The following is a 45,035-nucleotide window of genomic DNA, read 5'->3' on the forward strand; positions in this document are numbered from 1 at the left end:
CGTGGCGGTACGGGCGGCATCGAAGAGATCCTCGTTGAGCAGGCCGCTGATCGGGCCGTCGATGTGACCGGTGCGGATCAGCTGCTGCTGCAGCCAGGAGGGTTCCCACACCACCAGCGTGAAGGTGGAGGCTCCGGTCGAAGCCTCCAGATCCTTTTCCCAGAGGCGATCCAGATAACCGGACACCTCGTTGGGAGAGAGGGCGAGGGGAGCCTGAAGCGTGAGCTGGGGGGACATCGGGACGGGCGTCGTGAAGGGCGAAGACGAAAAGGCGGGACGGTGGGCTGGACCGGGAGCGGGGCTGGAGGCGCGGCAGAGGGCAGTGGATCAGGGGCGGCGCCACATCAGCCCGTCATTGGCCAGGAGGCTGTCGGCGGCTCCGGGGCCCCAGGTTCTGGCCTCGTAGGGCTGCACCGGCAGTTGCCAGGGGCTGTCCTCGATCAGCTCCAGCAGCGGCGTGTAGAGCCGCCAGGCCGCCTCCACCTCGTCGGCCCGGGTGTAGAGGGTGGGATCCCCCAGCATGGCGTCGGCCAGCAGGCGAACGTAACCCTCGTCGGAGGGTTCACCGAACGATTCGTCGTAGGAGAAGTGCATGTCCACCGGCCGGCTGCGCATGCCGGAGCCCGGAGCCTTCACATCGAAGACGAAGCCGGCCCCTTCATCGGGCTGGATCCGCAGGATCAGCTGGTTGGCGGTGGGGCTGCCACCGGCCGCGTCGAACAGATGCACCGGCGCCTCCCGGAAGGTGAGCACCACCTCGGAGAGCCGCTTCGGCAGCCGCTTGCCGGTGCGCAGGTAGAAGGGCACCCCCTGCCAGCGCCAGTTGTCGATGAACAGCTTCATCGCCAGATAGGTTTCCGTGGTGCTGTTCGGGTTGACCCCAGGCTCCTCCCGGTAGCCCCGCAGCGGGTCGCTGATGCTGCCCCCGGCCGCGTACTGTCCGCGCACACAGCATTTCCACGGCTCCTCCTCATTGGCCAGCCGGGCCGCCTGCAGCACCTTCGCCTTCTCGTTGCGGATCGCTTCGGGATCGAAGCGGCCCGGCGCCTCCATGGTGGTGAGCGCCAGCATCTGGGTGAGGTGGTTCTGCACCATGTCCCGCAGGGCGCCGGAGCTTTCGTAGTAGCCGGCCCGCTCCTCCACCCCCACGGTTTCGGCGGCGGTGATCTGCACGCTGGAGATGAAGTTGCGGTTCCAGATCGGCTCGAAGATCGTGTTGGCGAAGCGCAGCACCAGGATGTTCTGGACCGTTTCCTTGCCCAGGTAGTGGTCGATCCGGAACACCTGGTTCTCCTGGGCGCAGGCCTGAACGATCCGGTTGAGCTGCTCGGCGCTGCCGTAGTCGCGGCCGAACGGCTTCTCGATCACCACCCGACTGCGCTTCGGGTCACTGAGCAGGCCGGCATCCGCCAGGGCCCGGCAGCCGCTGCCGTAGAAGTCGGGCGACACCGAGAGATAGAAGGTGCGGTTGGTGCGGGTGGCCCGCAGCCGGTCGATGACCTCCAGCCGCTGGGCCAGGCGCACCAGGTGCTCGCTCTGCTGCAGATCGACAGGCTCGTAGAACAGCCCGCTGGCGAACTGCTCCCAGGCGGTGGGGTGATCACGGATCGTCGGCGCCAGGGCCGCCGCCATCTTGTTGCGGAACTCCTCGTCGCTCCAGGGACGGCGGGCGCAACCGAGGATGGCGAACTCGCTGGGCAGGCGCCGCTGCCGGAACAGCTCGAACAGGGCGGGAATCAGCTTGCGGTGGGTGAGGTCGCCGCTGGCCCCGAAGATCACCAGACATTGGGGCGAAATCACCCTCTCCTGGCGCAGCCCGACCCGCAACGGATTGGTGAGAGTGGCGTTCATGCGCGAGGGGCCGATGGAGCTGGCCCCACCACGAAAGCGGGGAACCCCCCGCCTGCGGTGTGCGGCCCTCGATTTTGTGGTGGTTTCGGCAAAAAGAACGGCCGCTCAGCGGTGTTCAGTAGGTCTCCACATGCCAGCGCTCGGCCTTCTTGAGCTGAGGGCGCAACTCCGCCCAGTTCAGGCCCTTGGCCGCCGCCGCCGTGGTCATCGCCTCGTCGATGCCGGGCTCCATCCCCCTCAGTCCACACATGTAGACGTGGGTTCTGGGGTCTTCGATCCAGGCGAAGATCTCCTCGCCGTGCTCCGCCACGCGGTCCTGGATGTACATCCGCCCACCGCTGGGATTCTTTTCTTCCCGGCTGATCGCCTTGGTGTAGCGGAAGTTGTCGGGGAAAGCGGCCAGGTAGCTCTGCAGATCCTCTTCGTAGAGCAGGTTGGCCGTGGTGGGCACGCCCATGATCAGCCAGGCCTTGCCCCGGAACTGATAGCCGGGATTCTTGGCCCGCTCGCCGGGATCGAACATCCGGCGCAGGTAGGCGCGCATCGGTGCGATGCCTGTGCCGGTGGCCAGCATGATCACATTGGCCTCCTCATCGGGGGGGAGCAGCATCTCCTTGCCCACCGGGCCGGTGATCTTCACCTTGGCGCCGGGTTCGATGTCGCAGAGGAAGGTGGAGCAGACGCCGTAGATCGTTTCGCCCTCCTTCTCGTACTGGAGCTGGCGGACACACAGGGAGACGGTCTTGTCCTCGAGGTTGTCGCCATGGCGGGTGCTGGCGATCGAATACAGCCGCAGCTTGTTGGGTTTGCCGTTGGCATCGACGCCATCGGGAATGATGCCGATGCTCTGGCCTTCCACGTAGTGGAGATTGCCCTCGGAGAGATCGAAGCTGATGTGGTTCACCCGGCCGATCGCCCCTTCGGCCAGCAGGGAGTAGTTCCCCAGCACCGTGCCCATGTAGGGATCCTTCGGCTTGTAGAGATTGACCGGAGGAGCCTCGTGGCTGGGTGGGGTGCTGGTCACGGTGGGGGTGGTGGCGTCGGTGCTGGAAACGTCAGGGGCGCCGGCGGCTTCAGCGGGGGTTTCGGCAGCTGGCTCGCTGGCCGAGGGCGAAGCGCCGATCGGGGTGACCGAAACAATCCGGCCTCCCTGCTCGTTGATCATCCGCAGGGTGGCCTGCATCTGGGCGAGACTGAGATTGAAGCGTCTCACCGCGGTGCGCTCGGAAGGTCCGCTCAGTCCCTCCACAACGAGGCTGAACATGCGGGCATCGCCCTGGCGAAGCGCTGCGGTTGAGGTGCGCATCGGCCGCTGTATCCCAAAAATGCGTTGCGATCATAGGGAAGGCCGATCTCCCGAGCTCGGCGCCCGTCCCCACCCCAGCAACGAAACACAGGGTTTAGGTTGGGTTGCTGACATTGGGGTGTCGTGGCCCTCACCATGCCTTCCCCGAATTCGGTGATTCACCATTTGGCGCACCCTTCAGGCCTTGACATCGCTCCGGGCCCGGGTCCGGGTCTGGGGCTTCAGGTCTGCGCCCTCGACACGATCCAGCAGGACATGGAGCGGCTGCCCCAGGGAGTGCGGCGGCTGGCGGTCCAGTTGCGCCTGGGCCTCAGCCAGGACCTGATCTGGACGGTGATCACCGACTACGAGAACCTCAGCGGTTTCATCCCCAACCTCGCCTCCTCAAAGCTGCTCTGGCGTCAGGGGAACCAGGTGGGCCTGGAGCAGGTGGGTTGCCAGCAGTTCTGCGGGCTGCGCTTCAGCGCCCGGGTCGAGTTGGTGCTGGTGGAGCAGCGGGACGATGGGGTGCTGCGCTTCCGGATGACCCAGGGTGATTTCCGCCGCTTCGAAGGGGCCTGGACGGTCAGTCGCGATCCCCAGGGCGCCCGGCTGCTCTACGAACTCACCGTGCAGGGACGGCCGGGCATGCCGATCGGCCTGATCGAGCAACGCCTGCGGGAGGATCTCGCCGCCAACCTCCGCGCCGTGCAGCAGGAGGCGATGCAACGCTTTCAGGCCAGCTGATCGCGTTGAATTTGATTGCGTTGATTCAGATCGGGTTGATTCAAATTGGCTTGATTCTGATCGGCTTGATTCTGATCGGCTTGATTCAGAGGAATGGCAGGATTATGAATCAATCAAAAATCTGATCAATCAAAAATCTGATCAATGAAAACCCCGAAGCCGTGGGGTTGATCAGACCAGGACAAAGCGTTTCTGAGGGGTCAGAAGATGATTTCTGCCCGACAATCTGCTGTTCGGTTGCATACCCCCAAGGGGATTCGAACCCCTGTCGCCTCCGTGAAAGGGAGGTGTCCTAGGCCTCTAGACGATGGGGGCGAGGCCACGGGGCAAAGCGTTGATAGCCAGGCTTACCGATGGATGGACGCTACGGTTCGGAGTAGCCCTTCGTCAAGGAGGGTTCAGGCCCGGGGCGTGCTGGCCACTCCACATCGGAACGGTGAAATGGAAGCTGGCTCCTTCCCCCGGTTGGGAGACCACCCAGATCCGTCCGCCATGGGCCTCCGCGATCCGGCGGCACACCGAAAGGCCGATCCCGAACCCCGAGGTGGTGGCCGATGTCTGGGGAAGCCGCACGGAATCCAGGAAGATCCGTTCCTGTTCTCCCCTGGGAATGCCCGGGCCGGTGTCGCTGACGCTCACCTGCACCCACTGGCCGGTGCGGTGGAGCATCGAAAGTTCCACCCGCCCCCCGTCCGGGGTGAACTTCAGGGCATTTTCCAGCAGGTTGAGTAACACCTGCCGCATGCGCCGGTGGTCGGCGAACACGTTGGGCAGGTCGGCGGGAATGTCGGCGAGCAGTTGCAGGTCGCGGCTGACCCAGAGTTTTTCCAGCTCCAGCAGGGCCTCGGCAGCCACCGAGCCGAGGTCGAGCCGCTGGGGATTGAACAGGGTTTCCCACTGGGTCGTTCCCACCTCCAGCAGGTCCAGGGAGAGGTGCTCGATGTCATCGAGGCGGCGGTCGAGCACATCCCGGCAGCGGTTGGCGCCGATGTGGCCGAGCTGCAGGCTCTGGAGGGCCAGCTTGGCCGCCGTCAGGGGGGTGCGCAGCTCATGGGCCACCATCCGCAGCAGTCGCTCCTGGATCCCCAGCCGCTCGATCAGGGTGTCGTTTTCCTGGCGAAGCACCAGCAGCTGGTCTTCGAGCTGAAGTTCCCGCTGGCTGCGGCTGCCATCGATTTCCGCCGGTCGCAGGCTCATGCCCAGCCCGCTGACCACCTCCAGCTGCTGCCAGCGGGGCAGCCAGCCCTTCAACTGTTCGAGGATGGTGGTGCCCGCAAACACCTGGCGGGGGGCCGGCAGCAGCTTCACCACTGCTGGTGTGGCCACCAGGCGGTAGAGCTCGAGCAGCTCCGGCCGCAGGGCGGGATCGGCGATCTGGAGCTTCACCTCGAAGCCGTAGTCGCTGCTTTCGAGGAACCGGAGAACCCCCCGCAGATCCGTGGAGGCGAGATGGTGAGGGGCGGCCAGCACCAGCAGCGAGAGGACCCGGCGGGGGGAGGGGAGGGCAACCTCCTGGGCCGTTGTCGCAGAGAGTGATTCCCCCTTGGCGGGCACCGTGTCACGAAATCGAAACCTGATCCCCACCCTATGGGCTGGTCCCGGCCTGCGGAAGGCTCCGCTGGTCCAGCCTCGCCCCTGGCCGATTGATCCCCAGCGAGCGATGGGTCAGCATGGGGTTTGATGAATTCCTGTCCCTTGCGTCTCCTGCCCCGCTGGAGCACCCGCCTGCTGGCGGCCTCGCTGCTGCTTGTTCCGTTCACCCTTCTGCCCCAGGCAGCGCAGGCCGCACCGGCAACGGAAGCCGAGATGTCGCTCTACACCCGCATTGCCGCCGTCAACGTCTGCATCTCCCGCGGAGCGGCCGTGGAGTTCGACAAGGCGGTCGGGATTGCCGGTGAAACGATCGCCCAGGTGATTCAGGGTGTCCACGGCGGTCTGATCAAGCAGGTGGGGACCAAAGCGCTCACGATCGAGGAGCTGCGCCGGGGTTCGGTCAACTCCGCAGTGATCGGTGCTGTTGAGATCTGCCCGAATCAGGTGCCCGCCGATGTGGTGAAGAAGGTGCAGGACGCCATCAAGAAACAGGGCAGCGGCGCCAAACCTCCGGCGAAGTGAAGCCAGCAGCCACTTCTGATCTGTGACCCGGGTCGCATCCGGATGCAGACCGGGGTCGGCCCAGTTGCTGTTCATGCAGGTCCGGCGGTTTTGCTGAGGGCATCCCGAAGGGGATTCCCATCGCTGCAATCGTCATGTCGTTGGCTCGCTCGCTTCGCTTCCAGTCCCCGGTCAGCCTCGCTGCCGGTCTGATCGGCATGGCCCTGGCCATCCCCACGGCCGCCACCGCCCAGCCCTTCTACGGTTCAGGCCCGATCCCGGTCCAGGTGCAGACCATGGAGCGCCGGGTGGTCGGCTACCGCCAGGTGCCGGTCTACGGCCAGGTGCCCGTCGTGCGCACCCAATACGTTCAGTCGCCCGTCTATCAGGCCCCGATCGACCAGGACCGCTACTACCAGGCCAGGAACTTCCCGGCTCCCTACCAGGATTATCCGAATCGCCTGGCCAACCCCGGCTTCCAGCAGGCCCCCACCAGCTGGGAGGAAGCCCAGGCCCTGCAACGCCGCTGCTCGATCGGTCGTCTGGTCGGTGGCGTGCTCGGCGGAGGAATCGGTTATGCCGCCTCCCGCCAGGACGGTCGCACCTGGGCCGTGCCGCTCGGCGCCCTGCTCGGCTCCCAGGTGGGCTGCAACGCCGGCCAGGGTCGGGATCCCCTGCCCTGGTGAGCGTGAGCTGGGGGCCAGGATCGGAGCATCGTTCGTTCCTGGCCCCCATGAGCCTGGCCTCCGGCAACACCGTGCGGCTGGCCGACTACCGGCCCTTCCCCTACCGGCTTGATCGCACCGATCTGACCGTGCGGCTGTTTGATGACCACGCCCTGGTGGACGCCTCCCTCGCCTTTGCACCGGCCCCGGCCCCGGGCGATCCCCTCAGCGCTCCGGCCGGAGCGGAGCCCCTCCTCCTGCGGGGCGCCGCTCTGGAGCTGCTCGATCTGGCGATCGATGGCCTGCCCCTGGCCAGCCAGTCCTTCCGGCAGGACGACGACGGCCTCTGGATTCTGGAGCCGCCGCCTGGGCCGTTCGTGCTGAACAGCCGGGTGCGGATTCACCCCCAGACCAACACCAGCCTGGAGGGGCTGTATGCCAGCGGCGGGATGTTCACCACCCAGTGCGAGGCGGAAGGGTTCCGGCGGATCAGCTTTCACCCCGACCGCCCCGACCTGCTCAGCCGTTTTCAGGTGCGGATCGAGGCTGACCAGGCCAGCTGCCCGGTGCTGCTCTCCAACGGCAACTGCCTGGAGCAGGGTGCGCTGCCGGGCGGCAGGCACTACGCCATCTGGGATGACCCCTTCCCCAAGCCGAGTTACCTCTTTGCGCTGGTGGCCGGCCGACTGGAGGAGGTGAGCGGCAGCTTCACCACCGCGTCCGGTCGCCCGGTGCGGCTCCGCCTGCACGTGGAGCCCGGTGATCGCCCCTACACCGCCCATGCCATGGAATCCCTGCAGCGCTCGATGGCGTGGGACGAGCGGGTTTATGGACTGGAGTACGACCTCGATGAGTTCAACATCGTGGCGGTGCGCCATTTCAACATGGGCGCGATGGAGAACAAAAGCCTCAACATCTTCAACTCCAAGTTGGTGCTGGCCGATGCGGTCACCGCCACCGACGGTGAGCTTGAGCGGATCGAGAGTGTGATTGCCCATGAGTATTTCCACAACTGGACGGGCAACCGCATCACCTGTCGCGACTGGTTTCAGCTCTCCTTGAAGGAGGGTCTCACCGTTTTTCGCGATCAGATGTTCACGGCTGATCTTCACTCCGCCGCCATCAAGAGGATCGAGGATGTTTCGATGCTCCGCAACACCCAGTTCCGCGAAGATGCAGGCCCCACAGCCCATCCCGTCCAGCCGGATCACTATCAGGCGATCGACAACTTCTACACCACCACCATCTACGAAAAGGGGGCTGAGCTGATCCGCATGCTCCACACGCTGCTGGGTGAGCGCACCTTCATGGCGGGCATGGCGCTCTATGTGCGGCGCCATGACGGCACCGCCGCCACCTGTGAGAACTTCGTGCAGGCGATGGAGGATGCCGCCTCCGAGGCCTCTCGGGCCGGTGTTGCCGGGGCCATGCGCTTCGACTTCGGCCGCTTCCGCCGCTGGTACCACCAGGCAGGAACTCCCGTGCTGCGGATCGAGCGCCACTGGGATGGCGAGGCCGGCGTGCTGGACCTGGTGGTGAGCCAGCAGACGCCCCCCACCCCCGGCCAGCCGCACAAGCAACCGTTGGTGATCCCCCTGGCCCTCGGGCTGCTTGATGCCGCCGGAGCGGAACTGCCGCTCGGCGACCGGGCGCTGCTGGTGATCGACCAGCCCGAGCAGCGGATCCGCTTCGATGGGCTGCCGCCGGCGGCCGAGCCTCCGGCCCTCTCGCTGCTGCGGGGGTTCTCGGCACCGGTGCGGCTGGAGATCAGTCGTCCGCGCCAGGAGCTGCTGCAGTTGTTCGCCACCGACCCCGACCCCTTCGCCCGCTGGGACGCCGGCCAGACCCTGCTGCGGCAGGCGGTGCTGGCCAGGGCTGCCGGGCTGGCCGATGCCGCCCTGGAAGCCGGCCTGACGGCAGCGATGGCGGGCATCCTCGAAGACCCCGCTCTGCCCGAGGCGAACCGTGCCTGCCTGCTGGCCCTGCCGGGCATCGCCGAGCTGGAGCAGGCGATGGCGGAACCGGATCCCCCCGCGCTTCACGCCGCCCTGATCGGCCTGGAGCAGGCTTTCGGCACTGTTTTGGCCGCCCCCCTGGCTCTGGCCCTGGAGCGCTGCCGGTCCGAGTGGGAGCGGCCCTGGCCGGCGGGAAGCGGCGAGCGGCTGCTGACCGCCACGGCCTGGAGCTGGCGGGCGGCCGCCGGCGACCGCGCCGTGCTGGCGGCGGCGGTGGCTGCGGTCAGCGGGCCATCGATGACCCTGGCCCGCGCCGGGCTGCGGGCGCTGCAGCCCCTGGATGGCCCCGAGCGTTCAGAGGCGATGGCCGCCTTCTTCCACCGCTGGCAGGAGAAGCCGGTCATCCTCGATGCCTGGTTTGCCCTGGAGGCCAGTGCTCCGTTCGGAGACGGCCTGGAGCGGGTGCAACGCCTGCTGAACCATCCCCGCTTCGACCCGGCCGCGCCCAATTCGATCCGGGCGGTGCTGGGTGGCCTGGCGGGCAACCCGCCGGTGTTCCACGCCATCGATGGGTCGGGCTACCGGTTCATGGCGGATCGGATCGCCTGGCTCGATGGCCGCAATCCGATCACGGCCTCCCGTCTGGCCAAACTGTTCAGCCGGTGGCAGAGCTACGGAGCGGTGCGGGGGGAGCAGATGCGCCTGGCCGCCCTGCAACTCTCCGCCGGTGAGCTGTCAGCCAACACCCGGGAGGTGGTGAATCAGTGCCTCGGACTGGAGCGGCCGGGGTAGGGATCAGGGAAGGTGGCCTCATGCAGGCTGCGGAAGCCTGCCTGGCGGGCGGCCGCTCCCTCCGGCCCGGAATAGGTGCCCCAGAGCCCTTCCCAGTAGAAATAGATCACGCCCAGTCCCTTCTCGGCCGCCAGCTTCACCTTCTGGCTCAGCACCGGCATCGGCGTGGTGCGGCGGCCGAAGCCAGCCAGCAGGCCGATCTGCACCGGCATCCCCCAACGGCGCGCCTTGACCAGGGCCGGTTGGTTGAGATCCCTGGCAAAGCCGGCCACCGAATAGGCGTAGTTCTGCACCACCAGCTCATCAACAAGTTTGCCGAGAGCCCAGATCTCCCAGTCCTGCAGCCAGTGGTTGTAAGCGAAGCGGAACGGCCCCGGTGACAGGCTCACAACGGCACCGCTCTGGGAACGCTTCATCTCACTGCGAAGCTCCCTGAGCAGGCTGGTGAGCTGCTGACGCCGCCAGGTCATCCATTCCCGGTTGTTGAAATCCTCGGGTGGCTCCCGTCCCTTCTCCTGGCGGAACAGGGCGCGGGTGTAGGGGTCGTAGCCGAGTTCCACCGGCCAGGCGAAGTGATCATCCAGCTGGATGCCATCCACGCCGCAGCGCCGCACGATCTCGCCGATCAGACCGATGAAGCGGGCCCGCACGCCTGGGTGGGCCGGGTTCAGCCAGACGCGCAGGTCCTTCAGTGGCGAGGTCTTGAGGTTGGCGCCATGCATGGCATAGAGCGTTGAACCATCGCTGCGCTGCAGCAGCCACTCCGGGTTGCGGCGCACCACCTCCGCGTCGGCGGGCTCCTTCAGGCCGTACTCAAACCAGGGGATCACCTTCATGCCCCGGCGATGGGCGGAGCGGGTGAGATGGCAGATCGGATCGAAGGAGGGATTGGCCTTCTGCAGGGCCGGCTCGATCGGGGCGAAGCGGCTGCGGTGGAAGGTGGCGCCCCTGCTCCAGACATTGGGGTAGAGCGTGTTGAAGCCGGCGGCGGCCAGCTCGTCCACGGCCTTGTCCAGCCGGCGGGGGTCGTAGTACAGGGGGCTGGGGCTGTTGGTCAGCCACACCCCCACCCGATCGCTGGCGGCCAGGGCCGGCCGGGCGCCGATCCCCTGGAGACCGGCGGTCAGCAGGGTGGTGAGCAGGGCGGGCAGGGCCCGCTTCAGCCGCACCCTGAGCGGGAAGGATTCGAGGGGCCGCGGCTTGGCGGCGGGATCCGAAGCGGTGATCGGGTTGATGATCGAGGTGGCGCTCTCGGCCGGAGCGTATCCGGTTCGGGGCGCTGGCGCTAACGGAACATCGAACTCACCGAGCTTTCCTCATGAATGCGCCAGATCGCTTCGCCGAGCATGTTGGCGACCGAGAGAACCTGCAACTGGGGGAAGGCGCTGGACGCTGCGATCGGGATGCTGTTGGTGACCAGCACCTCCTCGAACAGGCCCGGTTCGGCGAGCCGCTCGAACGCCGGGGGTGAGAACACGGCGTGGGTGGCACAGGCCAGCACCCGGCTGGCGCCTCGGTCGCGCAGCAGCCTGGCCCCCTGGCAGATCGTGCCGCCGGTGTCGATCATGTCGTCGATCAGGATGGCGGTCTTGCCGGCCACATCGCCGATCACCGTGAGGCTTTCGGCCACGTTGTGCCCGGAGCGGCGCTTGTCGATGATCGCCAGCGGGGCATCGTGCATCCGCTTGGCGAAGGCCCTGGCCCGGGCCACACCGCCCACATCCGGCGAGACCACCACCACTTCGCCGAGCTCGCGGGTGGAGAGGTAGTCCACCAGCACCGGCGAGCCGTAGATGTGGTCGCAGGGAATGTCGAAGTAGCCCTGGATCTGGGAGGAGTGCAGGTCCATCGCCAACACCCGGTCGACGCCTGATTTCACCAGCAGGTTGGCCACCAGCTTGGCGGTGATCGATTCACGTCCGGCCGTTTTGCGGTCGGCGCGGGCATAGCCGTAGTAAGGGATCACGGCGGTGATCTGCCGGGCCGAAGCACGGCGGCAGGCATCCACCATGATCAGCAGCTCCATCAGGTGATCGTTCACCGGCGCGCAGGTGGGCTGGATCAGGAAGACATCGCAGCCGCGGATCGATTCCTGAATCTGGATGTACAGCTCGCCATCGGCGAAACGCTTGATCACCCGAGGGCCATTGGGGACGCCCAGGTAGGCGCCGATCTCCTGGGCCAGGGCCGGATTGGAGGTGCCGCTGAACAGCCGCAGACGCCGTGTTTCATGGAGAGCATGGCCCTGCTCCACCTGTTCAGCGGTCAAGAAACTGCTCACGGCGAGGGCGATGGAGCACGGCTGTGCATGGATGGTAGAAGCCTGACGCCGCTTGAACAGCAAACAACCATGGGAACTGCTGGTCCGTTGGAGTGCGAGAAGGTCATCGCCCCCGCCCAGCAGCTGGTGCTGGCCGGCGCCGGCGCGGACCCCGCCGCCATCGATGCCGCCGCTCAGCGGCTGGCCAGCCTGCTGGCTCTGCCGCTTGATGGCTGGCCAGGCAGCGGCAGCGCCACGGCGCGGCTGGCCTCACTTCTGGAGCGACCCTCCCCCCGCCTGGTTCCCCTGCTGGACGATCCCGGGGCGTGGATCGAACCCGACGGCCGCTGGGCCGATGCCCTGGGGGCCTGGCGGCAGCCCACCCTGCTGCTGCTTGATGCCGCCGCCGTTACCGGAGGCCGCGCCGCCGCCTACAGCGCCCTGCTGGAGGGGGCCGCGGTGCCGCTGGTGGGACTGGTGCAGTGGGGTGGGTCTTTCGATCTCCAGGCCCGCCGCCGCGAGGGTCTCGCCTGGCTCGGTGCCCTGAGCGGGCCCAGCCAGCCGGCAGCTGGCTCCACCGAAGAGGAGCAGGAGCTCGCCCTGGTGCGGACACTGCGATTGCGGTGGAGGCAGTTGCTCAGCTGAGAGCAGCAGCCGGCCTCATGGCTTCGGCCAGAGCGGCAGCGGGGCCGCAGCCGGGAGCTGGCGCAGGGGCTGGCCTGGCTTGGTGGGCGGGGTGAGCGGCAGCTGATCGAAGCGGATCGCCTCCGGCTTCCGGATCGCCGCGGTCAGCAGGCTCAGGCTTTCCCCTCTGGAAAGGTTGGTCTCCAGCTGGGGCATCAACCGCACCAGCAACTCCGGCAGCCGGGAGCCTTGCTCGGCCCGCGAGATCTGCTGCAGCATCGCCTGCAGAACGGTCTGCTGGCGGATCCGGCGCCCCTGTTCCCCGAGGGAAGGCTCCTTGAAGCGCACCATCTGCTCCACCTGCCTGCCGCTGAATTCCTGCAGGCCGGCCTGCAGGTCCACCGTGAAGTTCTGGGTCTTGTCGGTGGATCGAAGGGGCGTTTCCGGATTCAATTCCACGCCGCCCAGGCCATCGACCAGCTCCCGCAGGGCGCCGCGCGGCACGACCAGATAGCGCTCCGGCTGACCGGATTCGAGCCCCAGAAGTGCCGCGATGGCTGTGCCCGCCAGGGCGGCCCCCCCTTGCCGGTAAAGCGAGCCGAGTGATTGCAGCCCCTTGGCACCCGGCAACTGCACAGCCAGGTCGGTGGGCAGGTTGAGCAGGCGCAGGGTGCCATCGGGATTGATCCGCGCCAGCAACAGCACATCGCTGTTGGCGGGACCGGAGGGGGCGGCTCCGTTGTTGGCCGCTCCGAGCCGGTCCGCGTCGCTGCCGATCAGCAGCACGGTGATCGGCCGACTGGGGGGTTCGGCCAGTTGGTTGGTGGTCTCGATGGTGGCCTGATCGGGATCCGCCGGCAGCCACAGCAGCTTGACCAGGGCGATCCCACCGGCGAGGCCGAGCGTCGCCACGGCCGCCAGCAGCAGCCTGCGCCCCCGGCCCCTGCCTGCCTTGATCCGGTTCTCCCCGCCGGCCATGGGCGTCGCTGCCGCTGAAGGTGCCCTCCACTCTCGCCCAGCCGCCGCCGTTGTCTGCCCGGCACGGGGATCAGGGCGGCCGATAGGTTGAGCCCGCCGATGCGCCTCCGCGGCAGGATCCGCCCGTGACCCCAGTCCCCCCCCTTCCCCACGAACGGGCCAGGCCGCTCGCCAAGGGGAGCGTCAAGCCGGCCCGGGATCTCTGCAGTGACTGCGGCCTCTGCGACAGCCGCTGGGTGGCCTACGTGCGAAACGCCTGTGCGTTCCTCAACCAGCAGTTCGAGCACCTGGAAACGAAGGCCCATGGCCGCAGCCGCGACCTCGACAACGAGGACGAGCTGTACTTCGGAGTTCATCAGCGCATGACCACGGGACGCCTGGTCGCCCCGATCGATGGCGCCCAGTGGACCGGCATCGTCAGCCGGATCGGCGTACGCGCCCTGGAGAGCGGCCTGGTGGATGCGGTGCTGTGCGTTCAGCAGAGTCCCGACGATCGCTTCACGCCGGTGCCGGTGCTGGCCCGCACCCCAGAGCAGGTGCTGGCGGCGCGGGTGAACAAGCCCACCCTCTCGCCCAATCTGGAGGTGCTGGAGCAACTGCCGGGCAGCGGCATCCGCCGCCTGCTGGCGATCGGGGTGGGCTGCCAGATCCAGGCTCTGCGGGCCGTGCAGGACACCCTGCCGCTCGACGAGCTCTACGTGCTGGGCATGCCCTGCGTCGACAACGTCAGCCGCAGCGGGCTGCAGACCTTTCTGGAGAGCGCCAGCCGCTCACCGGACACGGTGGTGCACTACGAGTTCATGCAGGACTTCCGCATCCATTTCCGCCACAGCGACGGCAGCGAGGAAACCGTGCCGTTCTTCGGGCTCGACACCCCCAAGCTCAAGAGCGTCTTTGCCCCCAGCTGCCTGAGCTGCTTCGACTACACCAACGCCGGCGCCGACCTGGTGGTGGGTTACATGGGAGCCACCTTCGGCCGCCAGTGGCTGGTGGTGCGCAACCCGAAGGGTCAGCGGCTGCTCGATCTGGTCGAGGCCGAGCTCGACACCGCCCCGGTCACCAGCCAGGGGGACCGCCACGCCGCGGTGCAGCAGGGGATCGAGGCCTATGACAAGGCCGTCAGGCTTCCCCTCTGGCTGGCGGAGCTGGTGGGCTTCTTCGTGCAGCGCTTCGGTCCGAAGGGATTGGAATACGGCCGCTTCTCGATCGATTCACACTTCACCCGCAACGCCCTCTGGGTGCGCCGCCATCACCCGGAGCTGGCCGAACGCCACATCCCCGCCTTCGCCAGCAAGATCATCAGCCGTTACCGGCTGCCCACTTCCTGACTTCCACCTCGTGATCCCCACCTCGTGATCTCCTCTGAGCGGCCTCGCCGCTGCGGCGTGCTGCTGCATCCTTCCGCCCTGCCGGGCAGCCCCGGTTGCGGCAGTTTCGGGGCGGCCGCCCACCAGTGGCTGGATCTGTTGGCCGACCAGGGCATCGCTGCCTGGCAGTTGCTGCCGCTGGCGCCCACCGATTCCACCGGTTCGCCCTACAGCTCCCCGAGCGGCTTCGCCCTCAATCCCTGGTTTCTCGATGCCGAGCAGCTGGTGGAGGAGGGCTTTCTGGATCCGGCGGACCTGAGCGGCCTCCCGGCCGGTCGGCACGACCAACTCGACCTGGAGGCCTGCCCAGTGCGGGCCGCGGCCCTGGGCAGCCTGCTGCTGCGGCGCTGGGACCATCAGCCGCCGGAGCAGCGGCAGGTCTTCGACGACTGGCGCCGCCAGCAGTCCGGCTGGCTCCGTGACCACAGCCAGTTCATGGTGCTGCGGGCGCTGCACGGGGAGCGCCCCTGGTGGGACTGGCCCGCCCCCCTGGCCCGCCGCCAGCGCCGCGCCCTGGCTCGTCTGGAGCAAGACCATGCCGCCGCCCTGCTGCGGGAAGCCCTGCTCCAGTGGCACCTGCATCGCCAGTGGCAGGGGCTGCGCGACCACGCCCACCGTTGCGGCGTGCAGCTGATCGGCGATCTTCCCTTCTATGTGGCCCACGACAGCGCCGATGTCTGGGCCCATCGCCGGCTGTTTTCGGTGCGTGGCGATGGTTCGCTCACCGCCCAGAGCGGCGTGCCGCCCGATTACTTCGCGGCCACCGGCCAGCTCTGGGGCACACCGGTGTATCGCTGGTCCTGGCACCGGCTCACCGGCTTCCGCTGGTGGCTGCGGCGGTTGCAGGGGCAGCTGGAGCGGCTGGATCTGCTGCGGCTCGATCACTTCAGGGCCCTGGAGTCTTATTGGCGGGTGCCGGCCGACGCCGAGACGGCGGAGCATGGGGTCTGGCGACGTTCCCCCGGGGTGGCTCTGCTGCGGGCGCTGCGCCGCCGCTGCGGCGGCACCCTGCCCCTGATTGCTGAAGATCTGGGCGTGATCACCCCGGCCGTGGAAGCCCTGCGGGATCGCTTCGCCTTGCCGGGCATGAAGATCCTCCAGTTCGCCTTCGATGGCAACACCGACAACGCCTACTTGCCTGAGAACTACAAGGGGGATCGCTGGGTTGTGTACACCGGCACCCACGACAACGCCACCTGCCTGGGTTGGTGGCAGAACCTCTCAGAAGATCAGCGCCGCCAGGTGGGGGAGCGGATCGGTCAGATCATCGACGCCCCGGGCTGGCAGCTGCTGGAGCTGGCGCTGGGCAGCAGGGCGGAGCTGGCCGTGGTGCCCCTCCAGGACCTCCTGCATCTCGACGACCGGGCCCGCTTCAACACCCCCGGCACGATCAGCGACAACTGGAGCTGGCGTCTGAGCGAGCCGATCGAAAGCTTGGGCGGAGCGATCGAGGGGCTGGGGGGACTGGCCCGGCGCTATGGCCGTGGGGCAGCCGGTGCCGGTGGGGAGCTGGCGGCGGGAGCAGCTGGGATCCGGAACCTGCCCCTCTGACCCGCCTGGGGGGAAACCGGCTGTCCGTCCCAGAACACGGCAGGTCCGCTGGGCGCCGGTTCGAGCTGCAACCGGATCGGCGGCTGCATCTGCAGGACCAGCTCGCCGCTGACCCCCTCCAGTTCGCTGCGTTCGCCGGTCTCGCTGCTCAGGCTCACCCGGCTGGGGCTGAGCAGTTGCAGACGCAGGACGCCTGCCGGCAGCGTGTTGCGGGCCTCCCGTTCCCGCAGCCGCTGCATGGCCACCCCTTGCTCGGCCTGTTGCAGGGGCCTCAGATCCGGATAGGCCTTGAGCAGTTCTCCACTCGCGTCGGAGCGGGAGTCCGGCGCGCTGATCGGCAGGGGTGAAACGGGACGCAGGGTCAGCTGGTTGGCGGCAGCCAGCCTCTGCTGCTGAAGATTGATCCCGTAGATCAGGCCGGCGGTCACCACCGCGTAGAGCACCGTGCCCTGCCAGGTGGTGAACACCTCGATCGAGCCCGGGGTGAACCTGGCCAGCAGGGAGGGGCGTCTCGATCCCCAGTCGCTCTCGGGATCCGTTGGCTTCCGGGGCAGGGCCGGCTCCAGGGACCCCGGCGGCAATGCCAGGTGATGTTCGAGCAGCGGCAGCATCGTGCGCAGGTAGGCCGCCTCGGGCAACCGGTCGCGCCAGCCCCGCTCAAGGGCCTCCAGAACCGGCGTGCTGATCCGCGTCTCGCTGGCGAGCTGGCGCAGGCTGAGGGCCCGCTCCTCCCGTTGTCGCCGCAACAGCTGCCCGACCCCGAGGAGGGGATCGACCTCCGGCGCGGCCGGGGTGGATGGGTGGCCCCGTTTTCGATCCAGCCAGCTCCTGAGCGGGGCAGAGAGTGTGGAGACGATCCTGGAGCGGGGCATGGTTCTGGGATCGGCTCGGTGCCGTCAGGCCTGATCGGGCCATTCTTGGCCAGCAAGGTGACGCCACTGCCCCTCCGGCAGGGTTCCCAGCTGGATCGGGCCGATCGCCACCCGCTGCAGGTCGAGAACGGGATGCCCCAGGGCTCTGGCCGTGCGCCGGATCTGGCGGTTTCGCCCCTCCCGCATCGTCAGTTCCAGCCAGCAGCCCTCGGCGCTGCGGCCAAGCGGCTGAATTCCCACCGGCAGGGCGGGCTGGCCATCGAGGGGAAGCCCCCTCCGCCAGCGCTCCAGGCAGGCCGGGCTCGGCTGGCCGGCCAGCTGTACCCGATAGGTCTTGGTGTGGGCAAAGCGTGGATGGCTGAGCCGCAGGGTGAGGGCGCCGTCATTGGTGAGCAGCAGGGCGCCGCGGCTGTCGGCGTCGAGTCGGCCGACCGGGTGGAGCCCGGTCTGATCGGCGAGTTCCCTTGGCAGGAGGTCGAGCACCGTGGGGCGGCCCTGCGGGTCGTGGCAGGTGCAGAGCACCCCGGCCGGTTTGTTGAGCAGAAGCAGGATCGGAGCTGGCCGGCTGGGGAGCGCCTGGCCATCCAGTTCCACCCTGTCGTGATCGGGATCGGCCCGGTCACCGAGCTGGGCGAGCCTGCCATTGACCCGGACCCGCCCGGCGCTGATCAGCTCCTCGGCGCGGCGCCGGGAGCAGAGACCGGCCGCTGCCAGAAGTTTCTGAACACGCTCTGCCGGCATCCCCCTGGTCCGCGATCTCCCCGCCCTCTGTCGTCTGGACCGGACTGGTCAGAGGATGGTAATTTACGAAACACAAAAGTTTCCTAACTTGCGTACCGGCCCCATGCCTTCTCTCCCGATGGCCGCTTCCGATTCCTCCCATGGAATCCTTCCCAGCGGCGACCTGGTGCGTTCCTACCTGCGGGACATCGGCCGTGTGCCCCTGCTGAGCCATGAGCAGGAGATCACCCTGGGCCGCCAGGTGCAGGAGCTGATGCGTCTGGAGGAAACGGAGCTGGAACTTGAGATGCGCGCCGGTGGGGTGAAGCCCACCCTGGAGGTGCTGGCGGCGGCGCTGGAGCTGCCGGTGCCGGTGCTGAAGCGCAAGCTGATCAACGGCCGCCGGGCCAAGGAGCGGATGGTGGCGGCGAACCTGCGGCTGGTGGTGAGCGTGGCGAAGAAATACACCAAGCGGAACATGGAGCTTCTGGACCTGATCCAGGAGGGCACGATCGGCCTGGTGCGAGGTGTGGAGAAGTTCGATCCCACCCGCGGCTACAAGTTCTCCACCTATGCGTATTGGTGGATCCGCCAGGGGATCACCCGGGCGATCGCCGAGAAGAGCCGCACGATCCGGCTGCCGATCCACATCACCGAAACGCTCAACAAGCTGAAGAAAGGCCAGCGGGAACTGAGCCAGGAGCTGGGCCGCACACCCACCCTGAGCGAGCTGGCGGTGGCTGTGGAGCTGCCGGAGGAGGAGGTGAAGGATCTGCTTTGCCGGGCGCGGCAACCGGTGAGCCTGGAAACGAAGGTGGGCGACGGCGAAGACACCGAACTGCTGGATCTGCTGCAGGGGGATGGCACGTTGCCGGAGGAGAACGTGGACAGCGAGTGCCTGCGGGGTGACATGCGGGCGCTGCTGGAGCAACTGCCGGAGCTGCAGCGTGATGTGCTGAAGATGCGCTACGGCATCGACGTGGAAGAGCCGATGAGCCTCACGTCGATTGCCAGAACCCTGGGCATGAGCCGCGACAAGACCCGCAACCTGGAGCGCCGCGCCCTGGACGGCATCCGCTCCCAGTCCCGCCGGCTGGAGGGTTATCTGGTCGCTTAGAAAAACTGATCGAAGTTATCGAAGTCCACGGCCCTGAAGCTGCCGTCCTGCACCTGGCCCATCAGCCGCTCCAGCTGGATCCAGAGGCCACCGGCTGTGAGCAACGACAGCAGAAAGGCCACCAGAAGGGCGGTGCCACCCCCGAAGCCGAACACCTGCAGGCTGCCACCGATGAACAGGGTGACCCCCATGATGATGCCGGTGTAAGAAGCCACCGTTTCGGCCGTTCCCAGGGGAAGCAAGGCCAGGCGATCCTGCTTCCAGCCATCCAGCCGGTTCTGCACCAATCTGGAGAAGGTGAGGCCGCAGAGCAGGCTGATCAACAGGCCAACGCCGGCCAGAAAGAACGGCGGCTGGCCCACCGGCACGTATTGCAGCAGGATCTCCTGGGCGTCGAGATCGCCGAAGCCACCGCCCGCCAGCAGGCTGGCGGCCTCGCTCAGATCGATCGGCTCGGAGATCACGGCGACGGCTGGCAAGGGTTGAAGCAGTGACCCTAGCGATCCTCTGCCTGGACCCCTGCCCCGGCTCAGGCGGCCGGCGCGAGGGGGTTGAGGCGCTGCAGCATGCCGCCTGCCAGCTTGAGGGGCGAGAAGGTGCGCCGCAGCAGCCCGAGCAGCGCCTGAAGATCCTCGGTGTGCAGATGGTTGTCACGCACCAGCATCAGCAGCAGGCGTTGACGCAGCCTCTCGCCGCGGCGCCCGAGCAGCAGCCGCAGCCCCGCACTGGCCACGGGAAGCAGATCGGCATTGGCTTCATCCTGCTCCACCACACTGAGCAGATTTTCCAGCCGCTCCAGCTGGAGCCTGCCCTGGCTGTCGAACAGCACCTCCAGCAGCTTCTCGCGCAGCTCGGCGGTGTCCCCAGCCAGCAGCCGCCTGGCCACGTAGGGGTAGGCGACCCGGATGATCCTGAAGCTCGGATCCAGCCGCAGCGCCAGGCCCTCCTGGCTCACCACCGCCCGGATGATCAGGGCGAAGCGGGCCGGCACCCGGAAGGGGTAATCGAACATCAGCTCCGAGAAGCGGTCGGTGATCGCCTTGAAGTTGAAGGAGCCCACGTTCTCACCCAGCTGGCCACCGAGCACGGTTTCCAGCGCCGGCACGATCGGCGTGAGGTCGGCGGTTCTGCTCAGAAAGCCCAGCACCTGAAAATCCCTGGCCAGGGCTTCGAAATCACGGTTGATCAGATGCACCACCGCCGCTGTCAGGGTGAGACGGTCGGCGTTGCTGATCGAATCCATCATGCCGAAGTCGACATAGGCGACATGGCCCATCGGACCGGTTTTGCCGGGCAGGGCGAAGAGGTTGCCGGGATGGGGATCGGCATGGAAGTAGCCGAACTCCAGCAGTTGCTGCAGGCCCGCCATCACGCCGGTGCGGATCAGGGCTTCCGGGTCGAGATGGTGGGACTCCAGCTCCTGCCGGTCCTGCAGCTTGATGCCGTTGATCCAGCTGGTGGTGAGCACCCTGCGGCTGGAGAGGAGCCGCTCCACCGTCGGAACCGTGACGGCCGGATTGGTGGCGAACAGGGCGGCGAAGCGATCGGCGTTGTCGGCTTCGCGGCAGTAGTCGATTTCCTCGAACAGGCTGCGGCCGAATTCATCGATGATGTCGCCGAGGCCAAAACCGAGGTTGAGCGGCAGGAAGGGGGCGCCGAGCACGCCGATCAGGCGGATCAGCACCAGATCCCGTCGCAGCAGAAAGGCCAGGTTGGGCCGCTGCACCTTGACGGCCACCCAGTGGCCGCCGGCGATCTCAGCCTTGTAGACCTGGCCGAGGCTGGCTGCTGCCACCGGATAGGAGGGGAAGTGCTCGAAGAGTTGCTCGGCCGGTGCGCCCAGTTCGGCCTCGATCACCGCCAGGGCAACGGCGTGGGGGAAGGGGGGCAGGTTGTCCTGCAGCTGGCTGAGCTGGTCAAGCCAGTCGCGACGCACCAGGTCGGGACGGGTGGAGAGGGCCTGCCCCACCTTGATGAAGCAGGGGCCCAGACCCGAAAGGGTGGTGAGAATGCGTTTCCCCACCCGTTGCTGCACGGCCGGATCCCGGCTGTCCCCCTGCACGGCCAGGAGCACTGCCAGGCCGAGCAGTTGCCACAGCACCTCCACCAACCGGGCGATCAGGATCCAGGGCCGCAGCAGCAGCCAGCGGCGATCGGCCCGGGGGTCGTAGATGGGGCTCGGCTCCGGGGCCAGGGAGGCGAAGCGGGCCGGGGGTGACGAAACGCTTGTGGTGATGGTGGAAACTCCCGGGCAGCCACGGATCTGACCCCAGACTCTAGGAACATTCCCGCCCTGGCCATGCGCCTGCTGCACGCTCTGCGCGCCCCGGGGCCTGGCCTGGCCCTGCATCTGCCGGCCCATGTCCGGGGCCGGGGTCTGGCGCCGGGACTGCGTCAGCTGCTGGCCGGCCCCCCGGGCCGCTGGGATCTGCCCGAGCTCCCCTGGATCGGCGGCCCCCTCGAAGCCGATGGCGCTGTGGCTGTGGCCCAGGGCGCTGCGGCGGCCCTCTGCGGCAGTGATCGCTGCTGGTTCGGCGTGAATGGTGCCAGCGGCTTGCTGCAGGCTGGCCTGCTGGCCCTGGCCCCGCCGGGCTCAAGGGTGCTGCTGCCCCGCAATCTGCACCGCAGCCTGTTGCACGGTTGCGTGCTGGCCCAGCTGCGGCCGGTGCTGTTCGATCTCCCCTTCGATGCCGCCACCGGCCTCTGGTTGCCGCCCACAGCGGCCCGGCTGGAGCGGGTCCTCGCCGCCGCCGGTTCTGTGGCTGCCCTGGTGCTGGTTCATCCCACCTATCAGGGCCTGGCCGCTGAACTGGCGGGGCTGATCGAGCTGGCCCACCAGCACGGCCTGCCGGTGCTGGTCGATGAGGCCCACGGCGCCCATTTCGGTGCCGCCGCCCTGCCCCCCGATCTCCTGCCGACTTCCGCGCTGGGCGCCGGCGCCGATCTGGTGGTCCAGTCGTTGCACAAGGCGGCCGGTGGGCTGGGCCAGAGCGCCGCGCTGCTGCTGCAGGGTGGCCGGGTCGCCGTTGCGGAGGTGGAGCGGGCGCTGCTCTGGCTGCAGACCTCCAGCCCCAGCGCCCTGCTGCTGGCCTCCGCTGAAGCGGCCATCACCCAGCTCCACAGCCGTGAGGGTGGAGCGCAGCTGGCCCGTGCCCTGCGGATCGGCAGCCAGCTGCGGAGCAGCCTGGCGGCGGCGGGGCTGCCGCTGGTGGCCAACCAGGACCCGCTGCGACTGGTGTTGCACACCGCGGCGCTGGGCATCAGTGGCCTGCAGGCCGATCAGTGGCTGCTCGAGCGGGGCGTGATCGCCGAGCTGCCGGAACCCGGCTGCCTCACCTTCTGCCTGGGGCTGCATCCACCCCTCGGGCTGGGCTGGCGCCTGGGTCGTCGGCTGCACCAGCTCAACGCCGCCCTCGGTGGCCAACCCCTGCCGGCGTTTCAGCCGCCTCCCCTGCCCCTGGTCGGCGAACCGGAGCTGCCGGTCGGGCAGGCCTGGCGGGCACCCTGCCAGGTCGTTCCCCTGGCCGCTGCAGCCGGCCGGGTGGCGGCGGAGCCGGTCTGCCCCTACCCGCCTGGCATTCCGCTGCTGATCCCCGGAGAGCGGATCGACCCGCCCCGGGCCGACTGGCTCCTGGAGCAGCGGCGGCTCTGGCCTGACCAGATCGCTGATAGCTTGAAGGTTGTGGCCTGAATGGCGCTGAGAATGGGCGCTTCCGGCGAGGACGGCAGTTCCGGGGCAACAGCCGGTGAAGGAACGGGTTCAGATTTCGCCTGGGACTTCGTCACCCCGGGCCTGCCGGATGGCGCCTTCGAGGACGCGCCGGGCTTCAGCCCGACGCCGATGGAGCTGCGGGTGATGCTGCTGGCGCACCTGCGGCCCCGGGCTGATTCGCTCGTCTGGGATGTGGGCGGCGGAACCGGGGCCCTCGCCCTGGAGATTGCCCGGCTGATGCCCGCCGGCGTGGTGCACACCCTCGAGCGGGATCCAGAGGCGATTGAACTGCTGGAGAAAAACCGGCGCCGCTTCGGGATCGCCAACCTGCACATCCACGCCGGGCAGGCTCCCGACGACCTTCACATCCTGCCGGGCCGGCCCGATCGGGTGCTGCTGGAGGTGGGCCGCCCGCTGTCCTCCGTGCTCAACGCCGTCTGGAGTGCGCTTCAACCCGGCGGCCGCCTTGTGATCAGCACGGCGAATCTGGAGGGGCTGGTGGATGCCACCGATACCCTCGGCCAGCTGGAAGCCCTGGATGTGCAGGTTGTGCAGGCGACGGTGCATCGCATGCAGCGGCGTGGCAGCCAGGCCCGCCTGGCGGCGGCCGAACCCCTCTTCCTGATCGCGGCAGAGCGGCACGGGTGAGCGAATCCACCAGAGCGCCAACCTCTCAACCGCGGGTGGTCAGTGGGCTGGCGGCAGGGGCGTTCGGCCTGCTGGTGGTTGGCCTGGGGGGTTGGTGGTTCACCCTGGCGGTCGGGGTGATCGTGCACCTGGCCCTTCTGGAGTTCTTTCGGCTGGCCCAGTTCAAGGGCATCAGGCCTGCCACCAAAACCACCCTGGTGGTCTGCCAGCTGCTGTTGATCGCCACCCAGTGGGCCAGCGGCGGCGGCATGGCGGCGGATCTGGCAGCGGCGGTGCTGCCGGTGTCGGGAGCGGCGATCTGCGCCTGGCTGCTTCTGCAGCCGGTCACCGGCACGATCGCCGACATCGCCGCCTCGATTTTCGGGCTGTTCTATCTGGGTTTTCTGCCCAGCCACTGGCTGCGCTTGCGCGATCTGAGCGCCGGCTCCCTGGCCCCCCACCTGGAGACGGCCGGCTGGGCCGTCAGCCCAGGGATGCTGCTCACCCTGCTGGCCTGCCTGCTGGTGGTCGCCACCGACATCGGCTCCTATGTGATCGGCCGCCGGCTGGGTCGGCATCCGCTCTCGCCGATTTCACCTGGCAAGACCGTGGAAGGGGCCCTGGGGGGGCTGGCCTGCTCCCTGCTGGTCGGTGGGCTCGGTGGGGTTGTGCTGGGCTGGCCCTGGGGCTGGGCGGTGGGCGGGCTGCTCGGTGGGCTGGTGTCGGTGTTCGCCCTGGTGGGTGATCTCACCGAATCGATGATGAAACGGGATGCGGGGGTGAAGGACTCCGGTGACGCCATCCCCGGCCATGGCGGCATCCTCGACCGGATCGACAGCTATCTGTTCACCCCGGCGGTGGTGTTCTATTACGTGACCCTGGTGTTGCCCTTGCTGGGCTGAGTGGCCGGCGGCAGTCAGGGGGTCACCTGTGCTTCGCCGTGCAGCTGGAGCATGCCCCCTTCGAGATTGGCGGTTTCGAGCCGGATGTTCGGATCCATCGGCAGGCGCAGCCTCAGGTCGCCGTCGAGGGAGAGGATGCCGAGGCTGCCGGCGATGGCCTCCGGCCTGGTTTCCAGTTCCATCAGACGGCTTTCCCCTGCCGCCTGGGCTGTGAAGACCAGGGTGTCTCGCACGATCCGCAGGCCCTTCAACGGGCTCAGACCGAGCAGTTGCTCGCCGAGGAAATCGGCCAGGGCCTGCCAACGCGGCCGGACCAGGGAGCCGCTGAGGCCGGCGGCGGTGAAGGCCACCTGGCCCCGCACCAGAAACGGGTGATCCAGTCGGATCGGCTCGCCCTTGAGAACCTGACCAAGCCGCAGCTGCAGCGGATCGCTGCGCAGCTGGACCAGCTCGATCTGGAGTTCCTGGTAGACCACGCGCCTGGCCATCAGGGTGATCCCCTCCAGCCGGCCGCGCAGCAGCTGGATGGCCGTGCCGTGCAACTGCAGCTCAAGGCTCTCCACCGCCTCGCACTGGCTGCGGATCCAGACCTGCAGCCCCGCTGCGATCAGTTGCAGCAGCGGGCCGCTTCCCTGGTGGATGGATGTGTCCGCAGGTTCGGTGCCGGCCATGCCAACAGCAGATGCTTGCCGTTCTCCTAACAGAGCCCGCCCTGCCCCCCCACGGACAGACAGCTTGCTGAGTGGCCTTTTGCTGGCAGTGCAAGGAAGGGGCGTGATTAGAAAGAATCATCCAGGAAAACGTTTCCAATGAACAACTCCAGCCGCGCGGCCCTGCTAGGGGGCGTTCTGCTCACGGCAGCCAGCACCTGTTTCGCCGTCCCGGCCCGTGCCATCGAGCCGGCCGCTGAGGCCGCTCCCGGCCGTGCCGCCCTGTTGAGCCCGGATGGCGCACCAATCGCGGCACTGCCCGCCACCGAACCGGGCATGAATCGGAATAGCACGGTTGCCCAGGCCTTCGGAACGCCTGAGTCGGTGGTCTACGAACAATCCACCGGCTGGTATGTCGGGATCGGTCTCGGCGCCGCCTGGCCCAGCGAGCTGGGCGTCCGCACCAGAAATCTGGACAATCAGGGTTTCGACAACGTCAACGGGGATGTGAGCTTTGGCGGCGGCTTCTCCGGTGATCTGGCCGTCGGCTACGACTTCGGTGCTATCCGGACGGAGCTCAGCTACGGCTACACCCGCGGCAGCGTCAACGATGTGAGCGTCTCGGACAACGGCAACGACTTCAACATCGGCTCCTCAGGCATCATCAACAAGAACGACATCTTCGCCAGCGCCTACTGGGACATCAGCACCGGCAGCCGCTGGACTCCCTACCTCGGTGGAGGCATCGGTTATACCAACCTGAGCACCCCGAGGATCAGGCTTTCGGGCAACGGCAACAGCGTCTCCACCGGCAGCGACAACCAGGGCCTGTTCGGCTGGCAGGCCAAGTTGGGCGTGAGCTATGGGGTCAGCAACAACGCTGACGTGTATGTGGAAGGCACCTATTCCGGTGCCTCGGGCTTCGATGGCGACAACCTCCGCTACGACTCCTACAACGATTTCGGCGCCAAGCTCGGATTCCGCTACCGCTTCGGGCAGCCCGCCGCTGTAGTTGTTGTGGAGCCAGCCCCCGCTCCGGAGCCGATCATGCAGCCTGCTCCCGCCCCCGAACCCGTCTTCCAGCCGGCTCCTGCACCTGAGCCTATCCGCGGTCTCTGGTGAACCCAGGGCCGCCTTCGGTTCACCAGGAGGCGGCCACTTTGCTGGGCTGATCCAGATGGGGAAGATGTCCGCAGTCCCTGAGCTCCTGCACCCGATCGCCGAGCAGGGCCAGGGCCGCCCGCTTCAGCGGTGGCCGCAGGATCCTGTCGTCGGCGCCCCAGAGCACCTGCAGCGGTTGCGGCGGCAAGGGATCACCGCAGCCAGCGAAGCCCCCGCTGCGGGCAAAGCGCCCCAGCGCTTTGCCCCAGCCCGGCGTGCGCAGATGCAGAGAGGCGATCTCTTCTTCGGCCGGTCCCACGCTGGCTGACGGGTTCGCAAAAGCCTGGCGGCAGAGGCCCCGCCGCACCGCAGGCCGGCTCAGAAACCACACACCCAGGGCATCGAGCAGGGGTGGGATCGGCTGCGGCCGGCCGGTCAGCCCCGCTGGGGCGAGCAGCAGCAGACGGCCGATCCGCTTCGGACTGCGGCGGGCCAGTTCCAGTGCCACGGCACCACCCATCGAGGCACCGATCAGACCCACGGGCCTGGCATCCAGGCTGGCGATGGCCGTCAGCACGGCATCGAGATGCCCCAGCACCCCGGCCGGGCCATCGGCGCCATCGGGTTGGCGGGGGCTGAATCCGAATCCGAACAGGTCGGGGATGAACAGCTGCGCCCGTTCGGCCAGCAGGGGCGCCAGCCGCCGGAACTCAAGCAGGGAGCTGTCGAAGCCGTGCAGCAGCAGGATCGGTTCCCCCTTGCCCAGCACGGCCACCGGCCATCGATCCGGCCATCCCGGCAGCTCCCACCACTGCACGGCTGCGGCCAGCGACCGCCCCTGGGGGTCAGCCAGGGAGTGGGCGGCCCAGGCGAGCAGCTCCCGGCCGGAGGCCCCTGCCGCTGCTGGCTCGGGGCTCAAGAAACCGGCTCACGGCTGGCGGAGCGTTCCTCCGGGAGAAGCGCTCCGGCGGTGGTGCTCACCAGGGCGGCCAGCAGATCGGCTTCCGTCACCGGGAAGGGCAGACGGTGCAGGTCGGAGCCGGGCCGGCAGGCAAAGGCGCAGACCGCCTGCAGTTCGCCGAGCGTGGCGCCGGCCAGGCCCAGCTCGTCGAGACGGACCGGCAAGGCAAGGGAGCGGAACAGGCCGATCAGCTGACGCCGCGCCTGGGCGGCGAGCTGGCTGGAGCAGAGCAGTTCCTCCAGCCGCAGCTGCACCAGCACGCCGAAGCCCACCTTCTCGCCATGCAGGGCGCCATGGCTGGCCACCAGCTGGGTGAGGCCGTTATGGACGGCATGGGCGGCGACGGTGCGGCAGCCGGCACCACCGACCCCGCCGATCAGGCCGGCGGTGAGCGCGGCCGCTTCGGCCACCCTGACCCAGGCCTCACTGCCGGGGGAGGCGATCGCTTCCAGCCCATCGAGCAGCAGCTGGTCGCGCAGCACCCTGGCCTGCTGGACCGCCTGCTGGATCAGCCCATCGCTGCTGCCGCCACTGCTCACCGAGGCCTCGTACCACTTGGCCATCGCATCGGCGATGCCGCTGGCGAGGGTGCGGGCCGGAGCCTGGCGCACCAGTTCGTGGTCGAAGATCAGCAGATCTGGGCAGCGCTCCAGGGCCACATCCCCCTGAAAGGCACCGTTTGGTGTGTAGAGGTTGGCCAGAGCCGTCCAGCCGGCACAGGTTGCGGCGCTGCTGGGCACGGTGATGCAGGCCAGGCCGAGGCGGTGGGCGAGCAATTTGCCGGCGTCCATCACCTTGCCGCCACCGACGGCGATCACGGCATCGACGGCGGCGCCCCGCTCGGCGGCCGCCAGGACCACCGCTGCCAGGCGGGCCAGATCCTCCTCACAGCAGTCGTGCTGCAGTTCCGCCTGGAGCGGATCCAGTCCGGCGCCGCGCAGGTCGGCCAGCAGCCTGGCCCGCAGGGCGGCGGTGGCTGCGGAGCGGCCCAGCAGCAGCGGGCGGGCGCAGAGGGCGGCGATCCTGGGCAGGGATTCGGGCCAGGCCCCGGCGCCGCGCCGCACCTGGGCGGGGGCGATGGCGTGCTGGCTGACCGAGCTGCTCATGGCTTGAGGTGAGTGTCTGAATCTTAAAAGTTGCGACGGTCGGCGCGCAGATACCCCAGCGCCGAGCTGAGCGCCAGCAGCAGGGAGGGCCAGAACAGCCACCATCCCAGGCTGTGCAGGGCCTTGGCCACCTCAAGGCCCCCAGGGTTCCACTCGGCGGGCCAGAGCAGCAGCAGCAGGGAGCTGAACTGGAGGATGGTCTTGGCTTTCCCGGCGCGGGAGGCGGGGCCGCCGTCCCCCTGGCCGGACCGCCAGCCTGAGATCAGCAGCTCCCTGGCCAGCAGCAGCCACACCGCCCACAACGGCAGGCTGCCGCTGGAGCCGAGCCAGAGCAGCGGGGCGCTGATCAGGATCTTGTCGGTGAGGGGATCGAGGCGGGCCCCCCAGGCGGAGCCACCGCCGGCCCGACGGGCCAGGACGCCATCGGCCCAGTCGCTGAGGCCGCCGCTCAGCAGCAGGCCCCAGGCCAGCCCGCCCTGTCCGGCCAGCAGGGCCAGCAGCAGGGGCAGGCCGATCAGAGCACGCGCCACGGTGAGCCCATCGGCGAGGGCCCTCGACCGGCTGGAAGCGACGGGTGGCCCTGCCTGCTGTATCGATCGGAGCGACACGGTCGATCACCGGCTGAGACCGCCAGTCTGATCGGGCAGCGGCGCCGTTCCCCCTGGATCGGCGGCGGAGCTTCTCGAACCGCGCCCCGCTGGCCTAGAACCCTTGCAGCCGCGCCGCGCCGATGACAACCGACTCCCCGTCCGCCGTTCGTGTGACGGATGCGATGACGACCCCCGTGTTCAGTGTCACCCCGGCGACCCCGCTCCAGGAGGCGGTGCAGCTCATGACCGACCACCACATCAGTGGCCTGCCGGTGGTGGATGGCAGCGGCGCCCTGGTCGGGGAACTCACCGAACAGAACCTGATGGTGAAGGAAAGCGGCTTCGATGCCGGCCCCTATGTGATGTTGCTCGATGCGGTGATCTATCTGCGCAACCCGCTCGACTGGGACAGGCAGGTGCACCAGGTGCTCGGCAGCACGGTGGGGGAGCTGATGCAGGAGCATCCCCACAGCTGCGAGGCGGATCTTTCGCTGCCTGAGGCGGCCCGGCTGCTGCACGACCGCAGCACCCAGCGCCTGTTCGTGCTTGATGGCGGCAAGCTCGTCGGCGTGCTCACCCGGGGCGATGTGGTGCGTTCCCTGGCCGGCAGCCTCTAGTTCCCGCCCCTGGCCAGGCCACGATCGAACCATCGGCCACCAGCCAGCAGGGCTGGTGCGGATCGCAGGGGTGGCCGCCGGTCAGCTGACCGAAGGCCGGCAGCACCAGCCGTGGGACGGCTGGGTCCAGGCTGAAGCAGGGAAGCCGGAGCCGGTCAGCGCCGGAGCCCACCACCGCCACCGGGTGGAGATGGCCACAGAGATTGAGCCGCTCCACCCCGCCGGCCGGCGCCCGCTCCGGAGCATGGCTGAGCCAGAGCGGCCCCCTGGCGCCGCTGGGCCCGGCAGCCAACCCTTCCAGCCAGCTGCCCCGTTCGTGGTTGCCACTGATCAGGCTGAGCCGGCAGCCGAGCAGCTCCGGCAGGGCCGCCAGTTTCTGGCGCAGCTCAGCGGTGAGCCCCAGTCGGCTGTGGATCAGGTCGCCGAGCAGCACCACCTCGCGGGGACGCCAGCGATGGGCGAGCGCCAGCAGCGCATTGAGGGTGGCCAGATCGCCGTCGCTGGGCAGGGGAATGCCGTGGATCTGGAAGGTCTCCGCCTTGCCCAGATGCAGATCGGCCAGCAGCAGCAGGCCCTGGGCCGGATCCCAGATCGCCTTGGCTGCCAGCAGCTCAAGGCGATGACCGCGCCAGACGAAGGGATGGTGGCTGGGCATCCGATCGCTCAGCCCGTGGCCATCGCCGCCTGGTAGGCGGGGCGAGCCTGGGTGGCGGCGATGCAGCTCTTCACGTTCGGGTAGGGGCTGAGGTCGAGCTGGGGGAAGAAGACCGGCAGGTAGGCGAGATGGGCCTGGACGGCGCAATCCGCCACCCCCCAGGCCGTGCCCAGCAGGGGGGCGCCGCCTGCCAGCCGGTTGTTCAGGGCCGCCATCAAGCGGGGAAACTCCTTCTGGCGCGCCGATTCGACGAACAGGGCCGTGGCCAGCGTGGCGTTGGCGAACAGCACCCACTGCTCCGCCTCGGCCCGCTGGGCCGGGCTGCTGAACTCGTGACCGAAGCGATCGGCGAGGTAAAGGAGGATGGCACCGCTCTCGAACAGGCTCAGGCTGCCGCCATCGGCCGCCACCGCCTCGTCGTCGATCAGCAGGGGCACCTTGCCGAACGGGTTGAGCGCCAGGAACGGCTCCTGACGGTGCTCGCCGGCGGCCATGTCCAGCAGCGTCCACTGGAACGGGATTCCCTTTTCGGCCAGGTACCAGCGGGGCATCGAGGCCCGGCTGCGGGTGCCACCGTAAAGAGTCAGGGTCATCTGTCGATCATCCTGCAGACCGGCTTCAGACTGGCAGAGCCCACCTGCTCACCGGATCGCTCCCAGGTCACTGTGACGGCCATCGAACAGGAGAGACGGTGACAGATTCCGAGCCGCTCCACGTCCCCGAGCGCTTCCAGCGCCTGGCCCCCCACCTGGTCGGCCGGGCCCGGCGGGGCATCGTCGGCAGCAGCCGCTATGCCGCAGGGCTGAGGGAGCGGGTGCGGCAGGCCGCCGCCGACCCGGAGCGCCGGCCGGTGCTGATCGCCGGTGAGCCCGGGCTGGAGAAAGATGATGTGGCCGCCCTGATCCACTTCGGCTCCACCACCCGCCGCCACCTGATGGTGCAGCTGGATGGGGCCCTGCTGCGGGGCGATGGGGCGGAGCTGTTCGGCAGTGCCGGCAGTGATGGCGTCGGCTCGCTGCTCGATGACATCGGCGCCGGCAGCCTGCTGATCAACAAGCTCGACCGCGTCGATGCGGCCCTGCTGCCGGCCCTGCTCAGCCTGGCCCGCAGTGGCGATTGGAGCCCCCCCGGAGCCGGCTCCACGTCCCGCCGCTTCGCCGGCCGGTTGTTCTTCACCACCGAAACGACCCTGCCCGACTTTGATCGCTGCTGCTCGGTGATCCGGGTGCCACCGCTGCGGGTGCGGCGCCAGGACCTGGGCGAGTGGCTGCGCTACCTGCTGCGGCTGCGCAGCCGGGCGCTGGGCTGGTCGGTGTCGCCGGTGGTGGGTGAGGAAGTGATCCGCCGGCTGCAGATCCACGATTTCCCCGGCAATGTGCGGGAACTCGAAGGCCTGGTGGAGCGGGCGCTGCGGCAGGTGCAGGTCCCCAGCCTGCCTGAAGCCGAGCGGAACCCTCCGCTGCAGCTTCCCGAGGAGGTGTTCTGGCTGACGCCACGGCCCCAGCGGCTGCGCTTCGACCTCTGGCGCTGGAAGCCGCCGCTGCGTCAGTGGATGCGTTCGCCGCGGCTCTGGAACAGCCTGCTGTTCGGTCTGGTCAGCTGGGTGTTCGTGCTGGTCAACCTCTGGCTTTGGCTGGGGCCCCAGGACCGGGGCCACAACGGCGGGCTCAACATGTTCTGGGCCTGGTGGTGGCCGCTGATCCTGCTCAGTTATCCCCTGGTGGGGCGGCTCTGGTGCTCGTTCTGTCCGTTCATGGTCTGGGGTGAGATCGTCCAGCGGCTGGCACGGGCGCTCGGCTGGCAACCGGCCAGCTGGCCCCGGGGCAACACCGACGCCTGGGCGGCGCCGGCCCTGGCAGCTGGTTTTGCCGCGATTCTGCTCTGGGAGGAGCTGGCCGATCTGGAGAACAGCGCCCGGCTGAGCAGCGCCCTGCTGCTGCTGATCACGGCTGGCGCGGTGATCGGCTCGCTGCGCTTCGAGAAGCGCTTCTGGTGCCGTTATCTCTGCCCGGTGGGGGGAATGAATGGCCTGTTCGCCAAGCTTTCGATTCTGGAGTTGCGCGCCCAGCAGGGCACCTGCAGCGGTAGCTGCAGCACCTATGCCTGCTTCAAGGGCGGCCCTGCCGAGGGGGAGGGCCTGGCCACGGCCGGCTGCCCGCTCGGCACCCACCCCGCCCATCTGGCCGACAACCGCAATTGCGTGCTCTGCCTCACCTGCGTCCAGGCCTGCCCGCACCGCTCCGTGCAGCTGAGCCTGCGGCCACCCGCCGCCGATCTGCAGCGGGAGATGGCGCCACCCGATGGGGAGGCTGGTCTGATCCTGGTGCTCGCCGGCGGCGTCTGCCTGAAGTTCTGGGATCGGCTGCTGGGGGGTCTGCCCCTGGCCCCCGACAGCCTGCAGGCGGGCCCCTTGCTGCCGCGCCTGGCCTTCGCCGCCCTGGCCCTGGCGCTGCCTTCGGCCCTGGCCCTGCTTGCGCTTCGGATCGGGAGCTGGTTGGCACCGCCGGAGCGGGCTGCCCGGCGTCTGCGCCTCGGGCTCTATGGCCTGCTGCCCCTGCTCTGGGGGCTGTTGCTGGCGCGGCACCTGCCGGTGGGGATGGCGGAAGCGGGCCGGTTGCTGCCGGTCAGCTTCCAGCTGCCGCTGCCCAGCTGGAGCGCTGATCCCCACGTGATCGCCTTCTGCCAGAGCCTGGTGCTGCTGGTCGGTGGAGCGGGTTCCTGGCTGGTGCTGCGCCGCTTGCTCCTGCCCAGCCGCCGGCTGGTCTGGCTGGCCTGCCTGGGAGCCTTGGCGATCGGGGTCGGGGGACGCTGGTTGGTGGGTGTGACGCTCTGAGCGACTGGGATCCGGGCGGCAGCGCAGCTGGAAATGTGTTCGGTTGGCTACCGACAATCGCGGTCCATCAGGCAGGATCAGCACACCCACCGGGAGTTTCCCCGTGAGCCAACGTCGGTTTCAGCGCCAACTGCCCAGCGAAACCCGTCAGTGGATGGAGCGACGCCTGCACGGCCTTGAGCAGGTGGAACGCTTTGAAGATGCCTACGCCCTGCGCATGGAAATGGCGGAGTGGCTGCTCCAGATGGATACCGATCCGCCCTGCGCCAACCTCACGGTTTCCCGCCTGCTGCGCGAGCGTTGTCTGGATCCCCAGCCCCCTGTGGCGGAACAGGGTTGATCACAACGGCGATAATCCGTCTGAACCGCCCCGTTTCTCGATGACTGTCGCCCTGCTGATTGCCCTGGTCGGCTCACTGGTGTTGATGAGCGTGATCATCAAGCGGCTGGAGAAGGCCTGAACCCCGGCTGTGTGCCGTCGGAGAGATCCGGCGATCAGGATGGGTCCGGCCCCCTCAGGGACCTTGGACCCCTGCTTCGATCCGCTTCCTGCCGGCCTCGGAAAGGGCATAGCCGAGAAAGGCTTTCGCCGCTGGATCGGCTGGCTGGCGATAGGCGTAGTACAGCGGACGCTGGAAGGCGTAGGTGGCTGCTTCTGGCGTGTTCCCGTCGATCGCCAGCACTCTCACGGTCTGCTGGTCAGCCACCTGGCCGTAGGTGGCATAGCCGATTCCGTCGCTTCCCAGCATGCGCAGCATCGGCGTCGTGGCGTCCCGGGCGAGGCTGGTGATGTTGGCGGTTGTGCCGAACGGCCTGCCTTCCAGAACGATCGCCTGGAAGGCGGTGTGAGTGCCGCTGACGCTCGGCCGGTTCAGCACCCGGATCGGCCGATCGACGCCCCCCAGGGTGGTCCAGCTGGTGATTTCGCCCTGGAAGATCTGCTGCACCTGGCGGCGCGAGAGCCCCCGGCGGAACGGGTTGTCCACTCCCACCACCAGGGCGATGCGATCACGGGTCACAGGGATGGCGGCCAGGCCGCGGCCCTGCTCCTCGGCGGTGAGCGGTCTGGAGATCGCCGCCAGGGTGATGCTGCCTCCCAGCAGTGCCTGGATGCCGTTGTCGGATCCGACCGCTGCCGTGCTGACCTCGGTGCCGGGGAAGGCGCTGACGAACCCCAGTTTGAGTGCTTCGTTGATCAGCACCATGCTGGTGGAGCCATCGATGCTGACGGTGGTGCCGGCCGGAACGCTTGCCGGCAGCGGAAAGAGCGCCGCCGGATCGCCCTGGCCGCCGCCGCCTGGTGAAGCCTGGGGAAGTCCGGGCAGGCTGGGGAACGGGGCTCCGGCCTTGAGCAGATTGGCCAGGCGCGGCCGGTAGGTCCAGAGCGCCGCCAGTCCGACCAGAAGCAACAGGATGTAAATGATCGGGGGTGGCCCGCTGCGGGTGCTGCCGCCATCGTTGCTGCTCATGGTGGTGGGAGTTCCGGCAGGCGCCGCATCGGGGCAGGGTTCAGGGCACTGAGGCGTTGGGACACTTCCTCATCCAGGCTGAGCTGCTCGAGATCGGCAGCCATTTTCTCCTGGGGATTCTCGGAGAGTTCAGCGAGGGCGGTGCTGGTGAGGTGGCGGCCCTCCACGGCATTTCGGGCGGCCTCGAAGGAGGAGCGGGCAGAGCCGATGTCGAAATCGTTGTTGACCTTGGCAATCGATTCGAGCGCCGCGTTGACTTCAGCCAGATCCTTCATGTTCTGCATGTCGGATTTGTACTGTTCGAGCTTGAGGCGCTCGCGGTTCAATTTGTCCTTGGAGGCCTTCACGAACGCTTCGGCCTGCTGCACCTGCTCGCCGAGGGCGGGCAGCAGCTTCTCGATCTGGATGGCCCGGCCCATCGCCAATCGGGCAGCATCGATCTGATCGGAGTCCCTGGCCAGGCGGGCCTGGTGCTCATAGGTGCTGAGCTCGCGGGTTTTCTCCTGGTACTTGTTCCTGGCCCGCTCGTAGGAACCCACCTGCTGGGCCACGGCCCTGGCCAGCTTCTGCACGGATTCCTGCATCGATTGCAGCGACTCCTCGGCCACGGCCACAGCCACCTTGCCGCCGGATTCAACCGGCAGACCCCAGAGCCAGCGCCAGCTGCCGACGACCACCCGGCCGGCCCGATCCCCCATCAGCCAGTAGATGACCCTGCGCACAAGTTGCTGATCAATCCAGATCAGATTAGGCGGGGATGTGGTTTTCAGCCCGCCTGGCCTCCGCCATCAGCCGCTCCAGCCGGCTCAGCACCGATTCGTTGCTCATGCGGTTGTTGAGCCGCTCCGCCAGCAGCGGGAAGGCGAACGGTCCCGGGCGCGGCGTGAGCTCCAGGCGCAGCTCGCTGGAGCGCAGGCGCGTGAGAGCCGCCTGCAGGCGGCCCAGCTCCAGCTGCTCGTCGAGCACCTCGCGGCGGGCCTGGGCCAGCAGCCGATGGCCGGGTTCGTGGCGCTGGAACACGTCGAACAGCAGTGAGGCGCTGATCTGCAGCTGGCCGCCGGTTTTGTTCTGGCCGGGAAAGCCGTTCAGCACCAGGCCGCTCACCTGGGCGATCGCGCGGAAGCGGCGGCGGCAGAGCTCGGAGAGGTTGATCGAAGCCTCGAGATCCTCCTGAAGGCGTTCGATGGCCAGCAGGGTGGGGACCTCGCTCTCGAACAGCTCGGCGAAGGGATAGCCGCGCGGGGCCAGCAGCTCGAAGCCGTAGTCGTTCACCGACACCGTGATCGTGCCGGGCTGGATCCGGGCCAGGCGGCCGGCCCAGAGAAAGCCGAGCCCCTCATGCACGAAGCGACCCTCGAAGGGATAGGCGTAGAGGTGGCTGCCCTCGCGGCTGCGGGTGATCTCCACCAGAAACTCATGGGCGCGCGGCAAGGCCGACAGCTCGTGCTGGCGGCGCAGCAGCGGCTCCAGGGCCCGCAGCTCGGGGGTGTCGAGCCTGGAAGTGCCCTCCTGTTCGTGGCTCCCGCTGCGGTCGCTGGCCGCCAGGGCCCGGGCGCAGCGATCGACCTCCTGACGCAGGTGTGAGCTGAGCAGATCGGAGAGGGCCATCTGGCCGCCCGCCCAGGCCGGCACCAGGCTGCTCTTGCGGCTGCTGGCCTTCACCAGGGCGGTCATCTCGCGCAGGCGTACGAATTCCAGCTGGCGGCCGGCGAAGAAGAACACATCGCCGGGCTTGAGCCGGCTCACGAATCCCTCCTCCACGTGGCCGAGCGTGGCGCCCCGCACCACCTTCACCGTGATCGAGCGGCTGGCGGTGATCGTGCCGATGTTGAGGCGGTGCAGGCGGGCGATGGCGGTCTCACGCACGCGGTAGCGGAACGGAGCGTCTGGAGGGTCCTGTTCTGGCGGAGTGCTTTGAGGCGCCGCCGACGCCTCGCGTTCGAGCTTGCGGTAGCGGGGATAGGCGCCGAGGCAGTCGCCGCCGTGCTCCAGGAAGCGGAGGCACCACTGCCAGTCGTCGTCGCTGAGCTGGCGGTAGCTCCAGGCGCTGCGCACGTTGGCCAGCTCCTGCTCAGGTTCGAAGCCCGGCCCGCAGGCCAGCGTGGTGAGGTGCTGCAACAGCACATCGAGCGGGGCCAGCGGTGGCCGCCGCACCTCCACCAGCCCCGCCGCCAGTCCGCGCCGCATCGCGCTCACCTCCAGCAGCTCCAGCGCGTTGGTGGGCATGAACAGCACCTGGGAGGTGCCGCCGGGGCAATGGGCGGAGCGGCCGGCCCGTTGCAGCAGACGCGCCAGGTTCTTGGCGGAGCCGATCTGCACCACCCGCTCCACCGGCTGGAAATCGACGCCCAGATCGAGCGAACTGGTGCACACCACCCAGCGGATCCCGCCCGCCTTCACCCCCGCTTCGATCGCCTCCCGCTCGGCCCGGTCGATCGAGCCGTGGTGCAGGGCCAGCGCTCCTTCCATCTCCGGGCAGGCATACCGCAGGCATTGATGCCACCGCTCCGACTGGTTGCGGGTGTTGGTGAACAGCAGTGTGGAGATGGCGGGATCGAGCGCCGCCACCAGCTCTTCGTACATGCGCAGGCCCAGGTGGCCGGCCCAGGGGAAGCCATCGATCTGCTCGGGCAGCAGGCTGCGGATCTCGGTGTGGCGGCGCAGCCTGGCGCTGACGATCAACGGCGCTGCGGCCTGCCCCCCCACCGCGGCGCGCGCCGCCTCCTCGAGATTGCCGATCGTGGCGCTGATCGCCCAGGTGCGCAGGGCGGGCCGGTGGCTGCGCAACCAGCTGAGGCAGAGCTCGCACTGGCTGCCGCGCTTGCTGCCCATCAGCTCGTGCCATTCGTCCAGCACCACCGTTTCGAGGCCGCCGAACAGCTCGGCGGCCTTCGGGCTCGCCAGCAGCACCGACAGCGATTCGGGCGTGGTGATCAGGATCTGGGGCGGCTGGCGCAGCTGGCGGCTGCGCTCAGCGCTGGCGGTGTCGCCGTTGCGGATGCCCACCCGCAGCGGCCAGCCCATCGCCTCGATCGGCGCGCGGATCGCCAGGGCCAGATCGCGGCTGAGTGCCCGCAGCGGCGTGAGATAAAGCAGGCGCACGCCCGGCCCGGGGCTTGCCAGCAGGCGGGCGATCGGCCCCATCACGGCGGCATAGGTTTTGCCGGCGCCGGTGGGCACCTGGATCAGGCCGTCGCGGCCCTCCAGGTAGGCCTTCCAGCACTGGCGCTGAAACGGCATCGGCCGCCAGCCCTGCTGGCGGAACCAGTCTTCGATCGGGCGGAGCGGGGCGCCGCTGCGGCTGGCCACGGGTCGCCGCCCGTCAGCTGGAGAGCACCGCCACCACCACGGCGGCGATCGCCAGGATCACGGCGCCGAGCACCACGCCGGCGGCGGTGTTGCCCTTGCGGATCTCGTTGCGGTAGTCGATCGGCGAGAGGCGATCGAACAGCAGCAGGCCGCCGTAGATGAGGATGACGCCCAGAAACGTCCAGCCAACCGTCAGCAGCAACTGGAGCAGCGGTTTGACCATGACCCCGTCACACCTTCGCCGTCAGGGTAGGGACTCCCTGGAACCAGGCCGATCGGGCGGTGCGGCCGGTGACACCAGCGTGCGCTGGCCGCTGCTGGGCCTGCTGCTGCCGCTGCTGCCGCTCGCGGTGCTGGCGCTCTCGGCGCTCGAACCACCCCAGCGGCTCCTGCTGGTGATGACGGAGGAGCAACCGGCCCGCAGCGAAATGTTCAAGTTGCGCGATGGCTGGCTGGGCAGCCCATGGATTGCGCTGGAGGCGGAGCTCCCAGACAACAGCACGGTGGAGCTGGGGGTGCGCCTGCTGGATGCCACAGGCCGCCCGGTGCTGGAGCTGTTCAAGGACGGCTGGCGTGAGAGCGGCGTCTGGGTGGAAGGCGGCGAAAGCGGCAGCTGGCAGGAGCGGGACACAGCGCTGCAGCTGCAGCTGCGCCCCAAGGCCAGTGGCCGCTTCCAGCTGGAGGTGACACTCGATGAGCTGCTCGGCGTGAGCGGCTTGCCGCTGCAGGCCCCAGTGACGCTGCGCGGCACGGTGCGCAACCACAGCGTGGACGCCGGCCTGTTGCTGTTCACGGCGGTGGTCAGCCAGGCGATCGTGCTCTGCCTGCTGGCGGCCGTGTACGGCGCGGCGCGCTCGCGACGCCTGCTGCGGGTGGAGGAGGGGGTGGCGGCCGTGCGGCTGCCGCTGGGCGGGCCGGGCCTGCTGAAGCTGGTGGTGCGTGCCCGCTGGGAGCTCCCCGATGGCGCCACACCCGAGCTGCCACCGCCCGCCCTGGCACCCTTCAGCCTCAGCCTCAGCGATGCCACCGGTGAGCGCCGCCTTGATCACCAGGCCACGCTGGCGGTGGTGAAGCACGCCAACGATGGCGACCACTGGCTCACCCTCACCCAGACCCACCACCTGCGCCTGCCGGAACCCGGCAGCTTCCGGCTGCGGGTGACGGTGCCGGAAGCCTTCGGCCCCCAGGACGACCCCTGGGAGATCGAGTGGCTGCAGCTGAGCGTGGAGGATGGGGTGAAGACGGCATTCCGGGTGCCGTTGCTGCCGCTGCGGCCGCGGGGCGCTCCAGCCTGAGATGCTCACAGGGTTGGGAGCCCGCCCGTCATGCCCCGCGAACACGCGGTGATCCTGCTGTTGGCCGTCAGCGCCGTGGGTGTGGGCACCACCGCGGCGATCCTGCAGCCCGCGCTGTTCCGGCTCGGCCAGGAGGGCACGCCGGCCAGCTTCAGCGGTGTGCGCTACGGCGGCAGTTACCGGGCGGGCCGCTGGGTGGCGGCGCCGGATCGCTCACGCAATTGGTCGGGCTTTCAGGGGCGCGGACCGGGCACCGCCAAGTGATCCCCCTCGCTCCCGCCGCCCCGCCGCTGCGCCCCCTGCAGGTGTGGGTGCTGCTGGCGGCGGCGGCGGTGTCCTCCAGCGTGAGCCTGGTGCTGGAGCTGATGCTCGCCACCCAGGCCAGCTACCTGCTGGGTGATCACACTCTCGCCACCGGCATCGTGGTGGGCACCTTCCTGGCGGCGATGGGCCTGGGGGCCTGGCTGAGTCAGTTCCTCGCCTGCGGCCCCAACCCGTTCGCCCGCCTGCTGCGGCTGTTCCTGCTGGTGGAACTGCTGCTCAGCCCGCTCTGCCTGCTGGCGCCCCTGGGGTTGTTCGCCCTGTTCGGGGCTGGCGGACCGGTGTGGCTGGGGCTGGTGGTGCTCACCGTGCTGGTGGGGGTGCTGGGCGGCATAGAGGTGCCGCTGCTCACCCGCCTGCTGGAGACCCAGCAGCACCTGCGCACGGCGCTGGCGCGGGTGCTGGCGCTCGATTACCTGGGCGCGTTGGTGGGGGCGCTGCTGTTTCCGCTGGTGCTGCTGCCCTGGCTGGGCCTGCTGCCCACCGCCGCCATGCTGTCGCTGGTGCCGCTGCTCAGCTGCCTGGTGATCTGCCGGGTGTTTCCGCTGGAACGCCACTGGCGCTGGCTGGTGGCCGGCACCTTGCCGCTGGTGGCCCTGGTGGCCTGGGCCGTGCTGCCCCTCGGCGACAGGATCGAAGACAGCCTTTACGACGATCCGGTGGTGGGCCGGCTGCAGAGCCGCCACCAGCGCATCGTGCTGACCCGCCGCCGCGATGACCTTCGCCTGTTCCTCGACGGCAACCTGCAGTTCTCCAGCCTCGACGAATACCGCTACCACGAGGCGCTGGTGCATCCGGTGATGGCCTTCCACCCGCAGCCGCGCCGCGTGCTGCTGCTCGGTGCCGGCGATGGGTTGGCGCTGCGGGAGGTGCTGCGCTGGCCGGGCGTGCAGCGGGTGGATCTGGTGGAGCTGGATCCCGCCATGCTGCAGCTGGCGCGCCGGCACCCCTTCCTGCGGCGCCTCAACCAGGGCAGCCTGGACGACCCACGGGTGCACCTGCACAGCGGCGACGCCTTCGAGCGGGTGCGGCACCTGCCCGGCGCCTACGACGTGGTGATCGCCGATTTCCCTGATCCCGCCACCGCAGCGCTGGCGCGGCTTTATAGCGTCAGCTTCTACGGCCGACTGCTGGAACTGCTGGCCCCGCACGGGCGGCTGGTGACCCAGGCCTCGACGCCCTTCTTCACGCCGAAGGTGCTGGCCTCGATCCAGGCCACCTTCGAGCAACTGCCGCTCACCACCCGCGCCTACAGCGTGGATGTGCCCAGCTTCGGCCCCTGGGGCTTCGTGATCGCCTACCGCGCGGGCCAGACCTTGATGGCCGCCCCGCTGCCGTTCACGGCCCGCTGGGCCGACGACGCCCAGATCGCCCGCCTGTTTCCCCTGCCACGGGATCTGCGCCTGCCGCCTGGCGAGCGTGTGCAACCGAACCGCCTGCTGCGCCCCGTGCTGGCTGAGTACCAACGCCAGAGCCGCTGGTCGGGGCCGTGAGAGCCGATCGGCGCTGCGTGGGAGCCAGGAGCTGACACTCCTATGGAGAGTCAAGCCTCCCAGTCACCGCCTGAGCAACCACAACACGTTGCCTTCCCCGTTCCGATACCCACTGCTCCACTGCCCCACGGCGACGACCCTGCCGGCCGCTCAATCCACACGCCAACGTCCTCTCCTTTGCCCGCAACAATCGGCCAACGGCAAGATCACCCTCCACCTGCAGCACCATGGCGTTTCGATCAAAGTGCCGCCGTCGTGGCGTCACCTCTTTGCAAGCGGACAGAAGCCGCTGCGTGAAGGTCTGCGGCCGTATGGTCTGCCGGAGCTGCTGGGGATCCCAGCAGAACGCTGGCGGCAGATCCAGGACGTCTGCACAACCACGGTGATTGTGCTCCGCACCGATAGATGAAGGTTCGTCTTATTGCCTGTGGGGATTCAGAGTAGCGGGGAGGGAAGTGTTCTTCTGACTTTGGCAGAAACTAGGAGACACAGGCCGTTGGATCTGGATCGTGATGTTGCACTTCAGGGATAACAGCCGTCTCTTGATCGTTTCTGTAGATGCTGATGTAGACAAGGATGCCAAGCACTACGAACATAAGCTGCGCCACGACTGATGCACGCCCAAGCCAGGGGTAGGCATAGCCACCGGCTAGAAACGTCGTGACATCCCACAAACCATGCGCAACCATGGCCGGCCAGATCAGGCCACTGTAACGGCGGAACACATAGAGAATGATGCCGCTTAATGCCGCGAGGATGACTTGGAGTACGCCGATCAGCCCCATACCCATGAAAATGTTAGGTACATGGAAGAGACCGAAACAGATGCCGGTCCAGATCGCGGCTGCCGCTTCTGAGCGTCCTCCCTCACGCAAGCAACGCAGGAAGATGCCGCGGAACAACAGCTCCTCGGCGAAACCGACGCCGACCCCCGTCGCGATGATCGCCAGAAGGAGGGCCGGTGGTACCGAACTCCACGTGATACCGACCATGCGGAAGGCAATCATCGCCACCCAGGCCAGCATCGAAATCTTCATGATGCCAGTGGTCCTCAGCCGGATGGGATCACGCCATACATGATCCCAGCGACACCAAAACGTAAACGCCAGCAAGACCAAGCCAGCAAGGGCCAGCGGGATGACTGCCGTCTGTACTGCATTGTCAGCGGTCTTGAACCACTGCGGATAGGGAATTCCAGTCTGAAACTGCAGAAGACCAGCAAGGCCGCTGTACATGACCCACCCCGCAATCCCGATGGTGAGAGAAGGGCGGATACGCGCTCTGCAGCTGGTCGAGGCACTCTCTAAACCATCGGCCTTTAGGATCATGTCAATGGGGCCACGGAACGGAAGATCAATATAGGTGGATCGGAATGTATCCAGACCGTCTCAAGACGGAAGGATTGACACCGCCGTTGGGAGGCTGTGCCCCCGCGAGCTGAAACTGGGCCTCATTCAATGCATCCAAAGGATCTGAAGTCACTTGCCAGGACAGTCCATGCCCACTGATTAGGCGCAATGTCAGATCCCCCAGAGCCGGCCCGTAACCAAGACGGGGGGGATCATGTAAAATCCCATCAAATCATGCATGCGCAATGACACGGCTCAAGATTCTCGCAGCCTCTCTTCTGAGTGTTGCAGCTGTAGCAGTCGCTTCCCCAGCACTGGCCGACACTGTCGATGCTCGCTGCGATGTTTTTCCCGCAGGAGACGACAAAGCCACCTCCTCGGGGCTGTGTACCTTTTCCCAGCGTCAGGGCTTCGTGAGCATTCAGCTCAAGGGCGGCCAGATGATCGAGCTCAAGCCCAACGAGAGCACGCCCAACGCCTTCTTTGATGAGCGTGGTGAGCCTGCCAAGCGCGAGATGCTGGAGGCCAATCGCGGACAGGTTTACCGGCTGGAAAAGCAGTCGATCTTCGTGTTCTGGGATACGGCCCCCTACGCCAAGGGCGCGAGCAGAGGCAGCGGGGCATCCACGGAAAATCCACCAGAGATTGTCCCCCTCCTGTTGGGCATCCATCAGGTGAAGTTTGAAGGAGCCTGTCGGGTCAATTTCAACAAGGCAGGGAACTACTTGAGCAAAACCTCTGCCTGTGACGCGGCCAAGGTCGGTATCGCCGAGGACGCCATTCAGCGCTACTTCCGCGAGCAGGGGGCAAAGACCCATTGATGGCGGCCCCAGCCGCGCGGGCCAGCTTCAGGGCGCCAGTATCGCGCTGGGCTCCACATCAGAACCAGCCCATGCTGCTGCATTGAGGCTGGCAGATGGATGTTTTGCTCACAAAAGCCTCTTGATGCCAGAGACAGATTCAAGCCATCGGCTGGGTGATTTGTATTCCGTTCTGCAGTGTCAAGTGAGCGGAGAGAGCTTTTCCGCTCAATCCTATTGGCCTGAACAGTGGGTGGATCCTTGCGGCATCTATCGTCATCAGCGCCCCAAACCCTTCATGCAAGGGCTGGGTGGGTGGCCATCGGGGTCGGGATCTGGTGGGCTGGGGTGGTGTTGGTTACCTATGGGTGCCGCAATGTGCTTGGCGCACTGGCACTCTTCGCCATTCCGATGGATCTGTCATCTGGGTCAGTGTGGTTATGGGGAGCCTGGTCGGTGACGGTTGTTGTCTTGGCTGGAGCGGGCAAGCTGGGAACTCGCATCCTGCAGCGTCAGTGTCCTCAGATTCCTGCTCGGCAGTCAGCAGCACTGTTTCTGATCTCGGTCATTCTCGTGATCTTGCTACGCCCCGAACTGATGCCTGTTTCAGTGGAACCACAAGACAGCACTCATGGACGGTCGATTGGATGGATTGTTTCTGCATCTGCAGTTGTATCTGGAGCCTGGCTCTCCGTGGGTGCAGTGAAACGAGGCCATCGTGCATGAACCAAAGTGATCTGGATAGTGGAGTCATCTCGATGGGAGGAATTGACTGTATGGTCTTATGATTACTCGTCAAGCTAGCTTTGTAACAGACAATTGCTGCTGTCCGAATGACAATCCATTTCCGGGCAGCCCTTCTTTCTTGCCCTTGCTGCAACTGAATCTATGGTATCCGCAATTTCCGATTCATCTCAAACCCTGTCAGCCGCCATCATAGCTCTGCAATCAATTTATCGAGCTCCTAGTCAAGCCGATTTTGGCAGCGCAGTTTTTACTGATGCGATCAAGCCTGGGGCAGACCTGGAAACTATTGCTCGACACTATTATCAGCACTTTGTCGGGCCGATGTGGGAAGAGTATGGTGAGTCTGCGTGGATGAGTCAATGGAAACAGGTGTATTCCCGTCCTGATGAAGTTCAGCCAGATGTTGTGGCAGAGCTAAGAGCAATCGTGGATCCCCTTGCGTCTCATTTCATGCCGATTATGCTCATGGCTGAAACGGATGACAAGGACAGAGCACAGCAGTCGCTTGCATCCGTCTTTAATGATCCCCTGATCAATGAGTTGAAAGTCTTCTCAATCGGCGACGGTGCAGCCATGTCCGGCTTGCTCCTGGCTGGCAGCAGCGCCACAGGTGAAACGACCATCATAGTTTCACTCTTGGATTAGACATTCAGGGCTATCTCTCGTGAATCCATTGCTGGTTAGACTTTGTCAATTCACCATCTTGTCTGTTGCTCTTCTGAGTGGAAGCAGTAATCCAGCCAATGGGGCAACAGTTAATCGTGCCAGCTTTGGCCCAGCATGGAAAGCTGTTGATTGCAAAACTTTTGACGTACCCTCTTCCGTTGCTGAACTTTCGGATTGTGGATACGTTTCTGTCCCTGAACAGCACGGACATCCGCAAGGGCCCTCCATTCAACTCGGCGTTGTACATACCCGGAGTACGGCCAATGTGCCTGCGCCGGATCCACTGTTCGTCGAACAGGGTGGCCCCGGCGGAACAACCATTGGTGTGTTTGTCAATCTTGCCCTGCCAAGCCATCCCGGCCTGAAAGCTTTACTTCAGAGCCGCAACTTAATCTTCATGGAAGAGCGGGGAACGAAGTATGCCATTCCATACCTATCCTGTCCAGAGTTGAATGCTCACAATATTACTGTGGCCAAAAAGCAGAAAGAATATACTGATCCTGACTGGATCAAAGTGTGTCACGAGCGCATGAAGACCCATGGGGTAAATCCCAATGCTTTTAATACCCGCGAGAATGCCGCCGATATCTACTTTGTGGCCGATGCGCTGGGTTATGAGCAATTCAATTTTTATGGGGTTTCTTATGGCACTTTGTTGGGGCAATATGTGATCGCTCAGGCAGACAAGCACAAGTCGCAACTGCGGAGCGTGATCCTTGATGGAGTAGTCAGGCCAGATCTAGATTTTAATCTGGCATCAGGCCATGCAATCAGCTATGCCTTACGGAACGTATTCCATGCTTGTACCCAAGATCAGACTTGATTAGGTAGCTGGCTCCGCACTCCTCAAGAAGCGTTCCGGCCGAGCGCCGCAGCTGCAGATGGCATGAACCACTCGCTCAGTCATCGTTGCCAAGTTGAAGCGCCGGTTGAAGCGGTAATTGAAGGCACCCA

44 protein-coding genes, 1 tRNA gene and 1 pseudogene (1 of these 46 running past the window's edge) are annotated in these 45,035 nt (G+C 67.3%); 22 read left to right on the forward strand and 24 right to left on the reverse strand.

Going from position 1 to position 45,035, the window contains the following annotated elements; translation table 11 throughout:
• From KQ307_RS03465 to KQ307_RS03475, 3 genes are all read right to left on the reverse strand, one after another.
• A protein-coding gene (locus tag KQ307_RS03465; RefSeq protein ID WP_259701416.1) for a glucose-6-phosphate dehydrogenase assembly protein OpcA crosses the window boundary here: on the reverse strand, positions 1 to 237 show its beginning. It extends 1,065 nt beyond the left edge of the window; the window shows 237 of its 1,302 coding nt (coding positions 1–237); its start codon is at positions 235 to 237; the stop codon falls past the left edge of the window.
• Positions 238 to 327: 90 nt separating this feature from the next.
• Positions 328 to 1,851 carry a glucose-6-phosphate dehydrogenase gene (zwf, locus tag KQ307_RS03470; protein ID WP_259701417.1) on the reverse strand — a complete coding sequence of 508 codons (1,524 nt, stop codon included), beginning with the start codon at positions 1,849 to 1,851 and terminating at the stop codon, positions 328 to 330.
• 115 nt (positions 1,852 to 1,966) lie between these two features.
• Positions 1,967 to 3,157, reverse strand: coding sequence for a phycobilisome linker polypeptide (locus KQ307_RS03475; protein ID WP_259726951.1), 1,191 nt, complete (start codon positions 3,155 to 3,157; stop codon positions 1,967 to 1,969).
• Positions 3,158 to 3,412: 255 nt separating this feature from the next.
• On the opposite strand from KQ307_RS03475, the gene KQ307_RS03480 reads away from it, so the two are divergent.
• Positions 3,413 to 3,883: an SRPBCC family protein gene (locus KQ307_RS03480; protein ID WP_259701452.1), complete on the forward strand. Its 471-nt coding sequence runs from the start codon at positions 3,413 to 3,415 to the stop codon at positions 3,881 to 3,883.
• A gap of 242 nt (positions 3,884 to 4,125) precedes the next feature.
• Here the strand turns inward: KQ307_RS03480 and KQ307_RS03485 are convergent.
• Both KQ307_RS03485 and KQ307_RS03490 read right to left on the reverse strand, forming a co-directional pair.
• Positions 4,126 to 4,198, reverse strand: a tRNA-Glu gene (locus KQ307_RS03485).
• Between the two features lie 72 nt (positions 4,199 to 4,270).
• Positions 4,271 to 5,437, reverse strand: a complete 1,167-nt coding sequence (locus KQ307_RS03490) for a histidine kinase (RefSeq protein ID WP_259701419.1) — start codon at positions 5,435 to 5,437, stop codon at positions 4,271 to 4,273.
• 141 nt (positions 5,438 to 5,578) lie between these two features.
• On the opposite strand from KQ307_RS03490, the gene KQ307_RS03495 reads away from it, so the two are divergent.
• From KQ307_RS03495 to pepN, 3 genes are all read left to right on the forward strand, one after another.
• Positions 5,579 to 5,998 carry a cAMP phosphodiesterase gene (locus KQ307_RS03495; protein WP_259726952.1) on the forward strand — a complete coding sequence of 140 codons (420 nt, stop codon included), beginning with the start codon at positions 5,579 to 5,581 and terminating at the stop codon, positions 5,996 to 5,998.
• A gap of 134 nt (positions 5,999 to 6,132) precedes the next feature.
• Positions 6,133 to 6,663, forward strand: coding sequence for a hypothetical protein (locus KQ307_RS03500; RefSeq protein ID WP_259701421.1), 531 nt, complete (start codon positions 6,133 to 6,135; stop codon positions 6,661 to 6,663).
• Positions 6,664 to 6,710: 47 nt separating this feature from the next.
• Positions 6,711 to 9,389, forward strand: coding sequence for an aminopeptidase N (gene pepN / locus KQ307_RS03505; RefSeq protein WP_259726953.1), 2,679 nt, complete (start codon positions 6,711 to 6,713; stop codon positions 9,387 to 9,389).
• Here pepN and KQ307_RS03510 read toward each other — a convergent pair.
• Both KQ307_RS03510 and KQ307_RS03515 read right to left on the reverse strand, forming a co-directional pair.
• Positions 9,359 to 10,552 (reverse strand): glycoside hydrolase family 10 protein, encoded by a 1,194-nt coding sequence (locus tag KQ307_RS03510; protein WP_399235138.1) that lies wholly within the window; start codon positions 10,550 to 10,552, stop codon positions 9,359 to 9,361. The genes pepN and KQ307_RS03510 overlap by 31 nt on opposite strands.
• A 122-nt stretch (positions 10,553 to 10,674) precedes the next feature.
• Positions 10,675 to 11,670, reverse strand: a complete 996-nt coding sequence (locus KQ307_RS03515) for a ribose-phosphate pyrophosphokinase (RefSeq protein ID WP_259701423.1) — start codon at positions 11,668 to 11,670, stop codon at positions 10,675 to 10,677.
• A gap of 69 nt (positions 11,671 to 11,739) precedes the next feature.
• Here KQ307_RS03515 and KQ307_RS03520 point away from each other — a divergent pair, with 69 nt between their 5' ends.
• Complete coding sequence (locus tag KQ307_RS03520) at positions 11,740 to 12,294, forward strand: hypothetical protein (protein ID WP_259726954.1); 555 nt, start codon at positions 11,740 to 11,742, stop codon at positions 12,292 to 12,294.
• Positions 12,295 to 12,309: 15 nt separating this feature from the next.
• Here the strand turns inward: KQ307_RS03520 and KQ307_RS03525 are convergent, their stop codons facing one another.
• Positions 12,310 to 13,251: an LCP family protein gene (locus KQ307_RS03525; protein ID WP_259726955.1), complete on the reverse strand. Its 942-nt coding sequence runs from the start codon at positions 13,249 to 13,251 to the stop codon at positions 12,310 to 12,312.
• A 125-nt stretch (positions 13,252 to 13,376) separates the two neighbouring features.
• Here KQ307_RS03525 and KQ307_RS03530 point away from each other — a divergent pair, with 125 nt between their 5' ends.
• Positions 13,377 to 14,579 (forward strand): Coenzyme F420 hydrogenase/dehydrogenase, beta subunit C-terminal domain, encoded by a 1,203-nt coding sequence (locus tag KQ307_RS03530; RefSeq protein WP_259726956.1) that lies wholly within the window; start codon positions 13,377 to 13,379, stop codon positions 14,577 to 14,579.
• 24 nt (positions 14,580 to 14,603) lie between these two features.
• Entirely contained in the window at positions 14,604 to 16,169 is a 1,566-nt protein-coding gene (gene malQ / locus KQ307_RS03535) for a 4-alpha-glucanotransferase (RefSeq protein ID WP_259726957.1), read from the forward strand.
• Here malQ and KQ307_RS03540 read toward each other — a convergent pair.
• On the reverse strand, positions 16,094 to 17,041 hold the full coding sequence (locus KQ307_RS03540; protein ID WP_259701428.1) for a RodZ family helix-turn-helix domain-containing protein: 948 nt from the start codon (positions 17,039 to 17,041) through the stop codon (positions 16,094 to 16,096). The two genes, malQ and KQ307_RS03540, sit on opposite strands and share 76 nt — an antisense overlap.
• Before the next feature lie 24 nt (positions 17,042 to 17,065).
• Positions 17,066 to 17,782: a pseudouridine synthase gene (locus tag KQ307_RS03545; RefSeq protein ID WP_259726958.1), complete on the reverse strand. Its 717-nt coding sequence runs from the start codon at positions 17,780 to 17,782 to the stop codon at positions 17,066 to 17,068.
• Between the two features lie 103 nt (positions 17,783 to 17,885).
• On the opposite strand from KQ307_RS03545, the gene KQ307_RS03550 reads away from it, so the two are divergent.
• Positions 17,886 to 18,878 (forward strand): RpoD/SigA family RNA polymerase sigma factor, encoded by a 993-nt coding sequence (locus KQ307_RS03550; protein WP_311133728.1) that lies wholly within the window; start codon positions 17,886 to 17,888, stop codon positions 18,876 to 18,878.
• On the opposite strand, the gene KQ307_RS03555 is transcribed toward KQ307_RS03550, so the two are convergent.
• Entirely contained in the window at positions 18,875 to 19,357 is a 483-nt protein-coding gene (locus KQ307_RS03555) for a hypothetical protein (RefSeq protein ID WP_399234864.1), read from the reverse strand. The two genes, KQ307_RS03550 and KQ307_RS03555, sit on opposite strands and share 4 nt — an antisense overlap.
• A 50-nt stretch (positions 19,358 to 19,407) precedes the next feature.
• The gene (locus tag KQ307_RS03560; RefSeq protein WP_259726980.1) at positions 19,408 to 21,072 is read right to left on the reverse strand and encodes an AarF/ABC1/UbiB kinase family protein; all 1,665 of its coding nucleotides are present in this window, start codon (positions 21,070 to 21,072) and stop codon (positions 19,408 to 19,410) included.
• A 105-nt stretch (positions 21,073 to 21,177) separates the two neighbouring features.
• On the opposite strand from KQ307_RS03560, the gene KQ307_RS03565 reads away from it, so the two are divergent.
• Genes KQ307_RS03565 through KQ307_RS03575 form a run of 3 tightly spaced genes read left to right on the forward strand, consistent with a single transcriptional unit; the run spans position 21,178 to position 24,119 of the window.
• Positions 21,178 to 22,569 (forward strand): aminotransferase class I/II-fold pyridoxal phosphate-dependent enzyme, encoded by a 1,392-nt coding sequence (locus tag KQ307_RS03565; RefSeq protein WP_259726959.1) that lies wholly within the window; start codon positions 21,178 to 21,180, stop codon positions 22,567 to 22,569.
• 12 nt (positions 22,570 to 22,581) lie between these two features.
• The gene (gene cbiT / locus KQ307_RS03570) at positions 22,582 to 23,238 is read left to right on the forward strand and encodes a precorrin-6Y C5,15-methyltransferase subunit CbiT (protein WP_259726960.1); all 657 of its coding nucleotides are present in this window, start codon (positions 22,582 to 22,584) and stop codon (positions 23,236 to 23,238) included.
• Positions 23,235 to 24,119 carry a phosphatidate cytidylyltransferase gene (locus KQ307_RS03575; protein ID WP_259701434.1) on the forward strand — a complete coding sequence of 295 codons (885 nt, stop codon included), beginning with the start codon at positions 23,235 to 23,237 and terminating at the stop codon, positions 24,117 to 24,119. Before cbiT ends, KQ307_RS03575 begins: the two co-directional genes overlap by 4 nt.
• A 14-nt stretch (positions 24,120 to 24,133) precedes the next feature.
• On the opposite strand, the gene KQ307_RS03580 is transcribed toward KQ307_RS03575, so the two are convergent.
• The gene (locus KQ307_RS03580; protein WP_259726961.1) at positions 24,134 to 24,790 is read right to left on the reverse strand and encodes a DUF2993 domain-containing protein; all 657 of its coding nucleotides are present in this window, start codon (positions 24,788 to 24,790) and stop codon (positions 24,134 to 24,136) included.
• Between the two features lie 138 nt (positions 24,791 to 24,928).
• On the opposite strand from KQ307_RS03580, the gene KQ307_RS03585 reads away from it, so the two are divergent.
• On the forward strand, positions 24,929 to 25,891 hold the full coding sequence (locus KQ307_RS03585) for an outer membrane protein (protein ID WP_259726962.1): 963 nt from the start codon (positions 24,929 to 24,931) through the stop codon (positions 25,889 to 25,891).
• A 19-nt stretch (positions 25,892 to 25,910) separates the two neighbouring features.
• On the opposite strand, the gene KQ307_RS03590 is transcribed toward KQ307_RS03585, so the two are convergent.
• The 3 genes from KQ307_RS03590 to KQ307_RS03600 are packed head-to-tail and all read right to left on the reverse strand — an operon-like array spanning position 25,911 to position 28,530.
• Positions 25,911 to 26,789: an alpha/beta fold hydrolase gene (locus KQ307_RS03590; protein ID WP_399241601.1), complete on the reverse strand. Its 879-nt coding sequence runs from the start codon at positions 26,787 to 26,789 to the stop codon at positions 25,911 to 25,913.
• Positions 26,786 to 27,937, reverse strand: a complete 1,152-nt coding sequence (locus KQ307_RS03595) for an iron-containing alcohol dehydrogenase (RefSeq protein ID WP_259726963.1) — start codon at positions 27,935 to 27,937, stop codon at positions 26,786 to 26,788. Before KQ307_RS03595 ends, KQ307_RS03590 begins: the two co-directional genes overlap by 4 nt.
• Before the next feature lie 23 nt (positions 27,938 to 27,960).
• Positions 27,961 to 28,530, reverse strand: a complete 570-nt coding sequence (locus KQ307_RS03600; RefSeq protein ID WP_259726982.1) for a CDP-alcohol phosphatidyltransferase family protein — start codon at positions 28,528 to 28,530, stop codon at positions 27,961 to 27,963.
• A 179-nt stretch (positions 28,531 to 28,709) separates the two neighbouring features.
• Here KQ307_RS03600 and KQ307_RS03605 point away from each other — a divergent pair, with 179 nt between their 5' ends.
• A complete protein-coding gene (locus KQ307_RS03605; RefSeq protein WP_259701456.1) occupies positions 28,710 to 29,144 on the forward strand; it encodes a CBS domain-containing protein in 435 nt (144 codons plus the stop codon).
• Here KQ307_RS03605 and pdeM read toward each other — a convergent pair.
• Positions 29,101 to 29,799 carry a ligase-associated DNA damage response endonuclease PdeM gene (gene pdeM, locus KQ307_RS03610; RefSeq protein WP_259726964.1) on the reverse strand — a complete coding sequence of 233 codons (699 nt, stop codon included), beginning with the start codon at positions 29,797 to 29,799 and terminating at the stop codon, positions 29,101 to 29,103. The genes KQ307_RS03605 and pdeM overlap by 44 nt on opposite strands.
• A gap of 8 nt (positions 29,800 to 29,807) precedes the next feature.
• Positions 29,808 to 30,392: a glutathione S-transferase family protein gene (locus tag KQ307_RS03615; protein WP_259726965.1), complete on the reverse strand. Its 585-nt coding sequence runs from the start codon at positions 30,390 to 30,392 to the stop codon at positions 29,808 to 29,810.
• Between the two features lie 98 nt (positions 30,393 to 30,490).
• On the opposite strand from KQ307_RS03615, the gene KQ307_RS03620 reads away from it, so the two are divergent.
• Both KQ307_RS03620 and KQ307_RS03625 read left to right on the forward strand, forming a co-directional pair.
• Positions 30,491 to 32,632 carry a 4Fe-4S binding protein gene (locus tag KQ307_RS03620; protein WP_259726966.1) on the forward strand — a complete coding sequence of 714 codons (2,142 nt, stop codon included), beginning with the start codon at positions 30,491 to 30,493 and terminating at the stop codon, positions 32,630 to 32,632.
• Between the two features lie 103 nt (positions 32,633 to 32,735).
• Positions 32,736 to 32,972 carry a hypothetical protein gene (locus KQ307_RS03625; RefSeq protein WP_259701442.1) on the forward strand — a complete coding sequence of 79 codons (237 nt, stop codon included), beginning with the start codon at positions 32,736 to 32,738 and terminating at the stop codon, positions 32,970 to 32,972.
• A gap of 175 nt (positions 32,973 to 33,147) precedes the next feature.
• Here the strand turns inward: KQ307_RS03625 and KQ307_RS03630 are convergent, their stop codons facing one another.
• The 4 genes from KQ307_RS03630 to KQ307_RS03645 all read right to left on the reverse strand — a co-directional run bounded on the left by KQ307_RS03630 (position 33,148) and on the right by KQ307_RS03645 (position 37,633).
• Entirely contained in the window at positions 33,148 to 34,101 is a 954-nt protein-coding gene (locus KQ307_RS03630; protein ID WP_259701443.1) for a substrate-binding domain-containing protein, read from the reverse strand.
• A complete protein-coding gene (locus tag KQ307_RS03635) occupies positions 34,098 to 34,823 on the reverse strand; it encodes a PspA/IM30 family protein (RefSeq protein WP_259701444.1) in 726 nt (241 codons plus the stop codon). Before KQ307_RS03635 ends, KQ307_RS03630 begins: the two co-directional genes overlap by 4 nt.
• A gap of 25 nt (positions 34,824 to 34,848) precedes the next feature.
• Positions 34,849 to 37,341, reverse strand: a complete 2,493-nt coding sequence (locus KQ307_RS03640; protein WP_399241609.1) for a ligase-associated DNA damage response DEXH box helicase — start codon at positions 37,339 to 37,341, stop codon at positions 34,849 to 34,851.
• A gap of 82 nt (positions 37,342 to 37,423) precedes the next feature.
• Positions 37,424 to 37,633, reverse strand: a complete 210-nt coding sequence (locus KQ307_RS03645; RefSeq protein WP_259701446.1) for a DUF350 domain-containing protein — start codon at positions 37,631 to 37,633, stop codon at positions 37,424 to 37,426.
• Here KQ307_RS03645 and KQ307_RS03650 point away from each other — a divergent pair.
• The 3 genes from KQ307_RS03650 to KQ307_RS03660 are packed head-to-tail and all read left to right on the forward strand — an operon-like array spanning position 37,632 to position 40,519.
• Positions 37,632 to 38,705: a hypothetical protein gene (locus KQ307_RS03650; RefSeq protein WP_259726968.1), complete on the forward strand. Its 1,074-nt coding sequence runs from the start codon at positions 37,632 to 37,634 to the stop codon at positions 38,703 to 38,705. The two genes, KQ307_RS03645 and KQ307_RS03650, sit on opposite strands and share 2 nt — an antisense overlap.
• Positions 38,706 to 38,735: 30 nt before the next feature.
• Positions 38,736 to 38,969 (forward strand): hypothetical protein, encoded by a 234-nt coding sequence (locus KQ307_RS03655; RefSeq protein WP_259701448.1) that lies wholly within the window; start codon positions 38,736 to 38,738, stop codon positions 38,967 to 38,969.
• Positions 38,966 to 40,519: a polyamine aminopropyltransferase gene (locus KQ307_RS03660; protein WP_259726969.1), complete on the forward strand. Its 1,554-nt coding sequence runs from the start codon at positions 38,966 to 38,968 to the stop codon at positions 40,517 to 40,519. The genes KQ307_RS03655 and KQ307_RS03660 overlap by 4 nt, the downstream gene beginning before the upstream one ends.
• 479 nt (positions 40,520 to 40,998) lie before the next feature.
• Here the strand turns inward: KQ307_RS03660 and KQ307_RS03665 are convergent, their stop codons facing one another.
• Entirely contained in the window at positions 40,999 to 41,754 is a 756-nt protein-coding gene (locus tag KQ307_RS03665) for a CPBP family intramembrane glutamic endopeptidase (protein ID WP_259726970.1), read from the reverse strand.
• 359 nt (positions 41,755 to 42,113) lie between these two features.
• Between KQ307_RS03665 and KQ307_RS03670 the strand changes: the two genes are divergently transcribed.
• The 4 genes from KQ307_RS03670 to KQ307_RS03685 all read left to right on the forward strand — a co-directional run bounded on the left by KQ307_RS03670 (position 42,114) and on the right by KQ307_RS03685 (position 44,904).
• Positions 42,114 to 42,689 carry a hypothetical protein gene (locus KQ307_RS03670; protein WP_259726971.1) on the forward strand — a complete coding sequence of 192 codons (576 nt, stop codon included), beginning with the start codon at positions 42,114 to 42,116 and terminating at the stop codon, positions 42,687 to 42,689.
• 294 nt (positions 42,690 to 42,983) lie between these two features.
• Positions 42,984 to 43,394 carry a hypothetical protein gene (locus KQ307_RS03675; RefSeq protein ID WP_259726972.1) on the forward strand — a complete coding sequence of 137 codons (411 nt, stop codon included), beginning with the start codon at positions 42,984 to 42,986 and terminating at the stop codon, positions 43,392 to 43,394.
• Between the two features lie 162 nt (positions 43,395 to 43,556).
• Positions 43,557 to 44,060: a hypothetical protein gene (locus KQ307_RS03680; protein ID WP_259726973.1), complete on the forward strand. Its 504-nt coding sequence runs from the start codon at positions 43,557 to 43,559 to the stop codon at positions 44,058 to 44,060.
• 58 nt (positions 44,061 to 44,118) lie between these two features.
• Complete coding sequence (locus KQ307_RS03685) at positions 44,119 to 44,904, forward strand: alpha/beta hydrolase (protein ID WP_259726974.1); 786 nt, start codon at positions 44,119 to 44,121, stop codon at positions 44,902 to 44,904.
• Here the strand turns inward: KQ307_RS03685 and KQ307_RS03690 are convergent.
• Positions 44,905 to 45,035 (reverse strand): annotated as a pseudogene (locus tag KQ307_RS03690) (IS1595 family transposase); the annotation flags it as partial.

Source organism: Synechococcus sp. CS-1326 (genome assembly GCF_025128115.1).
Lineage (GTDB): Bacteria > Cyanobacteriota > Cyanobacteriia > PCC-6307 > Cyanobiaceae > Regnicoccus.

Coding starts and splice junctions, on each gene's coding strand:
- zwf (WP_259701417.1), bottom strand. CDS start 1,851: ATGAACGCCACTCTCACCAATCCGTTGCGGGTCGGGCTGCGCCAGGAG.
- KQ307_RS03475 (WP_259726951.1), bottom strand. CDS start 3,157: ATGCGCACCTCAACCGCAGCGCTTCGCCAGGGCGATGCCCGCATGTTC.
- KQ307_RS03480 (WP_259701452.1), top strand. CDS start 3,413: ATGGAGCGGCTGCCCCAGGGAGTGCGGCGGCTGGCGGTCCAGTTGCGC.
- KQ307_RS03500 (WP_259701421.1), top strand. CDS start 6,133: ATGTCGTTGGCTCGCTCGCTTCGCTTCCAGTCCCCGGTCAGCCTCGCT.
- pepN (WP_259726953.1), top strand. CDS start 6,711: ATGAGCCTGGCCTCCGGCAACACCGTGCGGCTGGCCGACTACCGGCCC.
- KQ307_RS03520 (WP_259726954.1), top strand. CDS start 11,740: ATGGGAACTGCTGGTCCGTTGGAGTGCGAGAAGGTCATCGCCCCCGCC.
- KQ307_RS03525 (WP_259726955.1), bottom strand. CDS start 13,251: ATGGCCGGCGGGGAGAACCGGATCAAGGCAGGCAGGGGCCGGGGGCGC.
- KQ307_RS03540 (WP_259701428.1), bottom strand. CDS start 17,041: ATGCCCCGCTCCAGGATCGTCTCCACACTCTCTGCCCCGCTCAGGAGC.
- KQ307_RS03545 (WP_259726958.1), bottom strand. CDS start 17,782: ATGCCGGCAGAGCGTGTTCAGAAACTTCTGGCAGCGGCCGGTCTCTGC.
- KQ307_RS03550 (WP_311133728.1), top strand. CDS start 17,886: ATGCCTTCTCTCCCGATGGCCGCTTCCGATTCCTCCCATGGAATCCTT.
- KQ307_RS03565 (WP_259726959.1), top strand. CDS start 21,178: ATGCGCCTGCTGCACGCTCTGCGCGCCCCGGGGCCTGGCCTGGCCCTG.
- cbiT (WP_259726960.1), top strand. CDS start 22,582: ATGGGCGCTTCCGGCGAGGACGGCAGTTCCGGGGCAACAGCCGGTGAA.
- KQ307_RS03580 (WP_259726961.1), bottom strand. CDS start 24,790: ATGGCCGGCACCGAACCTGCGGACACATCCATCCACCAGGGAAGCGGC.
- KQ307_RS03585 (WP_259726962.1), top strand. CDS start 24,929: ATGAACAACTCCAGCCGCGCGGCCCTGCTAGGGGGCGTTCTGCTCACG.
- KQ307_RS03595 (WP_259726963.1), bottom strand. CDS start 27,937: ATGAGCAGCTCGGTCAGCCAGCACGCCATCGCCCCCGCCCAGGTGCGG.
- KQ307_RS03605 (WP_259701456.1), top strand. CDS start 28,710: ATGACGACCCCCGTGTTCAGTGTCACCCCGGCGACCCCGCTCCAGGAG.
- pdeM (WP_259726964.1), bottom strand. CDS start 29,799: ATGCCCAGCCACCATCCCTTCGTCTGGCGCGGTCATCGCCTTGAGCTG.
- KQ307_RS03615 (WP_259726965.1), bottom strand. CDS start 30,392: ATGACCCTGACTCTTTACGGTGGCACCCGCAGCCGGGCCTCGATGCCC.
- KQ307_RS03630 (WP_259701443.1), bottom strand. CDS start 34,101: ATGAGCAGCAACGATGGCGGCAGCACCCGCAGCGGGCCACCCCCGATC.
- KQ307_RS03640 (WP_399241609.1), bottom strand. CDS start 37,341: ATGCCGTTTCAGCGCCAGTGCTGGAAGGCCTACCTGGAGGGCCGCGAC.
- KQ307_RS03650 (WP_259726968.1), top strand. CDS start 37,632: ATGACCCCGTCACACCTTCGCCGTCAGGGTAGGGACTCCCTGGAACCA.
- KQ307_RS03645 (WP_259701446.1), bottom strand. CDS start 37,633: ATGGTCAAACCGCTGCTCCAGTTGCTGCTGACGGTTGGCTGGACGTTT.
- KQ307_RS03655 (WP_259701448.1), top strand. CDS start 38,736: ATGCCCCGCGAACACGCGGTGATCCTGCTGTTGGCCGTCAGCGCCGTG.
- KQ307_RS03665 (WP_259726970.1), bottom strand. CDS start 41,754: ATGTACAGCGGCCTTGCTGGTCTTCTGCAGTTTCAGACTGGAATTCCC.
- KQ307_RS03670 (WP_259726971.1), top strand. CDS start 42,114: ATGACACGGCTCAAGATTCTCGCAGCCTCTCTTCTGAGTGTTGCAGCT.
- KQ307_RS03680 (WP_259726973.1), top strand. CDS start 43,557: ATGGTATCCGCAATTTCCGATTCATCTCAAACCCTGTCAGCCGCCATC.